Source organism: Thainema salinarum CENA647 (genome assembly GCF_057732415.1).
Map to the genome: position 1 here is coordinate 1 of NZ_JBYJZJ010000026.1, position 44,627 is coordinate 44,627.

Below are 44,627 nucleotides of genomic sequence, written 5' to 3' on the forward strand. Positions count from 1 at the left end.
TATACTCAGTAGATCACAAATCCTCTCAAAAGCAAGTATGTCCATCAGGAAAGGGGTAGGGTCAGGCTAACCAATAATAAAGTAACAGCCATGACTGCCTACCCACCTTCAGTATCCTCCAGCCCAGCCCTAACCGATGAGGTCACGTTGACTGCCGCCCTAGACTGGGTCTCGGCCCAGATTCCCCTGGAGACTCAAGGGGTTTACAGCCCGCAGACGTTTTATCACGTTTTGCTGTGGGCGGCGAGTCGGCAGGACACGGTCGAACATGCGTGTGAGGTGTTAACGGGCGTGCCCAGTAGTAATGATGTGCGCTACCATCTCAACCAATTGGAGGACATGGCCCAGTTAGAGACCCAGGCGAATGAGGCGCTACAGGGTCGACTGCCGGAGGGCATCGGCAATCATCGTCACCGCCTAGCGATTGATTTACATCTGATTCCCTACTATGGCGTGCCCAACCAGCAGGAGATGCCGTACATCTATCGGTCTCAAGCTAAAGCGGGCACGACCACCTTTTTTGCCTATGCGACGGTCTATGTCATTGGCCGCCATCAGCGAGTCACCCTAGCTCTCCATGCGATCCCCCGTGGGGAGACGATGGTGGCGACTCTAACAATCCTATTGGCTCGATTGACGACCTTGCGGGTGAAGATCAAACGACTCTATCTCGACCGAGGGTTTTACAGTGTGCCGGTGATTCGCTGGTTACAGGCGCTGCACATCCCCTTTCTGATGCCCGCTATCATTCGCGGCAAACGGGGGGGAACCCGCGCCCTCTGCCACGGTCGCCACAGTTATCGAACTCAGTATACGCTCAAGAGTCCGGAGTATGGGTCGGTGGTGTGTCAGATGGCGGTGGTGTGTCGCTATCACAAAGGACGTCGTCATCGGCATGGGATTCAATACCTGCTGTTTGTGGTGTATCGGGTGGAGGTTGCCCTGGCTCACTTACCCTCCCACTACCGCAACCGTTTCGGCATTGAAACCAGTTACCGCCTGAAAAATCTCGGCCGAATTCGCACCACCACCAAGCATCCGGTTGTGCGCTTTTTCTATGTAGCCTTGGCCTTTATTCTGGTGAATTTGTGGATTGGGTTGCTGTGGGCTTATGTCAGCCAGTCGCAACGTGGGGGGCGACGAGTCTATCGAGCCCTCTTTCCATTGAAAACCATGCTGGAGTTCCTCTCTCATGCAATTGAGCGACGCTTTCCTCTCATCCAGGCGGTTTTTCTACCAAACTCTACTTAAAGTTTGTGATCTACTGATACTCTGAACCTCTTGATTTTCCGTTAAGAATGGATGTTAGAACCCTCAAAAATCAAACGAGTAGTTGCTTAAAGTCGCAAATATTCAGGAGAAAGGGCAAACTTTGAAATCCCTACTCTGAGGGAGTTTTAGGCGAAACCGTAGGTTTCTGTCCAAATGCCCCCGCTGGTTCTACTAGCAAAGCTCCAACGCTTGAAAACTCACCAAATATCTTTGCTGCGACAGAGATTTGCTAGTGCACCTTCTGAATGAGATGATCTCTTTTCTAACCAAATTTGTGCAGACCAAAGCTTGCATTGTTCTGCACAATATAGTATGAGTGTTCCATGAAAAAGGGCAGCTCGATACATTTCTCTGACTCTTGATCTAGCCTGATGGAGTCTGGCTTCAACAAGATCTCAGGAACCCTTTACCTCAACATTAAGCATTTACTACAGCCTATGCAAAAAATAATCGCCGGATACATTCGCGTATCTACTCAGGGTCAAGCTTCTGAATCTGAGTCGCTCGCTCGACAACGAGAACTCGTCAAACACTATGGTGCAGGCCCAATCTATGAAGATATTGAGTCTGCTAGTAAGAAAAACTCTAGGACTGAATTAGACAAGCTACTTGAACAGGTTCAAGCAGGTAACGTTCATACGATTGTCACGCCACGTTTAGACCGACTCATTCGTTCCCAACGACATCTCTACCATATCCTCGACATCATTGAAGAGGCTCAAGCTGAGTTAAAAATCTTAGATTTTCCGCTACTAGATTTGAGTTCAGTGTCTGGGCAAGTTCTGCTCAGTGTCATGGGCATTATTGCCGAGATGGAAACGAAGAATTTGGCCAACCGGGTCAAGAGCGAAAAACGACAGCGCCGCAGCAAGCAATATGCCAATGACATTGCGCCATTAGGATACACCGTTGAAAAACATAAATATCGGCTCGATCACTCTCGTTTCTTATGTCTGCTAGCGGATAAACCCAATGTAGATAGCTTAGATATGGCAGCTCTGGATATAAGTGACCCGAATCCAGAGAATGCCCCAGTTCCCGGATACACCATGTATGAATTACTCCGGGAAGTAATTCAGCTATTTCTTGAGTTGAAAAGCCCTCGTGGCGCAATCCACAAGTTTTTTCAGAAATATGGCATTGAACGAAAAAAGGGCCGGAGAAGCGGAGCTGTTAAAGTTTTATCCTGGACGCCTGATGGCTTTGTTCAGTGGCTATCTAATCCTGTTTTACAAGGTCATACTGTTTATTTTGGCGGCGGAGATAAAACACCAGGGACACAGGAGCCACAACAGAACCGGATTGAACCATCGGACGGAAAGAATGGAGATGAAGAAAAGCTTGATACTCCACAGTTTCTAGAGAACACTCATCCGGATCAAGTTTTACTCTCCTCTGATGAAGCCGCTCAAGTTTTTGAAGCACTCAAAATCTCTAGACGGATTGGCAACAAAGGGCTCAACAAGAATCTTAACGATGGCTCTGTTTATCAGCCCTATGCTTATCTCAATGGCCTGGTTTATTGCAATGAATGCCATGCCCGATGTACACCCAAAACTAGTCACAACAGCAAGTATCAGTATTTTGGTTGCCGATTCGCGGGTGCAGGGTGCTCAAATCACGGTAACGCGAAAAAGAGTGACATAGAGAAGCATCTCGTTCAGGAGCTCGTACTCACCTCTAACAAAATGCAGCAAGAGGCGATGGATCAACGAAAAGACCATGACAATCTCGTACTCCTTGTCTTAAATCTCAATGGCGCATCTGAGTCAGAAATCACGGATTTCGTCAAAACCACTAACCCTCAGTATCGATACTGGCAGAATCCTCAAGGTCGATATGTGAAGTCTAAGCTGGAAGAACTCAAAGCAAGTCGGGCAGCACTGGACAACATTGCGACGCACCATCACATCGAAGAAGCCAAAGCAAAACTGGATCGCGATATTGCGGAAGAAGAACAGCGTGAGAACAGCTACATCCATAAAGATGCAGCAGAATTGATCTTTAGGGGCGACAATCTCTCTTTTTGGACGACCTTATCGAGTGATGAGAAGGTGACCATCTACTCCAAGGTCATCGATAAAATATTCATACAGGACGGTCAGGTTGCTCAGATCAATCTGAAGTCTCAAACGTCCCCTTCATTGGAGTCGCCATGTACAACGAGTACACCACTTTCAACCAGCACTGTCTGCGCGTCTCTTTAGCAAGGCAAGAGTGGCTGATTCGTTGGAAAATGATTAAACCCCAAATATTACAATGTCCCAATTGCAGCTCAACATCAATTAGTCTCCTTTCCTCTCACACAAACTTGAAGACTCATCGATGCAAAGAATGCAAGTTTGATTTTTCGTTAAATGATGTTTCAGGATGCTACTGTACTATCCCAGGGTGTTTACCAAAGTGCCATGACTGTAAGCACTACCAAGCTATGGAATCCTACATTGAAAAACGACTTCCAGCGCTACGTCAGTTAAGTGATACGGAAATCGTGTCTCTTTATAATCCAGTCAATTATAGATCTCGGGACATGGAGCGCTATCCAATTGAACAAGCAATAGAGCTAGATATGAGTCAGTGGCCAGAAAACTTGGATTCGGACTGGAGGCAAACAAACTTGTTTGATGTTCTCGACATTGATAAACAGTAAAGTTTAGATCGCATGTGCAGCTGTAAAACACTTTAGGAACTCATCGAAGCTGTTTTAAGAGGCTGAGTTTTTCCAAGCTGTGTGGAATATCAAATGTCAAGCTTTTGGCGTGACGCGACAGCTAGATAGGCGAATCCGTCAGTTGAACCGTTGCCGATGAATAACGGAATGAATAAGCGATCATAGCTGTCGTGACAGCTATGATCGCTGACCAAATGAGGATTAAGCCTGAGATGAAGCGTGAGCGGAGCGCGTCGCGGCCGACCGTTTGCGATAGCTATCGGCCTGCATTTCAACAATCAGAGCATGATGAACCAGCCGGTCGACAGCGGCAACGGTCATCATGGTGTCGGCAAAGACAGCGTCCCACTGACTGAAGGGCTGGTTCGCGGTAATGAGCAGACTACGCCGCTCATAGCGATGAGCAATCAACTCAAAAAGGACAGAAGTTTCGGCTTCTGACTTTTTGACATAGCCGAGATCATCAATCACCAGCAAGTCAAAGCGGTCGAGTTTCTTGAGCAAAGCGGGCAGTTGCAGTTGTAATTTAGCCTGCTGCAACTGCTGAACCAAGGTGGTGGCGACAAAGAACTTAGCCCGCTTGCCCAGTTCCACAATGGCGCGAGCGATCGCAGTTGCTAGATGGGTTTTACCCACGCCAGAGGGGCCAAAGATCAAACAGTTTTCGGCTCGCTCCAACCAGCGGGTGTCGGTGGTCAGTTGCATCAAAGGAGCCGGATTGAGCTGGGGGAGATGGCGCCACTCAAAGTTGGAAACCGTTTTGGCCGGGGGCAGTTGGGCCTCTTGCAGGGCGCGTTGGAGGCGCAGGCTCCAGCGCCGCTCCACCTCCAATTCGCACAGTGCCAGCAAGAATTGAGCGTAAGACCACTGGTCTTGCATGGCTTGATGTTCGAGGCTTTCCCAATGCTGGAGCATGTGAGAAAGCCGCAGTTGTTTGAGGTGCAGACTCAGGCTCTGGTAAGGACTGATCGGTGGGGTCGGCTCGGAGGAGTTGGTCATAATCTTTGAGGTTATGTTGTTGCACCTGGATGTTCGGCAGGACGGACTCGCTCAGGAGTTGAAAGTGTTGACGCAGCGCGCTCAGCGTTACTGTGCCCGAGGCTAATTGCGCGTCTAGATACTGAGCCACTGCCGCTTCTCGGTTTTGCGTAGCCGCAATGTAGAGTGCTTCAACCATTAACCGAGCGGCAGAATCGCGGTCAAAAGACGTCTCCAGTTGGTGCCATAGAGAGCGATAGTGGTCATTGGGCAATAAGTCGTGCTGCCACGTGCAGTAGAGGAAGGCGCGGGGTTTGCGCCTGAGACCTTCGATAACATGGCGATAGTTGACGCACCGGGCGCGCCGTTTATCGTTGGCCGTCACGCGCACCCGTGGCAGTTCCACCACCAACTGGCGCTCCAGGTAGCCACAGATGCGGTCATGATACAGATGCAGTTCGAGCTGACGACCAATTAACCGGGAGGGCACGGTGTAGAGGATGCAGCGCACGTCAATGGTGCTGCGCGTGCTCACGCGGGCGGTGAGGACTTCATAATCAGCCACCCGATGATTGGGCAGGGGCTGTAAATGCTTCTGCTCTTCGGCAAACTTCGCCTGGTGCTGCTGATTGAGCTTGTCAACCGAAGCTGCGATGAACGCTTGATAGGCGGCCACACTCTCAAAGTCAGTACTACCCCGCACATACAACGCTTGGGTGATGCGGTTTTTCAGATGGCCATGGGGAGACTCAATCGCGCCATTTTCGTGAGCAATCCCTTTGTTATTGCGCGTCGGTTCTAGACGGTAGTGGTGGCACAGGTCATCATATAGGCGAGTCAACGGTTTGCGACCTGTGCCACCGGTATTGCGATAGGCGGCGCTCAGGCTATCGGTGCGATGCTCTTTGGGAGCTCCACCACTGGCACATAAGGCATTCTGCAATCCTTCAGATAGGGCGATAAAGCTCTCACCCCCTTGAATCACTTGCGCATAGCGCCAACCACTGTAGGCTAAGCGGTAGTGGTAGAGCAGATGCTCAAACGGTTGACCGTTAATCGTAATCTCAGAGCTGAGTTCTAAAGAGAATCTAAAGCGGAGCGATGTGAAAGCATTCTGTTTTTATCGTAGAGACGTTGCGTTCTGCCGTTTACGATGAGTCGTCTGCCAGAGGTTGCTAATCCCACACGCCAGCTTTACGCCAGTGACATGAGCGATGCCGAATGGATAGTGATTGAGCCGAAGCTACCGGCTCCGAAGGGCTTTGGGCATCCTCGCGAGGTCGATTTACGGGACATTCTCAACGCGATTTTCTATGTCCAACGCACGGGCTGTCAGTGGGAAATGCTCCCCCATGACTTCCCGCCGCATCAAACGGTCTACAAATATTTCCGCAAATGGCAGCGCAAAGGGATTTGGCCGGCAATTCACGATGAGTTGCGCGGCGAGTTGCGGCAAGAGATGGGGCGAGAGGTGGATTCCAGCATCGCGATCGCGGACTCGCAGTCGGTCAAAACGACGGAAAAAAGGGGGCGGTCTATGGTTTTGATGGTGGCAAGACGGTTAAAGGCCGTAAGCGCCATATCGTAGTCGATTCCCAAGGATTCGTGGTGGGCGTTTTAGTGACTGAAGCGAATGCTTCGGAACGATTAGGGGCCGTTGTGGTACTGCATGAAGCGCGTGAACGCTTATCCCGTTTAGAGGTCGTCTATGTTGATCAAGGTTACTCGGGGCCTAATTTTGCTCGGGCCGTACGTCAGGTCTGTGGAGAGGCCGTACGGGTTGAGGTCATCAAGCGCTCGGATAAGACGTTTGAAGTCTTGCCCAAACGCTGGATAGTAGAACGCACCTTTGGTTGGTTGAACCGATATCGGCGGTTGAGCAAAGACTACGAGGTGTACACCGATAGCAGTGAAGCCATGATTTATGGGGCGTTGATTCGACTCATGCTACGGCGTAAAGCAGCTTAAGGTTTGTTTTAGAAATCAGCTCTCAACGCCTTTGAGTTCGGTGAAGTCGGAGATGCCCATCACCCCAGGCTCGTGGCGTAGTTCAAACATCACTTCCGGTGCTTCACCATACAATGCTTTCCACGTCTTCACTCGCCGTTGCAGGGTGCGCAGCACTTGCGGATATTGACCCGGATAGCGCTCTTGCAAGTACTCGAACAACGTCATCGGCTTCAGTCTCGGCTCGCGCCGCAACATCGGTTCCAACTCGTCTTCCCATACCCCAGCTAACGGGTCGGCGCTCGTGCGCCAATCCCGCAAGCGACCTCGATTGGGTTGATGCGTCCCTGCTTCAATTCGTTGACCGGTTCGGTCTGAAAAGTCGGCAATCGCAGCTGCATCACTCTGCGTTAGGCCGAGCTCTCGCGCTTTCTTATACACTTTGATTTGATAACTTTGAATAGTTTGTTTGGGCACTGGTGGCTTCCCCACATTCTTGGGAGATGCCTCTAGTGTCTTTTTCTATGACGACAACTGGAACAGGTGATAAAAAATGGTGCTCTCTACCCGGCTGTGTAACTGTCGTCGGCAGGTCTCACCCGCCTATGTCATTGTCGTCTAATAGTGGAAGGATCAATCTGATTGAGAATAGGTCTAAAGTGGCGATAAGCAAAAGCTTCAGCCCGGTTTAAGTGACTGACTCGTACCGGTACCCAGTCAACTGTCCAGTCTGCACCGTAAGTTTGATAGAGCTTTGGGTAGATATGATGGCTAATCCAACGTTGCTTTAGGTTAGTTGCCTTACCGACGTAAACAACCTGACCTTGATGCCAAACTCGATAGATGGCACTGATTTCAGGCAGAGAATGAGGGAGGGCATCAGACTTAATCATCGTTCTCAGCTGCTTGATCCATAGCTACCCGTTCAGGAGTAAAGGTAAACGTTCCAATCTCTGCCGCTGTAAATTCTTGTTCTTTAGCGGCTTGATCTTCCAGGTCGGTGAGACGGATACCAAGCCAATCTCCATCCTGCTGTAAGTTCTTCAGCACATGTTCCCAGGTCTTACGCTTCCGAAAGTCCCGACCCTTTGCCAATGTTTGATATTTTCGCTTCAGTTCCGCCGTAGTAGCCACACCCGCGATCGCATAGCACTCTTGCTTGATAGCGACCAACTTCATAGCCTTGATGCCAGTCTGTTTATTTTTCTGGGTTGTTCTCTTAGCCACCGAACAACTCCTTCTCAAGTGCATCAAGCTTAGCTTTTGAGTTAGCGCTATAGATGTCCTTGACTCGGTTATAGATCTCTGGGTCAGCAGCTTTGACAATCTCTAAGACCATTTCTCGCTGCCGTCGATAGCGCTCGTTCCATGACTTATACATGGTTTGAGACTTCTTTAAAGTTCTCGTTGCGTCATGAATGGCTTGAAGGTCAATCCCTGAACCTATGCCTAAAAGATTTGCGATCGCACGGGTAAAATTAGCAAAAGGAGTGCTGGCATTCCCTAACAGCAAATTCGTGTTCTCAGAACGGAAGGCTGCAATGATCACATCTGCCGCGCCCTGTGTCAAAGCCTTATTTTCAGCCGGGGTTACATTCCCATATTGCGCTCTGTGCTGCTCTAGCAACTCTTCATAGTTGGTTGCTCTGTGACGCAGATAGTTAAATGTCTGCCGTGCATTATAGTCATCAGGAACATCAGCCAACAGTTCTGGCTTCACTAGCTTTACTGAAGCTCGCAATTGTTGGGCAACGTTTGGCTCATTCATGACTCAGGGAAAAGGTTCTGCAATCACTATTTTTAATATGCGCCACACTCACCAAAATCTAACGATTTTGAAGGCGCTTCATTGAATTAATATTCAGAATAAATCTGCATTCACCGGATTTTTGAAATAATCGCCTTGATTAAGATCGTTTGTTCTATTTAATCAGTGGACTAAACCAGCCAGATCAAAAGAAGTGGCACAACGGCTGAAACCCCTGATTTCTCGTTCTGATTTAGTGGCTATTTAGAAAAATCAGTCCATTTTTAGTCCAGACGTTTTGCTGGTATTGCTCAAAGCCTTGTTTTACAAGGATGGATCACCTGCTTCGAGACGCAATTAATCAAGGACTCGCTGTGCCAGTTGATATTTGACAATTTGAGTATTTATCTATCTGAAAAACTGGGTACCCAAATATTTAAATATTTTGATAGCTACATATTTAGATATGCAGTGTGCTGAAAAGCTGGGTACAGGATAAGGTATTCCTGAATCAAGGAGTGACTATGCCTGTAATCAGCCTAGCCTCGTATAAAGGGGGAGTCAGCAAAACGACATCAGCAATCCATCTGGCAACATTGCTCGATGGCGACAACCTTCTGATTGATAGCGACCCTAACCGCTCAGCATCAACATGGGCCAAGCCTGGTTTGCTGCCTTTTCAAGTGTGCGGTGATATGGAGGCTGCAAGGGTACTGCGATCGCAACATTTCGATTGGATCGTCATCGATACACCAGCCCGCCCCAATGACGCTGAAGTTGAAGAACTGGCTAGGGGCTGCGATTTGCTGATTATTCCCACCACACCGGATACTTTGGGCCTCGATGCAATGGCTATGCTGACAAAAGCTTTGCCATCTAATGCGAACTGGCGAGTATTGCTAACGATGGTTCCACCCAGACCGCAAAAGGACGGAGAACAGGCAATGGAACTGCTAAAGGAAAATGGTTTTCCAGTCTTCAGCCGGGGCATCCGGTTCTATAAGGCATACAAAGAAGCAGCAGCGGCAGGCACACCAGTTAATGAAGTGAGAGGAGGGGGAATACCGTGGCGGGACTGGACAAGCCTAAAAAAGGAAATTCTAAAAGCGGTCAAGACCGAGTAACTAGGTTCACGGATATTCTGAGTGCTGCAAAGCCGGATACACAACCTGCTGAAAGTTCAAATATTCTAAAAGCTGGGTACCCAGATATTCAGCCTACAGACAAGCCGATTGCCAAGCGGAATGATCCAAAATACATGCAGTGTTCATTCCGTATCCCTAAAAAGCTCAGCAAAGAGATTGACCGTGTGTTGCTTGATCTAGATGACGCGGAAATCCAGTGCGATCGCAGTGACTTCTTAGAGGAGATTGCCGCTGCATTTATGCGAGTGGCACGGGAGAAAGGATCTGCTGAAGCATGGCAGCAGTTTAAATCTTTGGGTACCCAGGTAGACGAGTAGATAGATACTCATGTAACTTAATTCTTCTCACGCCAAGGTTTGAAGCGATTAGACTTACACCCATAAAATGATGATCGCTTTGCTTTCTTTCCTCACTTATGACACAAGGCAATTTATTTGATGTCGTTACCCTGCCAGAATTGGAGTCCAAGCTCTGGGAAGCAGCCAATATCTTGCGGGGTAGTCCCGTTGATCGCACGGATTGGAAAAGCTACATTTTGCCACTCCTGTTCTTTAAACGGATCTGTGACGTGTGGGACGAAGAGCGAGATCGCATGATTGCGGAATACGGTGAGGCATTTGATGATGAGCACCGATTCCAAATTCCAGAGGGCAGTCACTGGCGAGATGTAAGGGAAGCGGCGAGTAATGTGGGCACCGCGATTCAAAATGCCATGCAGAACATTGCGATCGCAAATCAGGAACACCTCTATGGAGTGTTTGGTGATGCTCAGTGGACAAATAAAGAGCGACTGCCCGATGCCCTACTGAAGGATTTGATCGAGCATTTCTCGTCATTCAAGCTGGGGAATGAGCGGGTCGCTAGCGATGTGATGGGCGACGCTTACGAGTACCTGATCAAGAACTTTGCCGACGCTACCAAGAATAAAGCGGGGGAGTTCTACACCCCGCGTAGCATCGTAAACCTCATGGTCGATATTCTGGCTCCGGAGGAAGGCGAGACGGTCTACGATCCAGCTTGCGGCACCGGCGGCATGTTGCTGGCAGCCGTGGAACGGATTCGCAAGCGGGGCGGTGACCCACGCACATTCTTTGGCAAGCTATATGGTCAGGAGAAGAACCTGACGACGGCATCGGCAGCACGGATGAACTTGCTAATGCACGGGGTTGAGGACTTCACCATTGAGCGGGGCAATACCCTGCGATCGCCTGTCTTCACCAATCCCGGTGGAGGACTGGCCACCTTTAATGTGGTGATTGCTAATCCACCTTTTTCTTTAGAGCGATGGGGTCGAGAGATTTGGTAGTCTGATCCTTGGGGGCGAGCTTTTGCTGGGCTGCCATCAGATAAGAGCGGTGACTTTGCCTGGGTGCAACACATGGTTACCTCGATGGCCAAGCCTCACGGACGCATGGCAGTGGTGCTGCCTCAAGGGGCGCTGTTCCGAGGTGGAGTGGAAGGCAAAATCCGGCAGCATTTGCTGGAGCTTGACGTGATTGAGTCAGTAATTGGTTTAGCTCCAAACTTGTTTTACGGTACAGGGTTGGCAGCCTGTATTCTGGTGTTGCGTCAGCGAAAACCTAGCGAGCGCGCTGGAAAGGTGTTGATTATCGATGCATCTAGCCTGTTCCGTAAGGGACGCGCCCAAAACTATCTGGAGCCAGAGCACTCAGCGACCATTCTCCAGTGGTATCAGAACTTTACCGATGTGGAAGACCACGCTAAGGTGGTGACCCTAAGCGAGATTGAGAAGGAAGGCGGTACGCTGAACATTTCCCGCTACGTGTTGCCGCCCATCGGGCAAGATATTCCGCCGCTGCCGGAAGCGATCGCAGATTTCAAAGCAGCACTGGAGCGCTGCCGGGAGGCAGAAGAGCAATTGCAAAAGGTGATGGTGGAAGGAGGCTGGTTGAATGAGTAAAACGACAATTTCCCAGACAGAACTGGAAAGCTATCTCTGGGGAGCAGCCACTATCCTGCGCGGTTTAGTAGATGCAGGCGACTATAAGCAGTTTCAGTAGATCACAAACTTTAAGTAGAGTTTGGTAGAAAAACCGCCTGGATGAGAGGAAAGCGTCGCTCAATTGCATGAGAGAGGAACTCCAGCATGGTTTTCAATGGAAAGAGGGCTCGATAGACTCGTCGCCCCCCACGTTGCGACTGGCTGACATAAGCCCACAGCAACCCAATCCACAAATTCACCAGAATAAAGGCCAAGGCTACATAGAAAAAGCGCACAACCGGATGCTTGGTGGTGGTGCGAATTCGGCCGAGATTTTTCAGGCGGTAACTGGTTTCAATGCCGAAACGGTTGCGGTAGTGGGAGGGTAAGTGAGCCAGGGCAACCTCCACCCGATACACCACAAACAGCAGGTATTGAATCCCATGCCGATGACGACGTCCTTTGTGATAGCGACACACCACCGCCATCTGACACACCACCGACCCATACTCCGGACTCTTGAGCGTATACTGAGTTCGATAACTGTGGCGACCGTGGCAGAGGGCGCGGGTTCCCCCCCGTTTGCCGCGAATGATAGCGGGCATCAGAAAGGGGATGTGCAGCGCCTGTAACCAGCGAATCACCGGCACACTGTAAAACCCTCGGTCGAGATAGAGTCGTTTGATCTTCACCCGCAAGGTCGTCAATCGAGCCAATAGGATTGTTAGAGTCGCCACCATCGTCTCCCCACGGGGGATCGCATGGAGAGCTAGGGTGACTCGCTGATGGCGGCCAATGACATAGACCGTCGCATAGGCAAAAAAGGTGGTCGTGCCCGCTTTAGCTTGAGACCGATAGATGTACGGCATCTCCTGCTGGTTGGGCACGCCATAGTAGGGAATCAGATGTAAATCAATCGCTAGGCGGTGACGATGATTGCCGATGCCCTCCGGCAGTCGACCCTGTAGCGCCTCATTCGCCTGGGTCTCTAACTGGGCCATGTCCTCCAATTGGTTGAGATGGTAGCGCACATCATTACTACTGGGCACGCCCGTTAACACCTCACACGCATGTTCGACCGTGTCCTGCCGACTCGCCGCCCACAGCAAAACGTGATAAAACGTCTGCGGGCTGTAAACCCCTTGAGTCTCCAGGGGAATCTGGGCCGAGACCCAGTCTAGGGCGGCAGTCAACGTGACCTCATCGGTTAGGGCTGGGCTGGAGGATACTGAAGGTGGGTAGGCAGTCATGGCTGTTACTTTATTATTGGTTAGCCTGACCCTACCCCTTTCCTGATGGACATACTTGCTTTTGAGAGGATTTGTGATCTACTGAGTTTGTATTTCCGCTCTTGTTTTACAAGCGTCTGTCGGATGTGTGGGATGAGGACTTTAACCAAGCGTTGGCCGATAGTGAAGATGCGGACTATGCTCGTGCGATGGCTGATGAGCGGTTCATCATTCCCGATGGAGCCCACTGGAAAGATGTGCGACTGGTGGCGAAAAACGTTGGGCGTGAAATTCAAGATGCGATGCGAGCCATTGAGCAGGCGAATCCTGGCCGGTTGGATGGTATTTTTGGCGATGCTCCCTGGACAAATAAAAACCGTCTACCCGACCACACCCTAAAAGACCTGCTGGAGCATTTTTCATCCGTGACATTAACCCTGGAGAATGTACCAGAGGATGAACTAGGCAATGCCTACGAGTTTTTGATCAAGAAGTTTGCTGACGACAGCGGTCACACTGCCCAGGAGTTTTACACCAACCGCACCCTGGTGCATCTAATGGCCCAGATGCTAGACCCAAAAGCGGATGAAAGCATCTATGACCCCACCTGTGGTACGGGCGGCATGTTGATTTCGGCTCTGGCGGAGGTAAGGCGCAAAAGGGGCGAGTACCGCACCCTAAAGCTCTATGGGCAGGAACGCAACCACATGACCGCTTCCATTGCCCGCATGAACCTGGTGCTGCATGGGCTAGAGGATTACGCTGTCGTTCGGGGGGATACCCTAGATAATCCTGGCTTTGTGGAGCGAGATCGCCTCCGCTCCTTTGATGTAGTGCTGGCCAATCCGCCTTATTCCATCAAACAATGGGATCGAGAAGCGTTTCAAACTGACAAGTGGGGGCGCAATTTTCTCGGCACCCCGCCCCAGGGCCGAGCCGATTATGCCTTTTTTCAGCACATTCTCAAAAGTCTGAACCAGCAAACGGGGCGCTCTGCGCGATTCTGTTTCCCCACGGGGTCTTGTTCCGGCGGGAGGAGGCAGAGATGCGGCAAAAGCTGGTGGAGGCTGACCTGGTGGATTGTGTGCTGGGGTTGGGGCCAAACCTGTTTTACAACTCGCCGATGGAAGCCTGTGTGGTCATCTGCCGCACGGCTAAGCCCCCAGAGCGCCAGGGCAAGGTGTTATTTATTGATGCGGTGAAAGAAGTCGCACGGGTCCAGGCCCAGAGCTTTTTGAAGCCAGAGCACCAGGCACGGATTTTGCAGGCGTATCAGGGGTTTGCCGATGAACCGGGCTTTGCCAAGGTGGCAACCCTGGCGGATGTGGCCGAGCAGGATTACAGCTTGTCGATTCCGCTGTATGTACGGCGTAAGCTGACGACAGATAAGCCAGAAGAGGCCAAGAGCCTGAAAGAGATCTGGGAAGACTGGGAGGAGGCCGGACGGGAGTTTTGGCTAGAGATGGATGCGGTGGTGGAAATGCTGGACGGATTACAAATCGCGGAATAAAATTTACCGATATGGTAAATAGTTTACCGAAATGGTAAACTTTTATTAGAGCTTTCCCATGGAAATCGTCTTTGAAGACAAAAATTTACAAGAGTTATGTGAACAGTCAAATTTGGCTCAGAGAAAGCTGGGTGCTCAGATGGCAAAGAAGTTGCGATCGCGATTAGCCGATTTAGTGGCTGCCTCGGTTGTGACAGAGTTGTGTGCAGGGCGTCCCCATCCCCTAACGGGAGATCGCGCAGGGGAATTTGCTCTAGATTTGGTGCATCCACAACGTTTGGTATTTGAAGCAGCCAATGATCCCATTCCTCGAAAAGGGGATGGCGGCATTGACTGGAGCCAAGTTACGCAAGTTCGCATTTTATGGATAGGGGATTACCATGATTGATACATTGCAATCGTTCGCCCCAGATTGGATTTCGCCTCCCGGCGAAACCATCGCAGACTTGCTAGAGGAACGCGACTGGACTCAAACCCAACTGGCAGAGCGTCTAGGATATACAACCAAACATATTAGTCATCTGATCAACGGCAAAGCGCCAATCACCGAAGACACAGCTCTAAAACTGGAGCGGGTTCTTGGCAGTACTGCGGCGTTTTGGTTGAATCGGGAAGCCCAATATCGGGCTGAATTAGCCAAGGTTGGAGAACAAGAAATCCTGACATCGTGGACAGACTGGTTAAATGAATTACCGGTTAAAGAGCTGATGAATCAGGGGATTATTCCTAAATGCCGACTGGATGCCAAGAATAAGCCTTGTGTAGTTAGAGACCTATTGGCTTTCTTTGGTGTTGCTTCTCCGGATGACTGGAGAAAGCATTATGTAGGTATGCAAGCTTCCTTTCGCCAGACTCGCCCTGATCAATGTGATGTAGGGGCTATTTCTGCTTGGCTCAGGCAGGGAGAAATAGCGGCTGAACAGCTACCTAGTCCTAGATATCACAAGGCTAAGTTTGAGAAAGCAGTTGAGGAGATCCGAAAACTGACGGTTTTGGCTCCAGAAGAGTTTGTGCCGAGAATGCGCCAGATGTGCTGGAGTGCTGGAGTTATTTTGGTTCTAGTTCCGTCTGTTCCGCGAGCGCGTACTAGTGGTGTTGCTCGCTGGCTAAACCCTCATAAAGCATTAATTCAGCTCTCTCTTTATGGAAAAAAGAACGACAAGTTTTGGTTCAATTTTTTCCATGAAGCAGCTCATATTCTGCTACATGCCGACCAAAAGAAAGACATCTTTTTAGATGATTGGGGGAAAGGCGAGAAGCTGAAATCTCAGCAGGAGGTAGAAGCTGATCAATGGGCTAAGGAGTTTCTGATTCCACCTGAGTATGATGCAGAGCTGACTAACTTAACGAGTAAGGAGGCTGTTGCAGAGTTTGCGGAAAGGTTAGGGATTCATCCCGCTATCGTAGTGGGTCGATTACAGCACGAAGGAGTGATTCCAATGGACTGGATGAACAAGGACTTCAAGGAAAGTTTTGATATCAATACTGTAACCGCACAGCCTGCACCGGCAGATGGCTTTGATCAGGCTATGAATTACGTGCTGAACAAGAATCGGGAGCTGTATGAGCGGTTGTCTTGATGCGGTATTTGACGGTTGAGGAGGTACAAAAACTACATCAGCGAGTGCTCGATGAAACGGGTGGCGGCAGCGGAGTACGGGATCAGGGTGCATTGGAGTCTGCCGTCGCCCAGCCGCAAATGGGATTTGGCGGTCAGGAGTTGTATCCCAGTTTGGCAGATAAGGCTGCTGCACTCGGTTTGTCACTAGCGATGAACCATCCTTTTGTGGATGGCAATAAGCGTACGGCCCATGCGGCGATGGAAGTTTTCTTGGTGCTAAATGGGTTTGAGTTAGCTGCTTCGGTAGATGAGCAGGAAAAGGTGATGTTGGAGCTGGCAGCGGGCAAGCTAGATCGGGAAGCCTTCACGGAATGGATACGACAGCATCTTCGGGCAATGGATTGATGAAACTGGCTGAGCGGAGACCACGATCAAAACATTCTGATCTGCGAGTCAGTAGCCTAATCCAGCAACTCATACAGTATTTGACTGATTTGGCCTTTGTATAGAAAGCGAACTAAAATGGTCGCTAAGCTGTCCAGTTTTGTGGACAAAATCGGTAGAACCCATATATAGTTTGGGTTATGAAATCTAGAGAACAGCTCAAAGCAGAAGTAGCAAAGGAAAAACGGATTCAGGCCCGTTTATCGCTGGCACGCATACGTCTAGAAGAGGCTCAACGGGAGCAAATCTGGGCGATCGCAGCCGCCCATGCTGATGGCTTATCGATTCGCAAAATTGCTGCGGTCATGGGATTGAGTTCGAGTCGAGTTCACCAACTGCTGCAGTCGGATGAAGCTCATCACATTCCGGCATGGCTAAACTCACCTGACCCGTTGAATGGGCGCAATGCTGACGATCAGTTAGACGAGCATCTCCCAGCAGAGACAGTGCTGCGGCAGCGATTGGCGGATGAAGTGGGACTGTTGCGTCGGTGTATTGAGTGGCTGGAGCAACTTGCTCGGGGCGAACGGGTGGTTATCAATCTGAGAGCCGACTGTGACTGCAAAACAGCCTATGTCAGTGTGAATCAGATGTGGGTCTTACGAGTGCTGAAGCGAATCACGGCTGACCTAGATCATTGGTCAGGGCTTCAGAATCCAAGCATCAGGAATGACGACGGCAGTGATGCGATCGCGGCTGGTGTAGAACATCGGCGTCGATTAGGGGAACCGGAGCCGCAATTGTCATCCCGTAATTGCTCAACCCAGTAGCCAATCGGACTGCTGAGAGGTAAGGGCACGAGAAATGGCATCAAAGGCAGAGATGCCCTGACGCTGTGCGGTATTGATGAGCGATCGCACCTGAGCGAACAGCTCGGCTCCCCAATCGGAGCGAAATCCGTTGGTCACCTTGCGAAAGACCACGCTCCAGCGCAACGCTTGTTCACTGGCATTGTTGGTCGGCGGGATGGTTTCATCCGTCAAAAACAGCAACAGATGAGAGCGAATCTTTCGATAACGTTTGAGCAACCGCTGCCCTTCAAGCGATTGGGGTTGCAGATTCAAAATCTCCCGCAGTGAGCCGCGAAATCGAGCGCCATACTGCTCGACGGTTGAGGCCGCCAGAGTGTGTCGTCGTCGTTGCAGAGCAATGACTTTGAGGAACAGCTGTTTCATCCGAGGAGCAAATAAGTCATCACCGGCATCAATGGCATACTGACAATCGCGCAGTTGATGGGCCAAACACACTTGCCACTCGTTTGCCGGATGAGCCTTCTGAGCACTAAACAAATCAGAGACCCACACCTGAGGCCGATGGCCGTCCATCACCTCGTCAATGACGGCTTTTCCTCGGCTCGGGCGAATCACATGCAAACAGACCTGCTCATTCTGAAACACCCACTCCCACTGGTTGACTCTATTGACTCGTGCCCCCGTCTCATCACTGCCGACCAGACGAGCACTGCGCAAGCGCTCCACAATCTGGGCCACCGGGGATTGAAGTTGACCCTGCACTCGTTTCAGTAGATTGGCAATGGCTCCTTGCGACACACTCAGACCGCAAAGGTCGCTCATCAACTGGCTCAGCCGCTCATAGCTGATGGCATGGCGGTAGCGCAGATAGGTGACTAGAGTTGCCACACTGTTACCAAAGGGAGAGCCGGGTTCCAACCCGACTGGAACGGGAGCCTCATAGGTTTGCTGGCAACAGGGACATACCCCGCCATAGCGTTCCACCCGCGTGATGTCAGGGGTGAGCTGAGGCAATTCAATCCGCTCGTAAATCCCGCTCAAGCGCTGCCTTGAGCGGTCAACCTCAGTCCCACAGTGGGGACAGCTCTTGGCTTGAGCCACCACAACTTGATTGGGCTGTTGACTTAATTCTCGCCCACCGTCACGGTGGCTTCCCGCTTCGTCCGATGGGCTAGCCGTTGGCTCACAGCGACTCTGATTGGGTTTGAAGCCCTTGGCAGGAGGCAAACTTGAATTGCGCGACGTTTTCTTCACCCGCTTTCGCTTCAGTTGTTCGACTTCTGCCCGCAATCGTTGCAGTTCCTGCCACAGCCCTTCTATCAGGGCATCCTTTTCGGCAGGGCTCAGTCCATCAAGTGGCGGCAGTTCTGTCATGGCAAAAGCTTATCATCTTCTGCTAAAGCCGTGCTTTGGTCAACCCAGTTGAGCAATTACGTCATCCCTAAGTCAGCACGAACAACGAGAAATCCTAAGGGAGAAGATGAGCCGATCACCGTTGTAAGCAGATGGCTGCTTAGCGACTTTGTTTTTCAAGAGTAGTACAGTGTTGGACTGCAAATGGACTACATACCCCTCAAAAATCAGTAGTACACGGCCTATTTCAAGGTCTTTTAGAAGCTGTAATCCTGTCGTTTCGTTGATTAATTGCTGCTGCTGGCAGCTAGTCATCTGTTCGACAAGAACCTTTATTGCACAAAGCTTTGCACTGTCTCTGTCCACAAAACTGGACGGCTTAGCGTCCGTTTTGGTTCGCTTTCTATACAAAGGCCTACATGAGAACCAAAATATCTTTGGGTACGACTTCACTTTTTCTGCCGTTCAAAGGAGTTTTTTGCTCAAAAGTATAGTGTCTATCTGGGATCAAAATTCATAGAGAGGCAACGGAGCATCGCAATTAAGCTGTATTCCTTGCATGGCAAGGCTTTTAGCTCTTTATTTATCCGTAAATCTTCTCGGCTCTACCCCAAAATTGCCCAAAAAGCACCCTAGTTTTACCCTAGTTTTACCTGGGTGGTTTTCTAAATTTCGTGCCAGTTTCGTGCCAGTTTTGTGGGTGTTTTGTGGGTGTTTTGTCTACCACTATTGAGGACTCAAGCACAATGAAATATCTTGCAAAGAATCAGTGAATCTAGAGCGAAAACGCCTGTCATGCCTGAATAGTAGCGTATTCCTAAATTTAGAGTATTTATCATCAAGGAGCCATGTCATGTTTAAGAAGATTGGATTTGGAGTTGCGATCGCGATTACGTTGACTGCGTGTGGCGGCAATAAGCCGTATGTGTGCAACGATCCAGAAGCATTTAAGGTGTTTGAGCGGTTGCCGGAAGAGACGCAGCAGGTGTTCGCAGATGCGATCGTGCTTTATGAGTCTGACGCAGGCTCAGAGAAATATCGAGAGCTGCTAGATGGCTACGAAAAATCTGACGCAGGTTTCGGCAAAGCGACATTTTATTTTTTGCCTAGCCTTGAAATTGCTGTTCAGCCAGCGGATATAGAAGACATATTAAATGGCGGCAATGCGATCCAGTGGATTATTGCCACTGCCGAAGAAGGGAAGGCAGACGATGACGGAGATGGTTACTCTGATTTCGCCTATCAGTGTGGGGTCGGGGATATTGAAATGTGGGGCTACTGATGCTTTACACCACCACCTCCAGCTCACTGAGAGGCACTTGCCGCCGCTGGGTTCCGTAGACATTGGATAACTCGATGGTTGCGATCGCACCTTCGACGGCAGTGATTAGCCAACTCGATAGGCTAGTGCCAAATTTGGCGAACTGGCCCACAATATCGGAGACAATTTCGCCCCCCTTACTCGCTACGCTTTGGGGCTTTGGTGGGCTGGTATCCATGATTTGTATAGGGTCTGTATTCTTATTACAAATCGTGGATACGGGGCTGGAAAGCTTGCTGCAAGCTGCTTTGAGTAGTCGTTGTCTGAGGGGATTATTCAAATCAGGGATGGCATAGATGCGATCGCTTTGCTCACCACGTTTACCAGGCCGAGAGATGGCCTCAGCTTTTAGGCCAAGCTTTTGGAGTAGCTTGTTGCAGATGTGTACTGGTGTTTGGCTTTCCTTGATTTGGAGCTTTAGCCAGTAGTAAATCTCGTTAGCAAATTGGAGTGCTTGTTTCTTGATTGAGATACATCGCTGGTCGCTATTGCTATAGAATTTGCCGTCCAGCAACGTCAACACACCCAGCCGATCTATCATCGCCGCTTTGATGTAATTTTTGGGTAGCCGGTGGCCAGCTCGCACTTTACCGCTCAAAATTTGCTCGGCAACAGCACGATCGCTGTCTCGTACCGCATCAAGATTTTGCGCCCGTGCCTGTAGCAATACGCCGCGCCGCATCCTGCCATAGTCTTTCGTGATGGCCTCATATACCTCATCTTGGCTATCAAACAGCACACCAGGAAATTCATCACGCCAGAGCACCTTATGGGCAAGGATGCGATCGGCTCGCGTCGCCTCCATTGAATCAAGGGTGTGATGTGCCCATTCTGGGGTGTGATGCTCTTCAATCACCCCATTGGCAATCTCTAGCGCTTCATCCTGCCAAATATCATCTTGGGCCTGTTTCCAGATATCGGAAATGGCTTTATCGCTGGCAGCCTGAATCAAGTTCACGATATGCCCAGCCGATTCAAGCCGATCAATGAGGGCAACTTGTGCGATCGCTTTCTGGCTACCGGATACCACAGCCGATTCTGATAGGTAGTCGAGAATAGCCGATTCGATGGCTGATTGCTCGCGATTCTCCTCATTAAGATTGAGTAGCTTCGCTACGTTGGCTAGATTGCTCTCTAAGCGCTTTCGAGCAGCATGGGGTGAGTATTGCCCCTCATCGGCATTCCCCAGGATGAATTTAGGCGCAAAGATATATCTAGGCACTGGAGGCCGATAGCGCCCCAATAGCTGCATGTGGGTATCAGTATCAAGGCATGGGAAGTATCCCCACACTTGAGAGAAATAGGCGTTTTCAGCCAATACGCCTCCTTCAATACTCACGCCTGATTTAGCGCTGGGTGAAAGAATCAGCACATCAGGCTGATTCTGCTTGAGCCATTGATTTGGATTCTCGAAAAAGAGCTTGTAGGCTTCCCCTTCATTGGTTTCTGAATCAATGCGAGCAACTTTCACGCTGCATCGTGTGCCGTCTCCAGTGTCAGTATCTAAAACTTGGCATTGCTCGTTGATGATGTGCTCTAGCCGTTTGGCCTCAAGCTGAGATGAAGTCACGAATAGAATCTTTTCGTGACTCTGAATCCGAGCTAGTAAAGCCCCTCTAAAGCTGCTCACATGCCCCTCATACATCGATACATTCCAAGGAATACCCTGTTTTTCATGGCGAAAACACCGAACGGCTGTTGCGCCGCTGATGGCTTGCCAGAACTTAACGCAGCGATCGGGAATACCGTCCTCACTGAGAACGATAGCGCCGCCACTTGAGATCGCATGTTTCGCAGTGCTTTCAATGGCCTCTAAAACTGGAGAATACCGAGATTTCAGCGTATCGCCCTGACAAATATGCTGCGTTACTTGATTGGCTTCATCCAGTACCAACAGCACCGGCTTCTCCCAAAACCATTCTGGGATTTTGTTGATTGAATCGGGACAAAGCACAACCGCTGGCCATTGCCTCACAGCCTCCCAGAATTGGCGCTGATTGCCTTGCTGATTGTGAATATGCTCAATGCCCCAATCTTTAGCCGTTTGCTGGCCGAGTGAATTAAGCGGAGCTAAACCCAAAACGTGATAGCCATTGGCTAAAGTAGATTGCACCCAATCAGCACCAGCTCGAACGGTTTTACCGCTGTTCATATTGGCTGTGACAACATGAATTGCACCCGGTGTTATGGTCGGTAACTCTGGCATGTACTCGCCTTCAGTATCCCTCTCAATGAGGATTGAAAGTGAGTTATATCGTTTGATGGTGTTAAGCGCCGCGATAATCTGGCCATTACGCTTATAAAGCTTCAGAGTGAGAGCATTTTTCAGCACTCCATCCAGCCAAGATTGAGCATTATCGCCTTGGGCATATAGGCAATCATCAACGCCCTTGCCTTCACTAGCTGGCCAAACAGCAACGAATACTTTGCAGCCTTTGGCCTCCAATTCGTTCCCAAGCTTGCGAGCTTGTATGCGTACATTGGCAATCGTTCTAGGTTTCGTGTCTTGGTCGAAGATGATATAGATTGTGCGTCCTTTGGTGGCAAACTGAGCAATCTCAGGATGCAATTCCAGACTTCCTTGGAGATGCCATTGGGTGATACCGCGAATTGCGATTGCAGGGATGCCATGAGCAGTTAAAGCAAGCGCTTTCTTGAATCCCTCAGTGATGATTATGGGCTGATTGGTGATTCGCACCCAATACCAGAAATCGTCATCGGCTTCAGCAGCGTACTGCGCAATTGTTTCCGTATCCAATACAGGCAAGATAGGCGATGCAATTGCGCCTGGTGCTGTTTCATATTTGATGAACTTCCCAGCATCCTGCCAATCAGAGCGAGGATTAATCGGCTTGCAGTAGGGCACACCATGCCGAGATGCCCAGATACCATCACGAATACACTCGTAGCGCCCTAATAGCTCTCGCACTGGCTTTGTAGCGTATTGGTTGCTATGGCCTCCAATGCTGGCCAGCTTATCGCCTAGCAGGTATTCCTGAGCCATATCGCCGCGAAACAGCTCGATATTGGCATCCCATAAGCCTTTAGGAATTGCTGATTTAATGCGCTCCGATTCTGCCCAATCAATCAGCGATTGCTGACGCTGTAGAGAATCAGAGAATGATTCGATGTACTGGAGTTCAGGAGATGTGCTGCTAATCATGCCGCTACCTCCCCACCGTTGCAAACCTCGATAGACCGCTGTAGCCAAATTTCAATCGCTACGGCAAAACGGCCTTTGTCCTGATTGGCCTTATATTGCTGCTGTAGCCAATCAATCTCAGCTTTGAAGAATTGCCCAGCAATCGACTGATATTGCCCGTCACTCGGCTCCCAGACGCTCACCTTCCAGCGCCTCTCTGTGCCGATGCGATCGCACTCAGGCACCTCAAAGAATTGCAAGTGGCCAGTGAACGGCTCGGTGTTGGCCTGTTTTTCTAGCTTGCGATAATCGGCGATTGTGAAGCGTTGACCTAATCCCCGGTAATCCGGTCGAGATTTCGGATTATAATTGTAGCCAAAGAATTCGGTTAGGGCATCAAGATTTTTTAGGCGGGTATCACTCTCGTGTGAGAAACACGCATAATGTAAATTGGTTAGCATTGAGATGCGCCCTCCTTTGGCGCTGGTAAGCGCCTGAAGTGCTCATCCGAGGTAATTGAAAAGCTGTTCGCCCGACCAAGTTTGAGCAGCCATTCAATTCGAATTGGGAAGAAGCATTCAGGCTAAAAAAAAACAAAAAGCCCCAAACGTAGTTGGCGCTACGCTGGGGCTTTTTTAGTTTCAGATTTTGTGTCTTCCTCCAACAGATTGGCGATCGCCATGTTCACCGCACCATTGCGGCTCAGGCCGTGTCGCTGAACAAACTCAGTGAACTTGGAATAATTAGCCTTGTGGATACGTAAGGTGAATAGATCTGTTTCTCTTTTCATATTTGCATTTTGTTTTAATCAACAATTCTGACTTCATACATTTCATGATCATTTCTCCGCTGCTACCGCTCATTGTGTTCTCCTATCAAGATAATAGCTTAAATATCCCAATGTGACACATATAAGTTGTAGAAAAGGTGAGTCAGTACAAAATATAGATTCTCTACACATGGCAAGCAAACTATCCCAAATCTGATCGCATAAATCGCTGAAAGCCAGAGCGATCGGAAATTTTCTGTTTTATATTTTCTATTTTCTAGATTTTAGTATCCGAATCCGAAAATGTTAAATAAACTAAATTGAGCAAAAAAATGTGCAAAATTTAGATTTTTAATGATCTAGCTTTTTAAAACAAATTGAGTTTTAAGCTCTACAAACTTCTGAATTAAGGATCTTCTGAAAGCTCGGAAAGTAGCGGCTTTTGAGTAAATTTCGTCGATCCAAATCATGCGATCTTCCGGATCAAAGGATCGCTGGATCAGATCGATATTTTCTGCTTGTAAATAATCAGGCTGGATCTGTTTTATTCCACGCCTCGAATACTACAAATCTGCATATATAGCGTTGTATGTAGCAATTCTTCTCTCTAGCAACGCTTAACATAGCGTAATACAAAGTATTATCTCCATTTTAATGTTTTTTCTCTGGTGTAGCTGGCAGAGCTGCCCCAAAACAAGCGAATCATGCTATCCTTACGCCAGAAGCGCAAAAAAGCGCATAACAACTCTATGGAGTCCTAACGTCGGCCCGCCAAAGCACATCGCTAGGTTCCTGGTTGAAACCACAAATCAATTTCGAAAGCTTTACAAGCCCTGACTGTTCCCGCAGTTGGGGCTTTTGGCTTTCTTGATTACGTTCACATCTTCGTCACCTCCTTGAAGAGATTGGTCAAACCTTGCAATAGCCGATCAGATTGTAGCGGTTAAGCATCGGCTGAAGGTAAGTGCGATCGCAACTCTCAATCCACCCTGCTTTTACCCTACTTTTACCAGGGGCGCTGCGATCTCACATTGCATTAATTCAGCTCCTTCGTAATCAACTGCTGAATGATGGCAATGAGCGAGCTTTGCTGCTGGCCCTGCTGCTGGATGAGCACTTCAATCCGGCCCAGTGTGGCATCCATCCTGTCGAGTGCAGCGTTCATGCGATCGCCCTGTTGTTGAAGCATCGTTTCCAACCGGGTCAGCGTGGCATCCATGCGATCGCCCTGCTGCGTCAGCATGTTCTGCGTCTGCACTGTATGCTCCGTCAGTTTGCCGATTTGGTCAGTCAGCATGTCGATCTTTTCGTCCAGTGTGTTGGCCATCTGCGATCGCGCCTCACTTCTTATCGTTGTCTGGCTTCTCAGGAGGCAGCTCCCCCCGATCCTTAGCGTCACGGATAGCCAGCTCAACAGCGATCGCTGCAACGCTGGCTACTGCCTGCCCTCGAATTTCAGCCCAGCGCTCCAAGTCTCGATGGACTGGATCGGGCAAGGTTACGTGAACTCGTTTTGCCACTTCATCATTCATTAATTCCAATACCTCGAATGTTACTGCAAAGACCCACCATTGCAGCTTTTTTGTGCTGCTTTTAAACGTTTGTGCCTAGATTGTAGCTCTAAAGTTGCTTCAAAGCTACAACATTGTGCTAGCATCTGTTCATGTTTAAACGCAATTGAAACCAATTCGCTACAGATTGGAGCCAAATTATGCAGACATTGAACGAAATTGCAGACACATTGGGCGTATCGCCCTCAACACTACGCAACAAGGTTCAGCGTTACCAGGACAGCACTGGCGTTAACTTCTATGCGCTGGGTGAAAAAGACCCGCTAGACAACCGCCGCACCGTCTACCCTGACAGCGCTGTAGATAATTTGCTGGTATTTATCGACCCGAACTACCAACCACCGCAGCCGGAACCTGAAGCCGTTCACGCGCTGGTGACGGTCGAAACTGGCAATCACAGCACCGCACTCGATACGCCGCAGTTACAGGGAACGTTTTCGTTAGAGCAGTTCCGAGACAGCGAGAGCATCAGCTACGACGATCCGGATGCACTAGTTGCACTCGTCACCAGTGGACTCGACAAAATCGAAGCGGGTATGAAAGCCGACATTAAAGCCCGTGAAGAGAAACTACAGCGTAGCCGTGAAGCCGCTGCCACCGTTGCCAAACGCGCTCAGAAGTTTGCGATCGCAGCCGAGTCCTATCGACTGGAAGCCAAGCTGCTCGATAAGAACCAAACCCTAACCACCGAACAGCTACAGGACGCACTGGGGGAGATTCAAAGCCTGGGAAAGCCCAGCGCTGGCTAGGCTGCATCGCCCTGCTGTGTGTTGGCGCTGCCGTCGCGCTAATTGCGTATCCAGGGATAACAGGTTGTTCAGCCCAGATTGAGAGCCAAAGCACTAAAAACTACGATGCACTGGGTGTTTCAGCCGTCAGTTCCGATCGCTAGTGCTGCACTACCCCCCTGAACTGCACCAGATTTCTTCACTAAACCGACTCACCCCGCACTAAGTGCGAGTTTGCCTATGAAAGCCTTTTTTGCTGGAGCCATCACCGCACTGGCGACCGCTGCGATCGGCTCCACCCTCTACGGTCGCACCGTGGTTGAAATGGAGCTAACCCCGCGCCAATGGGAGCAAATCTACCTTGCTTCCATCGTCTACAGCACCGCACCGGGAATTGGAACAGGTGCGATCGCATATACCGCTGTTAAATCCAGGGATAAGAACCCGAAGAAACTCCGAAAGCAGGCTGAAGCCTATTTTCGGTTGCCATCGGTACGCAACGACTTCACCAGTTCAACTCTGACTGACATTGCGGCCCACTTCATCAATCAGGAGGGCAAGCATCAATGATGAAGAATCTAAAGTGGATTGTCGGACTGGGAGCCGTCGCCACCATCATTTTATTCAATTCCGTCAAAGCAGCGCTCGATAACGGTACCGCTCAAATTGCCGTTACCCCTGAAGCGCTTGAGCTATTTCGTGAAGTCGCCCGTGATGAAATGGGCACTGAGTCAGCACAGATGAGCATCAATGACAGCATTCTCAGCCGTCAGTTTGATGCTTACGAGCAATATCGGGAATCGGTTGGTGTTTCCCTTCAGGCCATGATTTGCGATCGCGCAAACCAAATTTGGGATGAGGCTGAAGCGAAGCAGAAAACTGAGCGGATTCCATTTGAAGAAACGGTACTAAACAAACTGAGAGCAGTTCACAGCTCCATCCAGCAACAGACGAGCGGTTCCCAAGTACTGGTCATGGACGCGGCTGGTATTGAAGCCCCCCGCGCCGCATTGATTGACCTGGAAGCAATTGGACGAGTGATGGAAGATCGAGCGGCTGGTAAAACTCCACCAAGCTGTGACTTGAGAACCGCTGATTTCTTACCCGCTGCTGAGCAGTTGCTAGAGCGCTCAGAAATTGCACTAGGACGAGGCTTACGTTTTGGAGATATGAAGGATGACGCAATCAACAACAACCAAACCGAAACGGCATCAGGGACTAACGGTACTGAGCCTGATAGCAGCAGCGACAGTGATGGGGACGGTAGCGCCCAAGGCGGTTAAAGGTTCACCGTTAGCCATTCTCTGGGGATTGGTATCTGTAGCGACTACCGCAACTGCATTGGCAATCCATGAGCATGAAAAACTGAAGCCGTCCGACTATGCCGCTGGAGCCAATGAAGCAGCCACTCGGTTAACGCGGCTGATTAACCCAGAAGCCGAGCGAGTAGTGGTTGGCTTCATTCCTCCAGCGCTGCGACCGACCAAAGCCCCGCGTCCCTATGGTCGGTTCATCAAGTACAGCACTGGCACGACTGCACCACCGGATTCAGGAAAGACGCACTTTCAAAATTTGCTATTTCGGGAGATCTACAGCCAGAATCCAAACGCTTATATACGGATTCTCGATATCGACTATGGCAAGCGTGACCTGATCTGGTGTGGAGCGCCGTTAGGCCGAGTTGTGTTTGACCGCTCAATGGCTAGTCAGTTCCCCCAGGTCATCCAAGAATTTCATGATGCACTGGACAACATCGACGGTAATCAGGAGATGCATCTGTTCATTCCTGAGTTGGGTTCAATGCTCAATTTGTTGGGTGGAGCGGCTGAACTCGCGATCGCACAACTGTCTGATATTGCTGAGCAAGGGCACGGTAAGAACGTTTTTCTGCACATCGATATGCAAGATAGCGGTGTAGCTCGTTCTCAGATTCCAGAAGCCATCAAGACCAGCTTGCACTGGATAGCCATCTCCCCCACCACAAACAAGCACCTGAAGGAAATCAGCTCTGCGTTTGATTGGGACGCTGATAAGAAAGCTCAAATCCTTGCACTGAGAGAAGCAGGTAAGCGTTTTGCTGTGTCGCTGACCTCCAGCGGCGTGGATGTGTTCGAGATTCCCCATGAACCTGTAGAGCCATTGGACTTTCCCCTAGAATCGCCCGTCGATGTGTGGCTAGCGTCCCTCGATTGGGCTGTGCTGAGTGACTTCACCAGCGCCACCGCTGCCTGGAATGAAGTGAAGGATGGTGATACCCCTGACGGATTCGCCAAATCCCGCCGTAGGGGAAACGTGTGGTGGGAATCGTTCAAAGCCAAGTTTGAAAGCGTCGTTTCTGAGGAGATTGAAGCAGCATGAGAGGACTAGCTGATTTTATTGGTAACGCCATTATTCTCTATGTCTTGGTCGTTGCGATCGCGATGGGAGCAATCAATATTCCGATGATTGCCAGTCTGTTGCTCGGCATGGGCACGGGAGCACATGAGCAGGTGACTGAGATGCGGCCCCGGCTCCAGCAGCAAAGCGGTAATCGGACTTATCCCTGGTAGGAGGCGTGATGCTCGACACCATCAATCTCGTCTTGCGCCTCACCCTCATTTTGATGGTCATCTGGGCGTTAGGCGACTTAATCAACGCCAGCCCCGCTGGATGGGCCATCAAGACAGGTAAATCAATTGTGGAGTTTGTGAACTGATGGTTGGACAGTGGATAGAAACCTTAGTGCTGATTGGCTGTATCTGGGTGATGTCCGCTGTTCAACGGCTTGATAACCCCTTCGACTTCTATTCCCAGGTTGGAGAGGATATCGCAGAAGCATTGGCCAACGGCGGAGAAAACATGAACGATGACAGCAGCACTCCCAGCGGCACAGCCACCCAAGAAGCCGCAGACACCCAAACCGAAACCGAAGAAAACCAAGCCCAAACCGGACAATCCAGCCAGTGGGACATCTGGCGACAAAAAGCCGAAAACCAAGGGCAAGAAATCTAACTCAAAGAAACGCAGGCCCAAGTCAGATCAGACGCAACAGCAGACAGCGGGCAATCAATCAACGGGGCGATCGCAGCAGGCCCAACAGCCACCCCGACCAGAACCAGAAATTCACTACGACTATGATCAACTGCATGAAGCGGCTCGTGAGTTTGCCAAGACTCTTGCCTATGAGATGGGGCAGAATACCCGTCAGCAAGTTGATGCGTCCGTCGCTAGCTATGCCAAGGAAATCAGGAAACAGACCAGCGGCAATTGGATACTTAATTCTGCGTTTTGGGTGTTCATTACGATGGTCGGTTCGTCGGCAACTGCGATCGCAAACTTGAACGTTTTGAGCATGGTTCCCGGTATGGGAATGCTGACCAGTGCGACTGGAGCCGCTGGTCAAGTTGACGTTAGCCAGTTGGATATGTCGCCTGCAACCGTTGGCAAAACAGCCAATGGGTTCACCATCACATCCAACTATGGCTATCGCTCAGCACCCACGGCTGGAGCCACATCCGACCATGATGGAGTAGATGCAGGAGCCGATCCGGGAACGCCTCTCTATGCCCCCGCTGCTGGCACGGTTCGCTGTTAGGCCTTTGTATAGAAAGCGAACCAAAACGGACGCTAAGCCGTCCAGTTTTGTGGACAGAGACAGTGCAAAGCTTTGTGCAATAAAGGTTCTTGTCGAACAGATGACTAGCTGCCAGCAGCAGCAATTAATCAACGAAACGACAGGATTACAGCTTCTAAAAGACCTTGAAATAGGCCGTGTACTACTGATTTTTGAGGGGTATGTAGTCCATTTGCAGTCCAACACTGTACTACTCTTGAAAAACAAAGTCGCTAAGCAGCCATCTGCTTACAACGGTGATCGGCTCATCTTCTCCCTTAGGATTTCTCGTTGTTCGTGCTGACTTAGGGATGACAATTGCGGCTCCGGTTCCCCTAATCGACGCCGATGTTCTACACCAGCCGCGATCGCATCACTGCCGTCGTCATTCCTGATGCTTGGATTCTGAAGCCCTGACCAATGATCTAGGTCAGCCGTGATTCGCTTCAGCACTCGTAAGACCCACATCTGATTCACACTGACATAGGCTGTTTTGCAGTCACAGTCGGCTCTCAGATTGATAACCACCCGTTCGCCCCGAGCAAGTTGCTCCAGCCACTCAATACACCGACGCAACAGTCCCACTTCATCCGCCAATCGCTGCCGCAGCACTGTCTCTGCTGGGAGATGCTCGTCTAACTGATCGTCAGCATTGCGCCCATTCAACGGGTCAGGTGAGTTTAGCCATGCCGGAATGTGATGAGCTTCATCCGACTGCAGCAGTTGGTGAACTCGACTCGAACTCAATCCCATGACCGCAGCAATTTTGCGAATCGATAAGCCATCAGCATGGGCGGCTGCGATCGCCCAGATTTGCTCCCGTTGAGCCTCTTCTAGACGTATGCGTGCCAGCGATAAACGGGCCTGAATCCGTTTTTCCTTTGCTACTTCTGCTTTGAGCTGTTCTCTAGATTTCATAACCCAAACTATATATGGGTTCTACCGATTTTGTCCACAAAACTGGACAGCTTAGCGACCATTTTAGTTCGCTTTCTATACAAAGGCCTGTTATGGTGACGGTGGCTATAAATACGACAAGACGGCTAACGTAGGCGGCTATGGGCCTTATGCGCTGGAGTTTGAATCCGCTGATCCCAACGTGCCTGATTTCTTTATCGGTCATAACGACGGCTGCATTAGTGGAGCCAAGACTCCCGGTCAGAAAATGGGAGCGATCGGCAATCGGGGCATCAGCACTGGGCCTCATGCCCACATCACCCAATACGATGCCAATGGACAACCGACTCAGCCACAAATCGGCTTTGTCAGCCTCATCATGGGAGCGCCGGTGCCAATCATCAAAGGCAGCGCTGGCAGTACCAGCGGTGATTTAGTCAGCTTGGTCAAAGAGTTCGAGTCATGCTCTGAAACCGCTTATTGGGACTATGCCCAGTACAGCATCGGCTATGGCACGAAGGGCAATCCAGGCGAACGAGTATCCTGTGGGCCTGGTGGCGATGCTGAGCAGCGGTTACTGGCTGAGTTGGACAATGCGCGATCACAGGTGCAATCTGTGGTGAAAGTGCCACTCAATCAGCATGAACTTGATGCCCTGACCACTTTTCAGTACAACACGGGAGCCATTCAAGGCAGTGACCTATTGCGCCAGTTGAACGCAGGTAATAAGCAAGCTGCTGCCAACGAGTTTGACCGCTGGGTTCATGCAGATGGGCAGCGCCTGGGGGGATTAGTGGATCGACGCAGGGAAGAGAAGGAACTGTTTCTCACTGGTGACTACCAACGGCAGTAGAATAGAGCCACGAAAAGGTTTAGTTCCAAGGCTTACAACCCAGCTCTGGCAGAATGTCAGGGCTTTTTTATTTGGCGTAATAGAGAAATGTTTGACCGATAGGATTGACCTATTTACCTGAACAACGAGATGACAGAGCAGGCGAATCTAGGTTTTTCACTCAGTTTTGAGCAGCGCGAGGGTTACCTTTATGCACTTGTCACTGGACCAAGAGACAGTTTCAAAATATCCTGTCAGTTTTGGAAAGGGATTCAATTCCAAGTAATTGAATTAGGTGTCAGAAAAATCTTAGTTGAAGAAAGCTTTCCTAATCAGATCTCTCCAATGGAGATGTATCAGCTTGCAGAGTTCATAGCCGAACTATTTAGGCATCACGCCAAAATTGGCCACGTTGATCAACATTTATCAGACATGGAGCTCAATCAGTTTGGGGAGATTGTTGCGAATAATAGAGGGCTTCGCATCCGAACATTTAGCAGCGTGGAAGAAGCAGAACGATGGTTAAGAGGATAGTCATGATGATGGTTGAGACGCTTTTTGGAATCAAATTGACAGAGCCAGATGCGACCCCAAGATTAACTCTCTAGACAACGCATCTGACTAAGTGGTGGACTCTATCCCATTTAGGGCTAGACCTTGAGGCATTGTATCTTCTTGCTACTTATCATACGTATGCAGTTCGGATTAAACTACAGCAGCAAAAAACTTGTCTGTAGAAATAAAATGCTTGCCATGATTAGTCTACCTGTGGCGAGCTGGGACATTGATCTGGTGGACAACATCTAATTGGCTAAAATCTCCTGATAATTATTTGCTTCTAAAGGGAAATCTACATCAAGAAGTTGGCTTACTAGGAATTTAGAGATGCAAGGGTGGATTCATTCTGTCGAAAAGGTGCGTATAGGATCAATCGTAGGCTTGTTAGTCCCGATTGGACTGAGTTTAGTTTGGGGAGTTCCTGCAAACGCTCAAGTAACACCTGATGGCACTCTATCCACTACCGTTTCTCGCACAGGCAACAGCTTTACCATCAACAATGGCAGTCGAGTCGGCAATAATTTATTCCACAGCTTCAGCCAATTTTCTGTGCCCACCAATGGATCTGCTATCTTTAACAATGCCTCAGATGTGCAAACCATTTTTAGTCGAGTGACAGGAGGCAGTGCTTCCACTATTGATGGTCTTATTCAAGCTAATGGCAATACGAATTTATTTTTGCTCAATTCAGCCGGAATTCTTTTTGGCCCCAATGCCAGCTTAGATATTGGCGGTTCTTTTATTGCCAGTACCGCAAACAATGTCTTATTTAACGATGGTGTTCAGTGGAACACCACTGATACGGTCACGCCTCCGTTATTGACCGTTAGTGTTCCGGTAGGATTACAGCTTGGGCCAAATGCAGGTTCAATTCAGGTCGAAGGCCAACCAGCGCCCGATCCGTTGGTTCCCCGCTCTCCAACCTTGTCCGTCCAATCAGGAGAAACCTTGGCCTTAGTCAGTGAGCAAATCGATATTGATAATGCAACCTTAACGGCTACGGATGGACAGATCGAACTATGGGCCGTGCAAGATGCTGAGGTGAGGTTTGATAATGATCTAACAAACTGGCGCTTGATTAGTCCTACCAAAACGGCTAGCTGGGGTACGATTTCACTAGAACAAATCTCGTTAGTAGATGCGGGTGGAATCAACGGCGGAGCGATTAACGTCCGAGGTCGAGGATTAACAGTACAAGATGGCTCTGATATCAGGTCAACAACTTCGGTAGGACAGGGGCGAGGAATTACTATCGAAACAACGGAGTTTGTCAGGTTGCTAGGCGTTTCTGCTCTTGGACAACCTAATAATTCAGGAATTAGCACCTCTGTAGGATTACCGCTTGGTGCCGTCGGCTCGTCGCCGCCCTCTGTTACCGGCCAAGCAGGTAATATATCAATTGCTACGGAACGCTTAGAACTACGGAATGGTGGCTGGATTCAGTCTACGACCCGAGGAGATAATTCTCGTACAGGAGATATCACCGTTGATGCGACAGACGTGAATATTGTGGGGCCAAACCCTTTTCGTGGTAGCTCTTCAGCAATTACCAACTTAATTTTTGGGGGGAACAATAATGAAGCTGGTCAGCTCACGGTTGAAGCTGACCGTATCAGTCTGTTGAATAATGGTCGCATTAGCTCTGATGTCTTGCGGGGCAATGGCACTGCTGGCAATATCGAGATTCAGGCGACTGAGAGCTTGGATATTAGAGGATTGGGGGCTGCTAATGGAAACGCCAGTGGAGTGCTTAGCTCGCTCCAAGCCGGAACTACAGGACAGGGAGGCGCAATTTCGATTGATACGGGGAGATTAACACTAGCGGAAGGCGGCACTATTTCGAGCGGCTTATCTGGTGCCAGTGACTTCTTTGGGCCACTGCAGCCTGGTGCTCAGGGAACTGCTGGCAATATCGAGATTCGTGCCCGTGATGTGGAAGTTAGTGACCCAGTTAGTGATTTATTGAGCGGAGTAATTAGCGGCATTACAGTCTCGGTCGGTGATGGGGCTATTGGTCAAGGTGGGAGTATCAACTTAGCGGCTGACCGCTTGCGCGTCTTCAATGGTGGTCAAATTACATCGTCCAGCATAGGCCAAGGAACTGCTGGTAGTGTCAACCTCCAGGTCAGAGATATTGACGTACAGGGGATATCCCAAGCGCAAGTTAATGGTCAGTTTCTCCCTAGCTCCATCAGTGCCTCTTCGAGCAGTAACTTTGATGCTGGCTCGATTAACGTTGAAGCAGAACGCTTACGAGTTCGTGATGGTGCAGAAGTGACTACCCGTGCCACTGGGGCCGGAAATGCAGGCACCTTAACCTTTAGAGTAGATGAACTACAGCTCAATCAGGGCCGCATCGAAATTGCTAATGAAGGAACGGGAAATGCTGGGAACCTCACTATTGATGCCGTCCAAGTGGCACTCAGCGATCTCAGCAGTATCACAGCCACAACTCAAATTGGACAAGGTGGAAACCTGCGACTGCGGGTACAAGATACGTTGCAACTTAACAATAGTGATATTAGTGCCGATGCCTTGCAAGCGGGACGTAGTGGCAGCATCAATATTCAAGCGGCGAACACACGTTTGCAACAAGCCAGTACAATTTCAACTGGAGTTCAAGGTAGTGCACTGGGTGGTGCCTTGACGCTAGCAGGTGCACGCTTGGACATCTTTGATGGTTCTAGCCTCACTGTGCTCACCGGAGGGTCTGGTCAAGCGGGCAGTATCAACGTGCAGGCCGATGATCTCTTAATTCGGGGAATGGGTAGCTTTAACATTCCTGGCATTGGAGCCACACCAACACCGAGCTTTATTGGTGCGGGAACTCGTCCGGGTAGTACTGGCGCAGGCGGTAGTCTAACCCTTGAAGTCGATCGCTTACGTGTTGAAGCTGGTGGGATCATTAGCACGGGAACGTCAGGTGCTGGAGTGGCTGGGGATATTTTTATTCGAGCAAGCGACTCGCTGACGGTGGCTGGAGTTGGTGATCGTCCTGCACCCTTGTTTGGCTTTACCACCAACCATCCCAGTCGCATTGCAGCCACCTCAGTGACTGATGCGCCAGCCGGATCTGTACAGATCCAAACTCCTCTTTTGGATGTAAGAGATGGTGGCGTCATTTCGGTTAGCGGTGTGGGTAGTGGTGGTGCGGGTAATTTAGCTATCAATACTGATACTCTACGTTTGCTGAATCAGGCTACCTTAGAAGCTAATGTTGCGGGTGGCAATCAGGGCAATATTGAGATCGAGTCAAACCTGGTTATCCTACGCAATGGTAGTCGTATTTCAACGAATGCTACGGGAGATGCAAGTGGCGGAAATATCACAATCAATGCCGACTTCATTGTGGCGGTAGCTGACGAAAACAGTGACATTATTGCTAATGCGATCAGAGGTCGAGGCGGCAACATTGAGATCACAGCCCAGGGTATTTTTGGTCTTGAGTTTCGCGACCAACTAACACCAGAAAGTGACATTACCGCGAGTTCTGAGTTTGGCATTAGTGGCACGGTTCAGATCACCACCATTAATACTGCCCCTAGTTCTGGCGTGATTGAGCTACCTGCGAATGTGACAGACCCATCGCAGCAAATTACTACAGGTTGTGAGGAGACACAAGGTAGTCAGTTTGTTGCCACTGGACGCGGAGGTATCCCTCAGAATCCAACGCAGCAGGTCAACCGCGATCGCACTTGGGAAGATGTCCGCGATCTCTCTGCTTATCGACAATCTGGAAGCGCTGAACCTCCAGCCTTAGCTACTGCACCCAATCTAATTGAAACCACAAGCTGGCGTCGTAATGCCAACGGTCAGATTGAGCTGATTGCAAACCAATCGGCTGTGCCGCAGTCGGCTTTTGCTACCTGTAGTGGTTAAACAATGAGTGGTCGTGCATTTCAGTTACAGCACAGTAGTGATTCAATTATTGGAACTGCAACAATGATCAAGTCAATCCAGTAGAGAACTTTGTATACGATTTTTTAATAGAGTAGAAGAAGCCAAGGACTGGCTATTGAAATAGTTCAGCAAACTGCTGTTGTCCAGTTTGAAGGTTAATACTTAGCCGTTGGCTGGTTTTATGTTCATATCCTCTGTCCTAGAACTCTCTGTCTGTTGTAAGGATAAAGTTTCTACTCGCATAAAAGGAATGGGTGTAATAGGGGAGCGAACATCAGCCCAGACGCGTCTCGTACCGTCTTGTGCTATTGAAATAATAGCCTGATGACTCTTCAACCCTAAAAAGCGGCTTAGGGAAACAGCTTTAGACTGTTCACTTAATAGATATTCTGCTATTAGCTTATAAAGCTGTCCTTCAATTGTCGATCCTTGGTAAATCGCTCCATCTGCAAAGAAGCTAAATCGACAAACAGCAGCCTCAGGAATGATTTTGATCCTAGGCATCTTGTTTCCTCTAGGATAGTCTGAATTTTGTGCGAATAAAATGAGCGCATCGCAAAGTTTAGACGTTGCTATTTCTAGCCTACTGTGAAAAAGCTAAACTAATAATTGTGTTTTATAAATAAAAATAACGATTGTAAAGATCCATGATGCACCACGCCTAACACCAGAATGTTGAAGACACAGTGGCCAAAGCGCCATTCGGTTTAGTCTAGCGACAGGACCCAAGGCATTGGAATCTGCAACCAAGCCAGCACCGCTCGCACCACTGCCGTCTCATCGAGGTCATAGCCTCGGAAAAAGCGCTGCAAGCGTTTGTAGTGTGAATCGCACTGGGACTCTCCCCGAAAGGCCACCGCTAACTCACTGAGGTTAACGGTTCTCACCTGTAACAAGGCCACTAAAAAACGGGCGACAAAGCTCAAGCGAGCACCGTGCCAATTCAAATGCGGTCGCAAGGTTTCGTGCAGTAGAGTAATCTGATCCATAGGGTTTCGTTGGTGTCTAGCAACTCCATGAAACCCCTTTCCTCCCTATCTTTCAAGCTTTTTTCCTGTACTGAGAAAGGTTTCATATCCCTTTTGATTGCTAATAGTAGAGATTCACAAAATGTATTCATTTATTGACAGACGGGAATCTCGATGACAAATTTAGTTCCTTCTCCCAGGTTAGAGTCAACCTGTATTTTGCCATTATGTTTTTCGGTAATGATTTGATAGCTGATTGACAACCCTAAGCCTGTACCTTGACCAAGTGGTTTAGTCGTAAAAAATGGATCAAAAATTCGTGACTGAACAGATTGTGGAATACCTGGCCCATTATCAGCAATGATGATTTGTACTTGATTGTCAGATACTAACTGAGTTGAAATCCAAATTGTTTTAGGTATTTTATATGATGGAGAAGAATCCGCCTCGTTTTGCTGTTCAGTAGACTCCTGTAAAGCATCAACTGCATTGGCAATGAGATTCATAAAAACCTGATTGAGAGCCCCCGGATAACAGGTTACATCTGGCAACTGACCATAGTTCTTTACGATCTCAATAGGTGTTTTTCCAGCTTTAGAACGAAGACGATGCTGCAAGATTAACAGAGTGTTCCTAGTTCCACCCAAGTTTGTGTTGAGTAGAATTGAGGCAGAGAGTTCAGCAGGCCAAAGCCGATGGCTCAGCAACGACGCAAGCGTGGCACAGCAGGCGATAAAACGATTTGTCTGCCCATTGCAGACGACCTTGACTACGAGGTCTTAGTAGAAGACCGGGAAGCCTTTCGCCAGTATCTCAACGAGCAGATCGCATCCCACCCGGAACTGTTTCCCGACGGGATTGAGGCAGGCTATCGCTTTCACGGATGGGTCGAGTCCTCTCGTCAACAGCTCAAGACCCGGCGGATTTTGCTGCCGAGTACCGGAGAGGCTTATCAACTGCGTCCCGATTTGGTGATGCCGTACATGAGCGAGACGGCGGAGATGGCCGACAAAGCGCTCTATTTAAGAAAGCATGGCCTGTCGTATGAGGGGATTGCCTATGTGCTGGGCCGTTCTGAGATGCACTGGTATCGGCTCTGTCAGTCGTTCGGTCGAGCCTCGATTGTGGGCAGTACCCTCAAAAGGGAAACGGCGCTCCCCCCCATCTAGTTGCCGATGAGAAGCATTGTGATTGGCACGGGCAGCGAGTCTATCTGGCAGTGACAGCGGCGCAAGGGTGCGTCCTGGGAGCCAGTCTCAGTGCCAATGCGGGTCAGGATGGATTAACCGCAGCCTATGGGGTATTCCAGCAGGAAGCTGCCCATCATGTTCCCGACTATGCGCCCGAGACGGTGACGACTGATGGTTGGGAGGCCACCCGAGCCGCTTGGGAGGAGCTATTCCCTGGCCTGGTCTGGATTCTGTGCTTCCTGCATGAGGTGATTAAAATTCGCGATGGGTGCCGCTCTAAACCAGTCCTGGGTCAGCAACTAGCCGACAAGCTTTGGCATCTGTATCGGGGCCAGAGCAAACGTCACTTTGCTCAACGGTTGCGTCGGTTGCTGGAGTGGGTGAACACCCACGCGTTGCCCCAGGCCATTGACGCTCGCTTGCGACGCCTCAACGACAAATCTCACGTCTTCCAACGCGCCTTTGACTTCCCTGACGCCTATCGCACCAGCAATCAGGTTGACCGTCCGATGAACTATCTTGACCGCATCTTGTATGCCATGCAAGATTTTCATGGATTCTGGGACTCGGCGGAACAGTCGGTGCGCTCGATGGCCTTACTCTGGAACTTCCATCCCTTTTGTCGCAAGACTCGCAAAGCAATGGGCGGGTGCTTATGCCCCTTTGAGCAACTCAACGGCTTCCGCTATCACGACAACTGGGTTCGCAATTGGCTGATTGCCTCATCGTTGAATGGCAGAAGACCATTGCTCAGGAACGCTGACACAAAATAAGTTGGAACTAGGAGTGTTCTCAATACCTTCGTGTAAATCGACCGTTTTGAATTCAGCTTCATCAAGACGAGAAAAGTTTCGTAGAGACACCACAATTTGGCGAATCCGCTCTGTTCCTATTTTCATTGACCCCAGCACCTGCACCAAATCTTCTTGCAGAAAATTGATATCGACTTCATCTAGAGTATTTTGCAGGGCTTCAGGGGGACTAGGATAGTGAGTTTGATAAGCTTGCAGGATGTGCAGTAGGTCTTGAGCATAGGCTTCAACATGCATAATGTTGCCGTGGATGAAATTCACGGGATTATTGATTTCGTGGGCAATGCCTGCTACCATCTGCCCCAAACTGGACATTTTTTCAGTTTGTACCAGCTGAATTTGTGTCTGCTTTAGATTATCAAGAGTTTGAGAAAGCTCAGCGGTGCGTTCTTGAACGCGATCTTCTAAGACTTCTTTACTGTGTTCAAGGGCCGCAAATGAATGTTGCAACTGTTTAGCCATCGCTTGAAAAGACTGCCCTAAATCATTGAGTTCTGAAATCGGACTAGACTCAATACTTTGATCGAAGCGATTCTGAGCAATGGCTTTAGAAGCCTGCCCAAGACTCATAATCGGTTGCGCAATTCTGCGAGAGGTTAAGGTACCCAGAGCGAGCGCAACAGCGAACGCTCCTAAACAGAGACCAATGGTCAGACGCGTATTGGCCTGAATCTGGGCCATGAAGGTTGACTCTGGCACGATAGTGACAATTAGCCAATCCAGACCCAGTCCGTCATTAAAGGGAGAGACTTGTAAAAAGTAATGTTCTCCATCAACCCAAAACTCTAACTGAGTTGATTGGTTGATCGAATTAAGGTTGTCAAGCTGTTTCTCTAAAGATTGATAGCTAGCACGGACTAAAGAACTTGTGCTATTGGAGACATGTCTGCGCTGTTTTGTTCCAGTCGATGTTGAATCCAAAAGATTTTCGCCAATGGAATTAGCAACCAGCAGACCTGAGCGCTCCAAAATTAGTGTTGTTCCTGATTGAGAAATTTCTAGATCCTTTAAGAACTGACTGATGTGGTCTAAGACTAACCCCGATGCCAAAACACCTTGTAGATCGCCTGTCTCTCCATAGAGAGGAGAAACTCCCATAATTCCGATTTCAAACTCATCGGCAGTCCACAAGAAAATCGGACTCCAGGTTGGTTGACCTAACTGTTTAGCGGCTGTATACCAAGGATAATCTTGAGGAGTAACGTCTGGTTTTTGCCAAAGTAGCTGGGAACGCGCACCATTCTCATCCAAGCTATAAAAATAGAAATTATCTGAATTTTCCTCAATTGCAGCTAGGACAAATTGGTCTGCTCCTACCCGTCCAACAGAAATCATTTCTTTTTGCTCAGTTGCGATTCCTGTTGATGTGAGAGATGGAAAAGCTTCTAGTTGGTTTAATAGATAATTTTGAAGGTCTGTCTTATCGTCTAGATTTATTTTTTGTAGACGCAAAGCATTAGCATTAATCTGATTGGCGATATGGGCTTTTTCAAAATATGTTTCAAGGTGAAGCTGAATGCGAGAATCGATTTCCTGACGTAGATTCTCAGCTAGCTGGTTAACCGCTTTTTGCCCATTCCACAAAGCTAACCAACCCGTTAATCCCACAGCCGCAAAGATTTGCAAAACGAAAGGGAGAACAAGCACTAGTTGAAGTGGAACCCTTGCGACTTTTATCTTCATTTTTACAATGGTTTTAATGACTGATAGAGAGCACTGAGCGACTCTAAAATAAACTATCTATTTCCCGATTTATATATTCTCAATGAAAAAACTGGTGAGCTGGTAAAAGAGTCCGTAAAACTACGCTGATTTCAGTGTGCCCAAAATAAATAGAGAATATCAAAATGGCAATCTCGATTTCTCAACTTAAAACGATCTTGAAGATCAAGCTTGCAGGAGGAGGGGAATCGGAAGAAAGTACAGTAGGTAGTCAGAGAGTTTAAGTTGAGGGCCGATGATTAAACTCCTGAGTAACAGGGGATGTTGCTTATCTAGAAAGAGAAGCACTTCCAGTCCTCGATATGTCAGATTCAGGTCGTTAACCTTCTGCTCAAAGGAGTGGAACTGGATTAATCAGAGAACGGATTTCAGCCCATACTTTTCGTGTCCCACCAACTTTAACTGAAACAATAGCCTGCATGCTCTGTTGTTCAAGTGAGCAGGCTAAGGCTAAAGCTTGGAGCGGTTCACTATCACAATATTCTGCAATCAACTTATATAAGCTGTTGTACGCGACAGCGCCTTGGCAGATTGTCCCATCAGCAAAAAAAATGAATTCATAAATGGTAGCCTCGGGAACAATTTTGAACCGTGACATCTTATCGTTCATGTCAGTGTGTTGTTACTCACATCTAAATACAGAAAAATAAGAAATCTCAGTGCTGTTTATATTGAGTTTTTACCCGTTAGCGTATTGCCCCAAAAATGCACACTTGGAGTACCAAGTGAGTGGTGGTAGCGGGTGTAAAAGGCTACTCTGCAATGTTAGGATGTCAGGAGTCGAGCCTGAATAGAGAAATCGGATTAATCAACGAGTGCACTTCAGCCCAGACTTTTCGACAACCATTATCTTCAACCGAAACGATACCACGAAAGCCTTGTATCTCTAGCGCATAGGCTAATTCAAATGCTTGTAACCGTTCCGTGGATGAATATTCTGCAATAAGTTTGTAGAAGCCATTCAATACGATCGCGCCGCGATAGATTGCTCCATTGGCGAAGAAGTTAAATTCACTGATGGTGGAACTCGGAATAGTTTTAACCAGCATTTTGAGTGCCTCCATTCACTCTGGGTTGTATTCTTATGAGAGTTTTCCCTCAATTTACTCTATAGAAACAATAAACTTGGTGTTTTTACGTAAATTTTATATTTCAGAGTGGATTTGACTGCGGGATTACCTCAAATAAAATGGCTCGCCTCAATATATCTGTGGCGAGCAAAAAATATAACATGCTGCTCTAGTTGTGCCCAAAACAGACAGAAATTATTGAGGTTAAGATCTCACATCTCCCGCTCAGTGCTGATTAACTTCACCACCAACTTAGCGACTCTGAAAGTACAAAGTGTGGAACAGAACCGGTTCAGCCCCAGCAAAGCACTGGGGCTTTTATTTATGAGATCGCAGGTGACAGCGCATCCAGCCTCATCAAAGGAACGGGATTAATCAGAGACCGGATTTCGGCCCATACCTTTCGGATGCCGTCTATCTCAACTGAAACGATGGAATGCTGCCCTTGTTGTTCAAGAGCACAGGCTAGAGCGCAAGCTGTGAACCTATCAGTATCTGAGTAAGTCGCGATTAATTTATAAAAGCCATTACGAGCAACAGCTCCCCGATAGATGGCTCCATCGGCAAAGAAGTTAAATTCACAAATAGCCGAACCTGAAATGATCTGAAAATCAGCCATTTGTAGTTACAAGGTGGAGATGTTGATAGTTCAAATGTAAGCTCTGTAGCTTCTGTCACAGTGTTGTCTAGGCAATATTTTACGAACACTAAATAAAAATGCTCACTCGATACTCCAAGTGAGCGGTGATGGTAGCAGGGTGTATCAACTACTCTGATTTCAGTGTGCCCAGTTGAGATCGCAACCTATCAGATTTTGAGTCGCTACCTAGGGACACTTCAAACTCAGTACCTATCAGTATTACAGCCATTCCTGGGTACAACCGGCAACAACTGGCAACGGCCAAAGCGCTTGCTATGCCGAGCTTTCAGAAAAGCTGTTGCCCAAAGCTGGGCGTGGTGTGTGGGATGCGTAGCGACGGAACGTAGTGGAGTTGCGCAGCCTTCAATCATCTAAGTGATGAAGATTACTAATTATTACAGCTCGTCGTTATTAAGCTGCGAATAAGCCGTGATAGAAACGCCCCAAGCGCAAGCCCGAAATCATTTTGCTGATGAATGTTGCTCAATGTTGCAACTGGTCGTTATTAAATCGTGAATCAGAGCTGTTTGCTAACGGTGAAATGTCAGATCGCAGGTCAACCCCCTACTGCCCTTGCTCCTGCTCTCGTATTGACACGTAAATTGTCCAGCCCACAATCCCTAGGAACATCACCTAACAAAAATCTGCATCCAGTGGTTCAGAATCTATGCGCCCCACCCGCCATCCACCCGGAGGGTCGATCCAGTAATGTTGCTAGCTTCTGGTGAAGCAACATACGTCACGAGGGACGCCACTTCTTCCGGTTTGCCGTAGCGACCAAGGGCAGTCACAGACTTTTGGTAGTCAGCCTGGGGGCCACTAGCAGGGTTCGACTCAGTATCAATGGGACCAGGTTCCACACAATTGACGGTGATATTCTGCGGCCCCAGATCTCTCGCCCAGCCCCGTGTCAGGCCAGCAATGGTGAACTTCGTAGCGCAGTAGATGGAAAGCCCTGGCATGGGCACCGCTTCACCCAATGAGCTGCCAATATTGATGATGCGTCCGCCCGACTCCATGCGTCGAGCCGCTTCCCGACTGGCGACGAACACGCCGCGCACGTTGAGGTTAATTTGCTTGTCAAAATCCTCGTCGGTAATCTCAGCCAGGCTACCGGGGACAGCAGTGCCCGCATTGTTGACCAGAATCGAGACTTTACCTAACTCATTTTCGGTTTCATCGAATAGGTTGATTACCTGGGCTGGGTCACTCATGTCGGCTTTGATGGCGATCGCCTTACCGCCATCGGCCCGAATCTGCTCCACCACCTGATTGGCAGCATCAGGACTGCTGGCATAATTCACCGCCACACGAGCACCGTGGGCTGCCAGTTTTTGGCAAATCGCCGCGCCGATGCCACGGGAGCCGCCGGTGACGAGGGCCACTTGGTTAGACAGCGGTTGGTTCATAAAGAGTAATTGAGATAGAGAACAGAAATATGATAAACGCCCGTCTTCAGCCTTCTCCTAGACCAATTGAGGGATTTTGCTGCCATGAAACAGGACTGCATGATGTTATAAAAACAAAGACTGATTGAGCTGCAACTACTGTGCTGTTGGTTTTTCAGCCTTTACGACCAAAAGTTTCCGCTGCCAAAACTAAGCCTAGTCCATACAGGTGAGCAAATCATCAGCGTGCAGAGGAAGTTATGCAGTGTACCCAGTTGCGATCTCAGAACTTAAGAAGCGGTTCTAGGACTCTTAAGTAATCTGTTGATTTGGCATGAAATGAGCTGCGATCTCACTAATCGTCAAATTTCACTCCGAAATCGACATTTAAAGCAACCTCAATCTTGTGCAGGTTTTCGATTGAGAGCGTTCCTTTTAGTGTTTCTCGCTCAACGTCGTACCAGTAGGTACGGCTTAACTCCACTTCGGCGCATAACCGCTCTAAGGATTTATCAGACGCTAGGCGAGCCTTACGGATGCGCTCGCCCAGCCCAGTCACTTCAATTTCCTGAATTCGCCTAACTCTCACTTTTTGCCCTGACAACATCATTCACCTCACTAGTAAAGCGTTAGTTGATAGTTTTCACTATAAACCGTCAACTATTAGTTGTCGACTAATAGTTGACAGTGCATACTTAATTTAGTCGGGTAGGCAGCACCCGTTACCAAGCGCTCTCAGGCTACATAGATGTGCTGGAGGGATTACAGATAAATCCCGTAGATACCACTCTTGCGATCGCAAAAGCCGCGCCAGGTGCTGAATCAAATTAGCGCGATCGCCTAGCCCAACCGTTTCAAGGGCAGCCGTTATTCAAGGTACTCACAATGTCTAACTTGGAACAGCGGGGGCATTTGGACAGAAACCTACGGTTATGAAATTTTGGACTGGTATTGGACTATATCGCTTATTAGTTAT

General features: G+C 49.1%; 43 protein-coding genes and 6 pseudogenes. 25 read left to right on the forward strand and 24 right to left on the reverse strand.

Going from position 1 to position 44,627, the window contains the following annotated elements; translation table 11 throughout:
* Window positions 1-90: 90 nt before the first annotated feature.
* The 3 genes from AC286M_RS35280 (at window position 91) to AC286M_RS35290 (ending at window position 3,922) form a co-directional block, all read left to right on the forward strand.
* Window positions 91-1,251, forward strand: coding sequence for a transposase (locus tag AC286M_RS35280; protein ID WP_488207701.1), 1,161 nt, complete (start codon window positions 91-93; stop codon window positions 1,249-1,251).
* 392 nt (window positions 1,252-1,643) lie between these two features.
* On the forward strand, window positions 1,644-3,479 hold the full coding sequence (locus AC286M_RS35285; RefSeq protein ID WP_488208916.1) for a recombinase family protein: 1,836 nt from the start codon (window positions 1,644-1,646) through the stop codon (window positions 3,477-3,479).
* Between the two features lie 224 nt (window positions 3,480-3,703).
* Window positions 3,704-3,922, forward strand: coding sequence for a hypothetical protein (locus AC286M_RS35290; RefSeq protein WP_488208917.1), 219 nt, complete (start codon window positions 3,704-3,706; stop codon window positions 3,920-3,922).
* A gap of 222 nt (window positions 3,923-4,144) precedes the next feature.
* On the opposite strand, the gene istB is transcribed toward AC286M_RS35290, so the two are convergent.
* From istB to AC286M_RS35305, 3 genes and pseudogenes are all read right to left on the reverse strand, one after another.
* Window positions 4,145-4,942 (reverse strand): IS21-like element helper ATPase IstB, encoded by a 798-nt coding sequence (gene istB, locus AC286M_RS35295; protein WP_488208918.1) that lies wholly within the window; start codon window positions 4,940-4,942, stop codon window positions 4,145-4,147.
* A gap of 379 nt (window positions 4,943-5,321) precedes the next feature.
* Window positions 5,322-5,624 (reverse strand): annotated as a pseudogene (locus AC286M_RS35300) (Mu transposase domain-containing protein); the annotation flags it as partial.
* A gap of 162 nt (window positions 5,625-5,786) precedes the next feature.
* Window positions 5,787-5,987 (reverse strand): annotated as a pseudogene (locus AC286M_RS35305) (IS21-like element ISAcma26 family transposase); the annotation flags it as partial.
* A gap of 87 nt (window positions 5,988-6,074) precedes the next feature.
* Between AC286M_RS35305 and AC286M_RS35310 the strand changes: the two are divergent.
* Window positions 6,075-6,889 (forward strand): IS5 family transposase gene (locus AC286M_RS35310; RefSeq protein WP_488208919.1). Its coding sequence is split into 2 segments (ribosomal slippage): window positions 6,075-6,452 and window positions 6,455-6,889, totalling 813 coding nucleotides; the frame shifts between segments, so codons are not numbered across the junction.
* A gap of 24 nt (window positions 6,890-6,913) precedes the next feature.
* Here AC286M_RS35310 and AC286M_RS35315 read toward each other — a convergent pair.
* The 4 genes and pseudogenes from AC286M_RS35315 to AC286M_RS35330 all read right to left on the reverse strand — a co-directional run.
* A pseudogene (locus tag AC286M_RS35315) lies at window positions 6,914-7,345 on the reverse strand (IS21 family transposase); the annotation flags it as partial.
* Between the two features lie 131 nt (window positions 7,346-7,476).
* Window positions 7,477-7,761: a GIY-YIG nuclease family protein gene (locus AC286M_RS35320; protein WP_488208920.1), complete on the reverse strand. Its 285-nt coding sequence runs from the start codon at window positions 7,759-7,761 to the stop codon at window positions 7,477-7,479.
* Complete coding sequence (locus tag AC286M_RS35325; protein WP_488208921.1) at window positions 7,754-8,047, reverse strand: hypothetical protein; 294 nt, start codon at window positions 8,045-8,047, stop codon at window positions 7,754-7,756. The genes AC286M_RS35320 and AC286M_RS35325 overlap by 8 nt, the downstream gene beginning before the upstream one ends.
* A gap of 40 nt (window positions 8,048-8,087) precedes the next feature.
* Entirely contained in the window at window positions 8,088-8,588 is a 501-nt protein-coding gene (locus AC286M_RS35330; protein WP_488208922.1) for a hypothetical protein, read from the reverse strand.
* A 551-nt stretch (window positions 8,589-9,139) separates the two neighbouring features.
* On the opposite strand from AC286M_RS35330, the gene AC286M_RS35335 reads away from it, so the two are divergent.
* The 3 genes and pseudogenes from AC286M_RS35335 to AC286M_RS35345 all read left to right on the forward strand — a co-directional run bounded on the left by AC286M_RS35335 (window position 9,140) and on the right by AC286M_RS35345 (window position 11,681).
* Window positions 9,140-9,739 (forward strand): ParA family protein, encoded by a 600-nt coding sequence (locus tag AC286M_RS35335; RefSeq protein ID WP_488208923.1) that lies wholly within the window; start codon window positions 9,140-9,142, stop codon window positions 9,737-9,739.
* A 185-nt stretch (window positions 9,740-9,924) separates the two neighbouring features.
* Complete coding sequence (locus AC286M_RS35340) at window positions 9,925-10,077, forward strand: hypothetical protein (protein WP_488208924.1); 153 nt, start codon at window positions 9,925-9,927, stop codon at window positions 10,075-10,077.
* A 98-nt stretch (window positions 10,078-10,175) separates the two neighbouring features.
* A pseudogene (locus tag AC286M_RS35345) lies at window positions 10,176-11,681 on the forward strand (type I restriction-modification system subunit M).
* A gap of 110 nt (window positions 11,682-11,791) precedes the next feature.
* On the opposite strand, the gene AC286M_RS35350 reads toward AC286M_RS35345, so the two are convergent.
* Entirely contained in the window at window positions 11,792-12,952 is a 1,161-nt protein-coding gene (locus AC286M_RS35350; protein WP_488207701.1) for a transposase, read from the reverse strand.
* A gap of 95 nt (window positions 12,953-13,047) precedes the next feature.
* On the opposite strand from AC286M_RS35350, the pseudogene AC286M_RS35355 reads away from it, so the two are divergent.
* The 5 genes and pseudogenes from AC286M_RS35355 to AC286M_RS35375 form a co-directional block, all read left to right on the forward strand.
* A pseudogene (locus AC286M_RS35355) lies at window positions 13,048-14,441 on the forward strand (class I SAM-dependent DNA methyltransferase); the annotation flags it as partial.
* Window positions 14,442-14,499: 58 nt separating this feature from the next.
* The gene (locus AC286M_RS35360; RefSeq protein ID WP_488208925.1) at window positions 14,500-14,829 is read left to right on the forward strand and encodes a type II toxin-antitoxin system RelE/ParE family toxin; all 330 of its coding nucleotides are present in this window, start codon (window positions 14,500-14,502) and stop codon (window positions 14,827-14,829) included.
* A complete protein-coding gene (locus AC286M_RS35365) occupies window positions 14,822-16,021 on the forward strand; it encodes a HigA family addiction module antitoxin (protein WP_488208926.1) in 1,200 nt (399 codons plus the stop codon). The genes AC286M_RS35360 and AC286M_RS35365 overlap by 8 nt, the downstream gene beginning before the upstream one ends.
* On the forward strand, window positions 16,021-16,407 hold the full coding sequence (locus AC286M_RS35370) for a type II toxin-antitoxin system death-on-curing family toxin (RefSeq protein WP_488208927.1): 387 nt from the start codon (window positions 16,021-16,023) through the stop codon (window positions 16,405-16,407). The genes AC286M_RS35365 and AC286M_RS35370 overlap by 1 nt, the downstream gene beginning before the upstream one ends.
* Window positions 16,408-16,586: 179 nt before the next feature.
* Window positions 16,587-17,216, forward strand: coding sequence for a hypothetical protein (locus AC286M_RS35375; RefSeq protein WP_488208928.1), 630 nt, complete (start codon window positions 16,587-16,589; stop codon window positions 17,214-17,216).
* On the opposite strand, the gene tnpC is transcribed toward AC286M_RS35375, so the two are convergent.
* Window positions 17,205-18,572: an IS66 family transposase gene (gene tnpC, locus AC286M_RS35380; protein WP_488208929.1), complete on the reverse strand. Its 1,368-nt coding sequence runs from the start codon at window positions 18,570-18,572 to the stop codon at window positions 17,205-17,207. The genes AC286M_RS35375 and tnpC overlap by 12 nt on opposite strands.
* An 832-nt stretch (window positions 18,573-19,404) precedes the next feature.
* Here tnpC and AC286M_RS35385 point away from each other — a divergent pair.
* Window positions 19,405-19,833 (forward strand): hypothetical protein, encoded by a 429-nt coding sequence (locus AC286M_RS35385; protein ID WP_488208930.1) that lies wholly within the window; start codon window positions 19,405-19,407, stop codon window positions 19,831-19,833.
* Window positions 19,834-19,837: 4 nt separating this feature from the next.
* Here AC286M_RS35385 and AC286M_RS35390 read toward each other — a convergent pair whose 3' ends face one another.
* The 5 genes from AC286M_RS35390 to AC286M_RS35410 form a co-directional block, all read right to left on the reverse strand.
* On the reverse strand, window positions 19,838-23,035 hold the full coding sequence (locus AC286M_RS35390; protein ID WP_488208931.1) for a DUF3854 domain-containing protein: 3,198 nt from the start codon (window positions 23,033-23,035) through the stop codon (window positions 19,838-19,840).
* Window positions 23,032-23,475: a hypothetical protein gene (locus AC286M_RS35395; RefSeq protein ID WP_488208932.1), complete on the reverse strand. Its 444-nt coding sequence runs from the start codon at window positions 23,473-23,475 to the stop codon at window positions 23,032-23,034. The genes AC286M_RS35390 and AC286M_RS35395 overlap by 4 nt, the downstream gene beginning before the upstream one ends.
* A 158-nt stretch (window positions 23,476-23,633) precedes the next feature.
* Window positions 23,634-23,804 (reverse strand): hypothetical protein, encoded by a 171-nt coding sequence (locus AC286M_RS35400; protein ID WP_488208933.1) that lies wholly within the window; start codon window positions 23,802-23,804, stop codon window positions 23,634-23,636.
* A gap of 1,015 nt (window positions 23,805-24,819) precedes the next feature.
* Window positions 24,820-25,110, reverse strand: coding sequence for a hypothetical protein (locus AC286M_RS35405; RefSeq protein ID WP_488208934.1), 291 nt, complete (start codon window positions 25,108-25,110; stop codon window positions 24,820-24,822).
* A 13-nt stretch (window positions 25,111-25,123) separates the two neighbouring features.
* The gene (locus AC286M_RS35410; protein WP_488208935.1) at window positions 25,124-25,315 is read right to left on the reverse strand and encodes a ribbon-helix-helix domain-containing protein; all 192 of its coding nucleotides are present in this window, start codon (window positions 25,313-25,315) and stop codon (window positions 25,124-25,126) included.
* Window positions 25,316-25,494: 179 nt separating this feature from the next.
* Here AC286M_RS35410 and AC286M_RS35415 point away from each other — a divergent pair, with 179 nt between their 5' ends.
* The 7 genes from AC286M_RS35415 (at window position 25,495) to AC286M_RS35445 (ending at window position 29,656) form a co-directional block, all read left to right on the forward strand.
* Window positions 25,495-26,103, forward strand: coding sequence for a hypothetical protein (locus tag AC286M_RS35415; RefSeq protein WP_488208936.1), 609 nt, complete (start codon window positions 25,495-25,497; stop codon window positions 26,101-26,103).
* Window positions 26,104-26,322: 219 nt separating this feature from the next.
* Window positions 26,323-26,652 carry a hypothetical protein gene (locus AC286M_RS35420; RefSeq protein ID WP_488208937.1) on the forward strand — a complete coding sequence of 110 codons (330 nt, stop codon included), beginning with the start codon at window positions 26,323-26,325 and terminating at the stop codon, window positions 26,650-26,652.
* Window positions 26,649-27,365 carry a hypothetical protein gene (locus AC286M_RS35425; RefSeq protein ID WP_488208938.1) on the forward strand — a complete coding sequence of 239 codons (717 nt, stop codon included), beginning with the start codon at window positions 26,649-26,651 and terminating at the stop codon, window positions 27,363-27,365. Before AC286M_RS35420 ends, AC286M_RS35425 begins: the two co-directional genes overlap by 4 nt.
* The gene (locus AC286M_RS35430; protein WP_488208939.1) at window positions 27,259-28,440 is read left to right on the forward strand and encodes a hypothetical protein; all 1,182 of its coding nucleotides are present in this window, start codon (window positions 27,259-27,261) and stop codon (window positions 28,438-28,440) included. The genes AC286M_RS35425 and AC286M_RS35430 overlap by 107 nt, the downstream gene beginning before the upstream one ends.
* A complete protein-coding gene (locus tag AC286M_RS35435) occupies window positions 28,437-28,631 on the forward strand; it encodes a hypothetical protein (RefSeq protein ID WP_488208940.1) in 195 nt (64 codons plus the stop codon). Before AC286M_RS35430 ends, AC286M_RS35435 begins: the two co-directional genes overlap by 4 nt.
* Before the next feature lie 8 nt (window positions 28,632-28,639).
* On the forward strand, window positions 28,640-28,777 hold the full coding sequence (locus tag AC286M_RS35440) for a hypothetical protein (RefSeq protein ID WP_488208941.1): 138 nt from the start codon (window positions 28,640-28,642) through the stop codon (window positions 28,775-28,777).
* A gap of 150 nt (window positions 28,778-28,927) precedes the next feature.
* Complete coding sequence (locus tag AC286M_RS35445) at window positions 28,928-29,656, forward strand: M23 family metallopeptidase (RefSeq protein ID WP_488208942.1); 729 nt, start codon at window positions 28,928-28,930, stop codon at window positions 29,654-29,656.
* Between the two features lie 267 nt (window positions 29,657-29,923).
* Here the strand turns inward: AC286M_RS35445 and AC286M_RS35450 are convergent, their stop codons facing one another.
* Window positions 29,924-30,592 carry a hypothetical protein gene (locus AC286M_RS35450; RefSeq protein WP_488208943.1) on the reverse strand — a complete coding sequence of 223 codons (669 nt, stop codon included), beginning with the start codon at window positions 30,590-30,592 and terminating at the stop codon, window positions 29,924-29,926.
* A 181-nt stretch (window positions 30,593-30,773) separates the two neighbouring features.
* On the opposite strand from AC286M_RS35450, the gene AC286M_RS35455 reads away from it, so the two are divergent.
* The 3 genes from AC286M_RS35455 (at window position 30,774) to AC286M_RS35465 (ending at window position 35,840) form a co-directional block, all read left to right on the forward strand.
* On the forward strand, window positions 30,774-31,424 hold the full coding sequence (locus AC286M_RS35455) for a lysozyme (RefSeq protein WP_488208944.1): 651 nt from the start codon (window positions 30,774-30,776) through the stop codon (window positions 31,422-31,424).
* 129 nt (window positions 31,425-31,553) lie between these two features.
* Window positions 31,554-31,937, forward strand: coding sequence for a hypothetical protein (locus AC286M_RS35460; protein ID WP_488208945.1), 384 nt, complete (start codon window positions 31,554-31,556; stop codon window positions 31,935-31,937).
* Between the two features lie 405 nt (window positions 31,938-32,342).
* A complete protein-coding gene (locus AC286M_RS35465) occupies window positions 32,343-35,840 on the forward strand; it encodes a two-partner secretion domain-containing protein (RefSeq protein ID WP_488208946.1) in 3,498 nt (1,165 codons plus the stop codon).
* 183 nt (window positions 35,841-36,023) lie between these two features.
* Here the strand turns inward: AC286M_RS35465 and AC286M_RS35470 are convergent, their stop codons facing one another.
* The 3 genes and pseudogenes from AC286M_RS35470 to AC286M_RS35480 all read right to left on the reverse strand — a co-directional run bounded on the left by AC286M_RS35470 (window position 36,024) and on the right by AC286M_RS35480 (window position 37,446).
* On the reverse strand, window positions 36,024-36,365 hold the full coding sequence (locus AC286M_RS35470; protein WP_488208947.1) for a hypothetical protein: 342 nt from the start codon (window positions 36,363-36,365) through the stop codon (window positions 36,024-36,026).
* Between the two features lie 140 nt (window positions 36,366-36,505).
* Window positions 36,506-36,850, reverse strand: a pseudogene (locus tag AC286M_RS35475) (IS4 family transposase); the annotation flags it as partial.
* Between the two features lie 131 nt (window positions 36,851-36,981).
* On the reverse strand, window positions 36,982-37,446 hold the full coding sequence (locus AC286M_RS35480; RefSeq protein WP_488208948.1) for a sensor histidine kinase: 465 nt from the start codon (window positions 37,444-37,446) through the stop codon (window positions 36,982-36,984).
* Window positions 37,447-37,524: 78 nt separating this feature from the next.
* Between AC286M_RS35480 and AC286M_RS35485 the strand changes: the two genes are divergently transcribed.
* Together AC286M_RS35485 and AC286M_RS35490 are read left to right on the forward strand one after the other, a co-directional pair.
* Entirely contained in the window at window positions 37,525-37,998 is a 474-nt protein-coding gene (locus AC286M_RS35485; RefSeq protein WP_488202633.1) for a hypothetical protein, read from the forward strand.
* 50 nt (window positions 37,999-38,048) lie between these two features.
* Complete coding sequence (locus AC286M_RS35490) at window positions 38,049-38,792, forward strand: hypothetical protein (RefSeq protein WP_488202632.1); 744 nt, start codon at window positions 38,049-38,051, stop codon at window positions 38,790-38,792.
* Here AC286M_RS35490 and AC286M_RS35495 read toward each other — a convergent pair.
* The 6 genes from AC286M_RS35495 to AC286M_RS35520 form a co-directional block, all read right to left on the reverse strand.
* Window positions 38,742-40,514, reverse strand: coding sequence for a cache domain-containing protein (locus AC286M_RS35495; protein WP_488208949.1), 1,773 nt, complete (start codon window positions 40,512-40,514; stop codon window positions 38,742-38,744). The genes AC286M_RS35490 and AC286M_RS35495 overlap by 51 nt on opposite strands.
* 370 nt (window positions 40,515-40,884) lie before the next feature.
* Complete coding sequence (locus AC286M_RS35500; protein ID WP_488208950.1) at window positions 40,885-41,163, reverse strand: hypothetical protein; 279 nt, start codon at window positions 41,161-41,163, stop codon at window positions 40,885-40,887.
* 163 nt (window positions 41,164-41,326) lie between these two features.
* A complete protein-coding gene (locus AC286M_RS35505; RefSeq protein ID WP_488208951.1) occupies window positions 41,327-41,602 on the reverse strand; it encodes a hypothetical protein in 276 nt (91 codons plus the stop codon).
* A 343-nt stretch (window positions 41,603-41,945) separates the two neighbouring features.
* On the reverse strand, window positions 41,946-42,242 hold the full coding sequence (locus tag AC286M_RS35510; RefSeq protein ID WP_488208952.1) for a hypothetical protein: 297 nt from the start codon (window positions 42,240-42,242) through the stop codon (window positions 41,946-41,948).
* A 686-nt stretch (window positions 42,243-42,928) separates the two neighbouring features.
* Window positions 42,929-43,672 (reverse strand): SDR family NAD(P)-dependent oxidoreductase, encoded by a 744-nt coding sequence (locus AC286M_RS35515; RefSeq protein ID WP_488208953.1) that lies wholly within the window; start codon window positions 43,670-43,672, stop codon window positions 42,929-42,931.
* A gap of 334 nt (window positions 43,673-44,006) precedes the next feature.
* The gene (locus AC286M_RS35520; protein ID WP_488208954.1) at window positions 44,007-44,240 is read right to left on the reverse strand and encodes a helix-turn-helix domain-containing protein; all 234 of its coding nucleotides are present in this window, start codon (window positions 44,238-44,240) and stop codon (window positions 44,007-44,009) included.
* Window positions 44,241-44,627 lie beyond the last annotated feature (387 nt).

Coding starts and splice junctions, on each gene's coding strand:
- AC286M_RS35360 (WP_488208925.1), top strand. CDS start 14,500: ATGGAAATCGTCTTTGAAGACAAAAATTTACAAGAGTTATGTGAACAG.
- AC286M_RS35370 (WP_488208927.1), top strand. CDS start 16,021: ATGCGGTATTTGACGGTTGAGGAGGTACAAAAACTACATCAGCGAGTG.
- AC286M_RS35410 (WP_488208935.1), bottom strand. CDS start 25,315: ATGAATGATGAAGTGGCAAAACGAGTTCACGTAACCTTGCCCGATCCA.
- AC286M_RS35395 (WP_488208932.1), bottom strand. CDS start 23,475: ATGCTAACCAATTTACATTATGCGTGTTTCTCACACGAGAGTGATACC.
- AC286M_RS35495 (WP_488208949.1), bottom strand. CDS start 40,514: ATGAAGATAAAAGTCGCAAGGGTTCCACTTCAACTAGTGCTTGTTCTC.
- AC286M_RS35425 (WP_488208938.1), top strand. CDS start 26,649: ATGATGAAGAATCTAAAGTGGATTGTCGGACTGGGAGCCGTCGCCACC.
- AC286M_RS35405 (WP_488208934.1), bottom strand. CDS start 25,110: ATGGCCAACACACTGGACGAAAAGATCGACATGCTGACTGACCAAATC.
- AC286M_RS35415 (WP_488208936.1), top strand. CDS start 25,495: ATGCAGACATTGAACGAAATTGCAGACACATTGGGCGTATCGCCCTCA.
- AC286M_RS35440 (WP_488208941.1), top strand. CDS start 28,640: ATGCTCGACACCATCAATCTCGTCTTGCGCCTCACCCTCATTTTGATG.
- AC286M_RS35375 (WP_488208928.1), top strand. CDS start 16,587: ATGAAATCTAGAGAACAGCTCAAAGCAGAAGTAGCAAAGGAAAAACGG.
- AC286M_RS35280 (WP_488207701.1), top strand. CDS start 91: ATGACTGCCTACCCACCTTCAGTATCCTCCAGCCCAGCCCTAACCGAT.
- tnpC (WP_488208929.1), bottom strand. CDS start 18,572: ATGACAGAACTGCCGCCACTTGATGGACTGAGCCCTGCCGAAAAGGAT.
- AC286M_RS35505 (WP_488208951.1), bottom strand. CDS start 41,602: ATGCTGGTTAAAACTATTCCGAGTTCCACCATCAGTGAATTTAACTTC.
- AC286M_RS35385 (WP_488208930.1), top strand. CDS start 19,405: ATGTTTAAGAAGATTGGATTTGGAGTTGCGATCGCGATTACGTTGACT.
- AC286M_RS35470 (WP_488208947.1), bottom strand. CDS start 36,365: ATGCCTAGGATCAAAATCATTCCTGAGGCTGCTGTTTGTCGATTTAGC.
- AC286M_RS35510 (WP_488208952.1), bottom strand. CDS start 42,242: ATGGCTGATTTTCAGATCATTTCAGGTTCGGCTATTTGTGAATTTAAC.
- AC286M_RS35320 (WP_488208920.1), bottom strand. CDS start 7,761: ATGATTAAGTCTGATGCCCTCCCTCATTCTCTGCCTGAAATCAGTGCC.
- AC286M_RS35460 (WP_488208945.1), top strand. CDS start 31,554: ATGACAGAGCAGGCGAATCTAGGTTTTTCACTCAGTTTTGAGCAGCGC.
- AC286M_RS35365 (WP_488208926.1), top strand. CDS start 14,822: ATGATTGATACATTGCAATCGTTCGCCCCAGATTGGATTTCGCCTCCC.
- AC286M_RS35350 (WP_488207701.1), bottom strand. CDS start 12,952: ATGACTGCCTACCCACCTTCAGTATCCTCCAGCCCAGCCCTAACCGAT.
- AC286M_RS35290 (WP_488208917.1), top strand. CDS start 3,704: ATGGAATCCTACATTGAAAAACGACTTCCAGCGCTACGTCAGTTAAGT.
- AC286M_RS35450 (WP_488208943.1), bottom strand. CDS start 30,592: ATGAAATCTAGAGAACAGCTCAAAGCAGAAGTAGCAAAGGAAAAACGG.
- AC286M_RS35515 (WP_488208953.1), bottom strand. CDS start 43,672: ATGAACCAACCGCTGTCTAACCAAGTGGCCCTCGTCACCGGCGGCTCC.
- AC286M_RS35400 (WP_488208933.1), bottom strand. CDS start 23,804: ATGAAAAGAGAAACAGATCTATTCACCTTACGTATCCACAAGGCTAAT.
- AC286M_RS35335 (WP_488208923.1), top strand. CDS start 9,140: ATGCCTGTAATCAGCCTAGCCTCGTATAAAGGGGGAGTCAGCAAAACG.
- istB (WP_488208918.1), bottom strand. CDS start 4,942: ATGACCAACTCCTCCGAGCCGACCCCACCGATCAGTCCTTACCAGAGC.
- AC286M_RS35420 (WP_488208937.1), top strand. CDS start 26,323: ATGAAAGCCTTTTTTGCTGGAGCCATCACCGCACTGGCGACCGCTGCG.
- AC286M_RS35485 (WP_488202633.1), top strand. CDS start 37,525: ATGGCTCAGCAACGACGCAAGCGTGGCACAGCAGGCGATAAAACGATT.
- AC286M_RS35430 (WP_488208939.1), top strand. CDS start 27,259: ATGACGCAATCAACAACAACCAAACCGAAACGGCATCAGGGACTAACG.
- AC286M_RS35500 (WP_488208950.1), bottom strand. CDS start 41,163: ATGAACGATAAGATGTCACGGTTCAAAATTGTTCCCGAGGCTACCATT.
- AC286M_RS35325 (WP_488208921.1), bottom strand. CDS start 8,047: ATGAAGTTGGTCGCTATCAAGCAAGAGTGCTATGCGATCGCGGGTGTG.
- AC286M_RS35285 (WP_488208916.1), top strand. CDS start 1,644: ATGGAGTCTGGCTTCAACAAGATCTCAGGAACCCTTTACCTCAACATT.
- AC286M_RS35445 (WP_488208942.1), top strand. CDS start 28,928: ATGACAGCAGCACTCCCAGCGGCACAGCCACCCAAGAAGCCGCAGACA.
- AC286M_RS35435 (WP_488208940.1), top strand. CDS start 28,437: ATGAGAGGACTAGCTGATTTTATTGGTAACGCCATTATTCTCTATGTC.
- AC286M_RS35390 (WP_488208931.1), bottom strand. CDS start 23,035: ATGATTAGCAGCACATCTCCTGAACTCCAGTACATCGAATCATTCTCT.